Source organism: uncultured Ruegeria sp. (assembly GCF_947504215.1).
GTDB lineage: Bacteria > Pseudomonadota > Alphaproteobacteria > Rhodobacterales > Rhodobacteraceae > Ruegeria.
On the sequence record NZ_CANNGO010000005.1, the window covers coordinates 1 to 56492 of the forward strand.

A 56492-nucleotide genomic window follows, 5' to 3' on the forward strand; every position below is an offset into this window, starting at 1 on the left:
GAAGCCGAAGCCGAAGCCGAAGCCGAAGCCGAAGCCGAAGCCGAAGCCGAAGCCGAAGCCGAAGCCGAAGCCGAAGCCGAAGCGCCTTCCGCAGAAGAAAAGAGTGTTGAACGCGTTGTCGAAAAACGCGGCGGGTTTGTTCCTGCGCTGATTGGCGGCGTGATTGCCGCTGGGATCGGATATGTGGTTGGTAACGGTGGGTTTTTGCCCTCGGAATCCGGCAATTCAGAAGCCATCGCGGCGCTTGAGACCAAGCTGACCGATCAGTCGGAGCAGATTGCCAAGCTTTCAAAAACAATATCCGACGGTCCGGATGTCTCGGGCCTGTCAGATCAGCTCAAGGCGCTTTCTGACAAGCTGACGCCGGTTGAAAATGATCTGAACGCGGTGAAGTCCAGTGTGGACAGCCTAAGCGGACAAGTTGGACCCTTGGGTGACAGGCTGTCTGATCTTGAGAAAAACCCGATTGAAGCAAATGTTTCGCCGGAAGCCACCAAAGCCTTTGAGGCTGAATTGGAAAAACTGCGCGATTCACTGGCTGCACAACGCAGCGAAGTGGAAAAGATGGTCTCAGACGCGCAGGCATTGGAAGCCAAAGCCTCAGCCCAGGCCCTCGCGGCGACCAATGCAGCCATCCTGTCGCGCTTGCATGGTCAATTGGATGCCGGTCAGCCTTTTGCCGAGCTAGTTACCGAGCTGAAGGCAGGTGGCGTGGAAGTGCCTGACGCATTGTCGACGCCCGCAGAGAAGGGCGTGCAAACGCTTTCAGCTCTGCGTGCCTCGTTTACCCCGGCGGCGCGTTCGGCACTTTCGGATGCAAGGGATGCGGATAAGGGTACAGGCCTGATTGCCTTCCTGCAGCGTCAAACCGGCGCGCGTTCGGTGACACCGCAGGACGGGGACGGCCCCGATGCAATCCTATCGCGCGCGCAGGCGGCATTGGCCGACGGAGATCTGTCCAAGGTGCTGAGTGAACTAAAATCCCTGCCCGAAGCGGCGCAGACAGCGATGGCTGATTGGGAGCAGGCAGCCCAGACGCGGGTGTCCGCCGTAGATGCCGCAAACACGCTTGCTTCAAGCCTGAACTCGAATTGAAGGACCTGCCATGCTGTGGTCATTGTTTAAGATCCTTGTCTTTGTAGCGATTATCGGACTGCTGGCCCTTGGGGGTCATTTCCTGATGCAAACCAGTGGCGGGGTGCAGATTACGGTCGCCGGCACCGAGTTCACCCTAGGACCGTTACAGTCGGTTATTGCGTTGGGCCTGCTGGTTTTTGCTGTTTGGTTGTTCTTCAAACTGCTCAGCCTACTGATCGCGACACTCAAATTCCTTAATGGTGATGAGACAGCCTTGTCCCGATATTTCGATCGCAGTCGCGAACAGCGTGGCTATCAGGCGCTTGCGGATGGGTTGATGGCGTTGGCCTCGGGTGAAGGGCGTGTGGCCATGACCAAGGCCAACAAGGCCGAAAAACTGCTCAACAAGCCTGAACTGACCAATCTGCTTGTGGCGCAAGCAGCTGAAATGACCGGAAACACCGAAAAGGCGTCCGAGACCTACAAGAAACTCGTCACAAACAACGCAACCCGCTTTGTCGGCGTGCGTGGTATTATGAAACAGAAGCTGGCCGAGGGGGATGATGAAACCGCCCGCAAGCTGGCCGAAAAGGCCCTGGCGATCAAACCGCGCCACGAAGAAACGCAGGATGTTTTGTTGAACCTGCAGACCAAGGCGCAGGACTGGGCCGGGGCGCGATCGACTTTGACCTCGAAGTTGAAGGCCGGATACCTGCCGCGTGATGTGTTCAAACGCCGGGATGCCGTTTTGGCCCTGTCCGAAGCAAAGGATGTTTTGGATGAGACCGCCAGCGTCGAACAGCAGGAATATGCAATCGAGGCCAACCGCCTGTCGCCCGATCTGGTACCCGCTGCCGCAATGGCCGCGCGGGCTTACATCGAAAAAGGTAAATCGCGCCCGGCCACCAAGATTCTGAAGAAGGCCTGGGAGGTTCAACCGCATCCCGATTTGGCGCATGCTTTTGCCGAGGTCGCCCCGGATGAATCTCCTCAGGATCGGATAAAACGGTTCACCGCTTTAACGCGGGTCCATCCTGAAAACATGGAAACCCGCCTGATTCTGGCCGAGTTGAACATAGTGGCCGAGGACTTTCCCGAGGCGCGCCGCGCATTGGGCGATGTTGTCGAAAAACAGGCTGACGCGCGTGGGTATACGTTGATGGCCGCGATTGAGCGGGGCGAGGGTTCCTCGGACGCCGTGGTTCAGGGGTGGCTGGCCAAGGCGCTGAACGCGCCGCGCGGCCCACAATGGGTGTGCGACAATTGTCATGACATTCAGGTCGAATGGGGACCTGTCTGCCAGAATTGCCACAGTTTCGATACGCTGAGTTGGCAGACACCCCAATCCCCTGAAATCGCCAGTGCGACCGGGGTTCATATGCTTCCGCTGATTGTTGGCGCGCTTGAAGATCAGTCTGATTCGGTCGAGATTTCAGAGCCTGAACAATCCGACAGCGCCGAGGTGATCGAGCTTGATGTGGAGCCGGTCGAGGGTCAGGCCGAAAAACAGGCCTGATCTTTCTGTTTCGGCAGGCGATTGTCCCAACCGAATCTGTTTGCTAACGTCAGCCTCGCGTCGGGGAGGGCGCGCAAACCCTAATGCTGGATTACTCGCATAACGCCTGGCTGGTGGCGGCCTCTTTGGCCGTGGCGCTGATGGCCGGGTTTACAGGCCTATATCTGACACATGGCGCGTCCAAACTGGACAACCAGCGCCGCAAATTCATCGTAGTACTTGCAGCCGTTGTACTGGGCGGCGGTATCTGGTCGATGCATTTCGTAGCGATGCTGGGCCTGCAGTTGCCGATCCTGTTTTATTACGACGCCCTGATCACGCTGATTTCGGCATTGGTTGCGATCCTGATGGTGGGTTTGGCGTTGCTGTTGCTGCATTTCCGTCCGCGAACAATGCACACGATCATCGGGGCGGGGGTTATTGTGGGTCTGGGCATTGTGGTTATGCACTATGTGGGCATGGCGGGGATGCAGCTATGTCGCCCGGTCTACAATGCGCTGGACGTGGTGATTGCAACCTTGGCGTCGGTGGTTCTGTCGGTGCTTGCGATCTGGGTCGCCTATGACAACCGGACCCAGCGCAACATCCTACTGGGCACGGTGTGTTTCGGCCTGGCCGTATTCACCATGCATTTCGTTGCCACCGGGCTGACCGATTTTGTCGCCAGCGAAAATGCAGGGGGTGCAGGACCGGCGCTCAACAATCAGGTTCTGGCCATGGGTGTCACGGTTTCCGTGTTTCTGATCTGCGGTGCCTTTCTTCTGACTGGGATTACCTTCATCGGGCCCGAGGCAGAGGTCGCACCAGTGCCCAGCGCCCCGGACCCTATTCCCGGTCCCCAGGTCACTCTTCCCCGCGCGGGCATTCCGTTCGAACGCGAGGGTCAGACGTTTTTCTCCGCGCCCGGAAAGATCGCAGCGATCCGGGCCGAAGGACATTACACTATTCTGTACATGGGCGCAGAGAAACTGTTTTGCCCATGGTCGATAACCGAGGCTGAGGCTCGCCTGAAACCCGATGGCTTTCTCAGGGCGCATCGCAGCTATTTGGTGAACCCAAAACACGTGTCCAGTTTTGAGCGGCACAAGGACAACGGGACCTGCTATTTCGATGGTATCGATGCGTTGACCAAGGTCCCCGTCAGCCGTTCCCGCTTGGCGGATATCCGTGACGCGCTGGGGTTGTGATCGTCGTTCGTGCAGCTCATTCGCATTTCGTGAAACAGACGGCGCGCTCCGTTCCCGCCTGCTGGCGAGGTTAAGGCCACAGCCGCTTTTCTTATCCCAGGTCCCCCAAGGCACAATGTCCGGACCCAGGGAGGAAAACTATGATACCAGCCGGTTTCGAGTATCACCGGCCAGGCGACATCGCCTCGGCCATCGGCATTTTGCAGGAATATGGAGATGAGGCGCGCGTAATCGCGGGCGGGCACAGCCTGATCCCGATGATGAAACTGCGCATGGCCGAGATGGGTCATCTTGTCGACCTGCAAGCGATCAACGAACTGAAGGGCGTCAACGTTGGTGCTGATACGGTCACTTTGGGCGCGATGGTCACGCAGCACGAGTTGATCACCCATGACGGTCTGGGATCAGCCATTCCCTTGATCCGCGAGGCCGCTTTACAGATTGCAGATCCTCAGGTGCGCTATGCTGGAACGATTGGTGGCAACGTGGCCAACGGCGATCCGGGCAACGACATGCCAGGGCTGATGCAATGTCTGAACGCGACCTTTGAATTGTCGGGCCCCGATGGCACCCGCAGCGTTGCTGCGCGCGAGTTCTATGAGGCGGCTTACTTCACAGCACGTGAGGATGAAGAAATCCTAACACGTATCACGATCCCCGTGCCCGGTGCAGGTGTTGGTCAGGCTTATGAAAAGCAAAAACGCAAGATCGGGGATTATGCAACCGCTGCAGCGGCGGTGATGCTTGGAAACGGTCAAGCCTCGGTCGCGATGACCAATCTGGCTGACACACCAGTCTGGTCCGAAAGTGCCAGCGCAGCATTGGCGGATGGCGATGTCGACGGCTGCGTGGCGGCCATGCTGGACGCCATTGACCCTGTGGCCGACAATCGTGGCCCCGTCGAGTTCAAGAAACATGTGGCCGCCGTGATGCTGCGCCGCGCCATCGCTCGCGCTCAAAGCCGCGCGAGCTGAGGGGAGTAAACCATGTCTAAAATGCACGTAAAACTCACCGTGAACGGCAAGCAGGTCGAAGGCCTCGCGGAACCGCGCACATTGCTTATCCACTTCCTGCGGGAAGATCTGAAAATCACTGGGCCGCATATTGGCTGTGAAACCAGCCATTGTGGGGCCTGCACCGTGGATATCGACGGCAAGTCGGTCAAATCCTGCACCACCTTTGTGGCGCAAGTGAACGGCGCCGATGTCACCACCGTCGAAGGGCTTACAAATGACGATGGCAGCCTTGGTGTGCTGCAAGAGATGTTCCGCGAACATCACGGGCTGCAATGCGGTTTCTGCACGCCGGGTATGATCACCCGCGCGCACCGCCTGTTGCAGGAAAATCCGAACCCGTCCGAAGAAGACATTCGCTTTGGCATGGCGGGAAACCTGTGCCGCTGCACCGGATACCAGAACATCGTTAAGGCAATCTCGGCCTCGGCCGACATGCTGAACGCTCAGAAGGAGGCTGCGGAATGAACGACCAGACTCTGACCCCCGAAGAACGCGCCGCCAGCCTCAAGGGTATGGGAAGCTCGCGCAAACGCGTCGAGGACGTGCGCTTTACCCAAGGCAAAGGAAACTATGTCGACGACATCAAGCTGGACGGGATGCTGTTTGGCGACTTTGTTCGATCTCCCTATGCCCATGCGCGCGTGAAAAGCGTGAACAAAGAGGCGGCACTGGCGCTGCCCGGTGTGATCGCCGTTCTGACCGCCGAAGATCTGTCGCCGCTGGGTCTGCATTGGATGCCGACGCTGGCCGGTGACAAGCAGATGGTGCTCGCCGATGGCAAGGTCCTGTTTCAGGGCCAGGAGGTCGCCTATGTCGTCGCCGAAGATCGTTACATCGCGGCTGATGCGGTGGAACTGGTCGAGGTCGACTATGAAGAACTGCCAGTTCTGACCGACCCGTTCGAGGCACTGAAATCCGATGTTGTCCTGCGTGAAGACCTTGAAGGGCAGACCGAGGGCGCGCACGGACCGCGCAAGCATCACAACCACATCTTCACCTGGGAACAGGGTGACAAGGAAGCCACCGAAGCCATTCTGGCAGAGGCCGACGTGGTCGCCGAAGAGATGGTCTATTATCACCGCACCCATCCGTGCCCGCTGGAGACCTGCGGCTGTGTCGCGTCGATGGACAAAGTGACCGGCAAGCTGACGCTGTATGGCACATTTCAGGCGCCTCATGCGATCCGGACTGTTGTCTCGCTGATCTCGGGCATCGCCGAGCATAATATCCGGGTGATCAGCCCGGATATTGGCGGGGGCTTCGGCAACAAAGTCGGCGCCTATGCAGGATACGTCTGCTCAGTCGTGGCCTCGATCGTTACCGGCCAGCCGGTGAAATGGGTCGAAGACCGGATGGAGAACCTGATGTCCACCGCCTTTGCCCGTGACTACTGGATGCAGGGCAAGATCGCGGCGACCAAAGACGGCAAGATCACCGGGCTTTGGTGTCATACGACGGCGGATCACGGGGGGTTTGATGCCTGCGCCGACCCGACCAAGTTCCCGGCAGGGTTCATGAATATCTGCACCGGGTCTTATGACATCCCGACCGCTTATCTAGCTGTGGATGGGGTCTATACCAACAAGGCTCCGGGCGGCGTGGCTTATCGTTGCTCCTTCCGGGTGACCGAAGCCGCCTATTTCATCGAGCGTATGATCGAGGTTCTGGCCATCAAGCTGAACATGGATGCGGCTGAGTTGCGCCGGATCAACTTCATCAAGGCCGATCAGTTCCCGTACCAGTCGGCGCTAGGCTGGGAGTATGACTCGGGCGATTATCACACCGCCTGGGACAAGGCGCTGAAGGCGGTTGACTATGAAGGCCTGCGGGCCGAACAGTCGCAGCGGATTGAGGATTTCAAAGCCGGCAAGACCCGCAAGCTGCTGGGCATCGGTCTGACGCATTTCACCGAGATCGTCGGTGCTGGACCAGTGAAGAACTGCGATATCCTTGGGCTAGGTATGTTCGATTCATGCGAGATCCGCATCCATCCAACCGGGTCGGCCATCGCGCGCCTGGGCACGATCAGCCAAGGCCAGGGCCACGCCACGACCTTTGCCCAGATCATCGCCAGTGAGATCGGCCTGCCCGCCGATGACATCACGCTGGAGGAAGGCGATACCGATACCGCGCCTTATGGGCTTGGGACTTACGGGTCGAGATCTACTCCGGTCGCGGGGGCTGCAACGGCAATGGCTGCGCGGAAAATCCGCGCCAAGGCACAGATGATCGCGGCCTATTTGCTGGAAGTTCACGACAACGACGTTGAGTGGGATGTGGATCGCTTTGCTGTCAAAGGCGCGCCCGAACGGTTCAAGACCATGAAGGAAATCGCCTTCGCCGCTTACAATCAGGCCATACCGGGGCTGGAACCCGGTCTGGAGGCCGTCAGCTATTATGATCCGCCGAATATGACCTATCCGTTCGGGGCCTATATCTGTGTCATGGAGATCGATGTTGATACCGGTGAATGGGATGTCCGGCAGTTCTATGCGCTGGACGATTGCGGCACGCGGATCAACCCGATGATCATCGAAGGGCAGGTCCATGGTGGCGTGACTGAGGCACTGGCCATCGCGATGGGGCAGGAGATTGCCTATGACGAGATGGGCAACGTCAAGACCGCGACGCTGATGGATTTCTTCATTCCGACCGCGTGGGAGACGCCAAATTATACCACCGATCACACGGTGACGCCGTCTCCGCATCATCCGATTGGGGCGAAGGGTGTCGGGGAAAGCCCGAACGTGGGTGGTGTACCTGCGTTTTCGAATGCGGTGCATGATGCCTTCCGCCCATTTGGTTTGGTTCAAAGCCACATGCCGCATGATCATTGGCGGATCTGGAAGATTGCCAACGGCCTGGGGATGCACGGCTAATCGGTTTCGAACCGGCTGTCGCCGGTCCGACCGAACGGAGGGGGTTCTACCCCCTCCGAAACCTCCCCCGGGATATTTTGGGCCAAATGAAGATGGGATCCTGGTTTTGACTTTGAGTGACGTGAAGAACGGGTTGGCCGCGCAGGGCTATGTCGCCGATGATCGGTTGGCGATGGCGTTGCATTTGGCGCAGGACCTGGGGCGACCCTTACTGCTCGAAGGTCCGGCGGGTGTGGGAAAGACCGAGGTTGCTAAGGCTGTGGCGGGCTGGCGCGATACCCGTTTGATCCGGTTGCAATGTTACGAGGGGCTGGACGCCAGCCACGCTATCTATGAATGGAACTATCAGCGCCAGCTTTTGGCCATTCGTGCCAGTGAAGCGCAGGGAGGAACCAGCGAGGCTCAGTTGTTTACAGATGAATATCTGCTGAAACGACCATTGTTAGAGGCTATTTCCGCCGCAGTTCCGCCTGTTCTGCTGATCGATGAGATTGATCGGGCGGATGAGGAATTTGAGGCGTATCTGCTGGAGATACTGTCCGATTTTCAGATTACGATTCCTGAACTGGGAACAGTCACGGCACGCGCGCGGCCGATTGTGATCCTGACTGCGAATGGAACGCGTGACCTGTCGGATGCGTTGCGGCGGCGGTGCCTTTACAGCTTCCTCGACTACCCGCCGCAGGAAACTGAATTGGCGATCCTGCAGGCCCGAATGCCAGATGTCGAGGCAACACTGGCGCAACAGATCGTTGGCGTTGTGCAGGCACTAAGGAAGGAAGATCTGGAGAAAACACCAGGCATTGCCGAGATGTTGGATTGGGCGGCTGCTTTGTCAGGATTGGGGGTCAATGACCTTGCCCAGTCACGCGATGAGGTGCAGGCAACCCTGGTTTGTCTTCTTAAAACCGCCGCAGATTACGACGCCGCCCCGCCCGAGGTAATGGATCGGCTGATTGGAAAGGTGGCATAATGCAGGTCACCCGATTTCCTGCTCGTGCGCATGGGCTTGCGGATCGCATGTCCGGTTTCATTGCGCATTTGCGGATGAATGGTCTGCGCGTTGGCCCAAAGGAAACCGGGGACGCGCTTTCTGTATTGTCGGCGATTGATGCGACCGATGCAGGGCAGGCCCGGCAGGCACTTTGTGCATTACTGGCCGGGGATGCCGAGGATTGGCGCCGCTTTGATGAGTTGTTTGACGCCTATTGGTTCAATGCCGGAAAGCAGCGGGCGGGCACAGCACAGACTGCGCACGTTCGGGTGCAATCGGCGAAACCCATGATCTGGCAAGCGCAGGATCAAGAAGGCAAGGACACTCAATCCGACACAGATCAGGCTACCACTCCTGATCCGAGCGACGGGGAGGCCGAGGGGATGGACGGGAAGCTGATTGCGACCCGCACGGCCAACCTGTCGCGTCGGGATTTGCGCGAAATCATGGATGAAGAGGCGCTAAAACAGGCGGAATCGGCGGCTTTGGCCCTTGCGCGTGCCATTCGGGATCGTCGGTCGCGCAGGCGCAAGCAGTCTCGCAGAGGGTCAGCTTTGGATATGCGACGGATCCAACGTGCCAGCCTTGCACGGGGCGGTGAGCCAATGGACTTGTTTCTTAAAGCTCGACCGCCGCGCCCAATGCGGATTGTGGCGCTGTGCGACGTGAGCGGATCGATGACGGTGTATTCCCGGGTCTTTCTCGCCTTTCTCAAGGGTCTGATCGGTACTGGGACCGAGGCCGACGCTTATCTGTTCCACACGAGGTTGATGCGTGTCACCGATGCGTTGCGCGACCATGACACGCTGCGCGCGGCCGGTCGGTTGTCGTTGATGGCAGAAGGGTTTGGCGGAGGCACGGATATCTCTGGCAGCCTTGAGAGCTTTCTGAACGGGTACGGCGCACGCGCATTGAACGGTCGCACGATCGTTCTGATCCTGTCAGATGGGTATTGCAGCTCAGATCCACAAGCGCTGGGCGATGTACTGGCGCGCATTCGGCGTAAGGCCCGACGCATCGTCTGGCTGAACCCGTTGAAAGGATGGAAAGATTATCAACCTATTGCCGCTGCGATGCAGGCGGCCGAACCGTACCTGGATGCGCACCTGCCGGCCAACACATTAGAGGCACTGGCGGCATTGGAGCCGCAGTTCCGAAAGCTGTGAAAGGAGCCCATATGGTAAATTTCGACATATTCGACACGATTGATCAACTGCGCCAGACCGGAGAGGCGTTCTGTGTAGCGACCGTATTGCGTACCGCGGATGCGACTTCGGCCAAAGCCGGAGGAAAGGCTGCGATCACGCGAGACGGTCAAATCCTGGGCCATTTGGGTGGCGCCTGTGTTCAACGCGCGGTTCGGTCGTCGGCACATGAGGCGTTGGCCAGTGGCGCACCGCAGATGATCCGGGTCAAACCTTCGAAAAAGGTGGTGAACATGACCGATCCCGATGGCGTACAGACGTTCAGAAGCGGGTGCCCTTCCGGTGGCACGGTTGATCTTTTGGTTGAACCCTATCGGCACGCGCCGCGGTTGGTGATATTTGGCGGGTCTCTCATCGCGACCGCGTTGGCCGCGCATGGCGCATTGGCCGGATTTCGCGTTTGCCTGTCTGATGATGCGGAAACATCCGGCGCATACACCCGTTTTGCGCCAGATAAGACGGCTGATTTGGGCATTGAAGCGCGGGACTTTGTGGTTGTTGCATCGCAGGGCCAAGGGGACAGCGTTGCCCTGAAAGCCGCGTTGGAAACGGGTGCGACCCGTGTTTCGATGGTGGCAAGCCGCCGCAAGGCTGATACTCTGACCGCAAAATTGATCGCGCAGGGAATGGATCCGCTGCAGGTTGCGCGGCTCAAATCTCCAGCAGGTCTGGATATTCACGCGATTGACCCGCACGAGATCGCTTTGTCGATCCTCGCCGAGATCGTGATGTGGCGGAACAGTGACAAATCCACGGAGCGGTCCCATGATGAGAAGCTTGCATAGGCGCCTAAGGGCGTTCTGGCCTGTACAACCTGAAACAACTGCCGAAAAAGCGGCGGAAACCGCACTTCTTGTTTTCCCAAGATGTTGCTGAACAAAGGATAGACTTTGATGGAATTGAGTGACGAAATCCGCATCTCGGCACCGCGCGACGTGGTTTACCGGGCGCTGAATGACCCTGACATCCTGCGTGAGTGCATTCCGGGTTGTGAAGAGCTGATCCAAAACTCGCCTGAAGACCTCGAGGCTAAGGTGGTTTTGAAAATTGGCCCGGTCAAAGCGCGGTTTGCAGGGGAGGTGACGCTGGACACGTCGAACGCACCGGATGGGTTTTCCCTGAGCGGAGAAGGTAAAGGTGGTGCTGCCGGCTTTGCCAAGGGTGGGGCCGAAGTCACGTTGACGGAAGATGGTGCCGAGACATTACTGGCTTACACTGCGAACGTAAGTATCGGAGGCAAGATAGCGCAGCTGGGCAGCCGGTTGATTGCAGGGACTGCCAAGAAACTATCTGGGAAATTCTTCACGCGGTTCGGGGAAATCGTTTCAGAGCAGTCTGCGTCCTGAAGTGCGCGACTAATAGGGGTGTTGGTCACGCCGCTAGTCTGTCAGCGGCCAGCATCTGCTGGTGTAATCCGTCATAGCCTCTGAGATAGGATCGATTGGTTCGGCTGATAAACACGTCAAAGCAAAGGCCAAAAGTTTCCCTCGCTGGGGGCCGACAGCGGTCAAGGCTGTTGCGACATTGAGCCAGCCGACCGATTGGCGGCCACCGTGGGCGGTATCTTGACGACACCGCTGTCATATTTCAAATTACCCTCATGGGGCCGCGAACGCCCCGTGAGGCCTAGGCCCAAGTTTCGCATCCACGACACCCGCAACAGCAGGGAGGATGCGCATGAATACGCACCAGAAATTCAAAACCTATGTTCCCGGCCAACATGTCGTTCGGGGTATCCCGTTCAAAGCTCATAAGATCGACGGCTTTACGCCCGAAATGCTCGAACAGCATTTTGAGCAGGTGTATGGCGGCGCGGTTCGCCGCTTGAACGAGATCGAAAAGCAGATTGCGAGGGATGATCGCAACGATGCTCTGCTCGCAGAGCACCTTACTGTTGCCAACTTGGTCATTCTGCACGAACTACATTTCTTATCCCTTGGCGAAGAAGGCGGTGAAGAGCTATCGGATTCGGCTCTAACACAAGCTATTGAAGCAGTTTTTGGCAGCGTCGCAGCCTGGCGGGTCGAATTCTCGTCAATGGCGACGTTGGGAGAAGGTGGTTGGGCTATTCTGGCGTGGTCGGATCGATTTGGTCGGTTGATGAATGTCAGAACGATCGATAGTGCGCAGTTTCTATCCGATGCGGTTCCTCTTCTTGTGCTCGACATGGGAGAGCACGCCTTTTCCGGTGATTTTGGGTTGGACCGGATGGGTTATGTCTCTGCGTTCCTACAAAGTGTTCATTGGGTGCGCGTGGCGGAACGATTCCACCGATCACTGGGTGGGGCGGTGGTGAATGAGAAAGCCGATCCCAACCAGATTTCGATCAGCGAGCTGAAGGACAGTCTTGACCGCGGCGACGATGTTCTGGTTCTCGATGTACGGCACGATGACGACTGCGAACGATACAGAAACCGAATACCGGGAAGCGAATGGCATGACTCTTTTGATGTTGCTGCGTGGGCCAACGACTTGCCCAAAGATAAGCCAGTCGTGGTTTATTGCATGTATGGTTTCTGGGTCAGTCAAAAGGCAGCGGAGGAACTGCGTATGTACGGCATCAACGCACGTAGCCTTTCAGGCGGTGTTACGGCGTGGCGCGCAATGGGCTACTCATCGTCAAGCGATATCGAATAGGCGTTACTTTCAGGTGTTCCATTTGATGAGGCTCGCAGTCAATCCGCGAACAATTTCTGTTTTCCAGAAATAAGGTTAGATAAAAGCAAACATATCGAGAGCGCGAGGCGGATTCTAAAACATGGGTATGTTGATCGACGGCCGATGGGACCAAAACGCGGACAGATCAATGCTGTCCGGCACCTACCGCCGAGAAGCTAGTGTTCTGGCTACGATCATTGATGCGGATGTGTTGCATGCTTTGCGGCACGATCCAGATCGGTTTGTGTTGATCGCCTCAGCAAGTTGCCCATGGTCTCATGCGACGGTGATTGTGCGGCAGCTAAGCGAGCTTTCTGACAATGTGCCAATACAATGGGCAGGCGGGCGACGTATCGAAGGCTATGGCCTGCTGCCAGAAGGGCCGATTACGCGATTGGGCAATATCAAACACGCCCATCAGCTCTATTCCCTGACCGATCCCACATACACCGGTCGCGCAACAGTGCCGATGCTATGGGACAGCAAACGTCAGCTGGTGCTGTCCAATTCCTCGGCCGACATAATCTTGGCGTTTAATCAAGCTGGCCGGGGCCCCGAGCTGCGGCCAGACAACTTGGCAAGCGAGATTGATAAGCTGACCAGTCAGATCTTTGATGGCCTGTCAAATGCGGTCTACCGCGCTGGCAAAGCCGAACGACAAGGCGAATACGATGATGCGGTCGACACAGTGTTCGACACAATGGATCGCCTTGAAGATCGATTGATGGATCAGCGCTTTCTCTTTGGAGATAATCTGACGACCGCTGATATTCGCCTTTTTGCTACTCTGGTACGGTTCGATACTGTGTACGCAACGCATTTTCGCTGCACCAGAAAAAGACTGGTGGACTATCCAGCTCTCTGGCGCTTTACGCGCCGTATTTACCAGGGCCCAGGCGTGAAAGAGACTGTTAATTTTGAAGAAATTCGCTTCGGCTATTACGTAAATGACGGAAGCCACAATCCGTTTGGGATAATCGCCCAGCAACCCCAGATCAATTGGGATTGTCGCGACGGGCTTTAAACCATCGCCCAGATCGTGTCCCCCAAGTCATGGCAAGCGCGACCGGGTGGTCAGGTAGCGTTCGAAGATGCTCATGAGCGGGCCTCGGATGATTGAACCTGCAGTTTTCCGGATGTCAGCGCCGCAATGGCAACCATCAAAGCGGCCGTGCCCAGCACAAGCGGCAATCCTCCGATCTGGTAAGTCAGGCCGGACAGCACGGTGCCCAGCAACCGACCGGATGCGTTTGCCATGTAATAGAAGCCGACATCCATCGTGACCCGCTCGGCCTGCGTAAAGGACAGGATCAAGTAGGAATGCAGCGAGGAATTGACCGCAAAGATGGCACCAAAAACCAATAGGCCAATCACCAGTGTGATCGTTAGCCAAGGTTCAGGACCAGAGGTCATCAATACGGCACCCATGAGGGCAGCGGGTACGCAAAACAACAGCGCGGCCCAACTGCGCGCGGCACGGATCAGGTCGTCTTCGGATCGCTCAGCGGCGCGCAGGATCTTTGGCGCGCTGGCCTGGACCGCTCCGTATAGGATAACCCAAACGGCCATGAACGTGCCGATCATGAAGAACGCTGCTCGGTTACCGTCTTCCGTTCCGTCGGACAGCACGGCGTAAAAATAGATCGGGATGCCAACGACAAACCAAACATCGCGCGCACCGAACAGAAAGACGCGCGCCGCCGATAGCCAGTTTACATTGGCAGATTTCGAAAACACCTCGGAGAATTTCGCGCCTTTGCGGCCCTTGGGCAGGCCGGACGGCATCAGGATCGCAACTGCGATCAGGATCGCACCCAGCACGACCGCCATGACCAGAACGGCCCAGATAAATCCCAAAGTCGCCAGCAGTGCCGCGCCCAACAGGAACCCAAGACCTTTGATTGCGTTTTTGGATCCGGTCAGCACAGCGACCCAGCGGAACAATCCGCCGCCCTCAGTCGGTGCCAGCAGTTTCACGGCGGATTTCGAGGACATCTTGGCCAGATCCTTGGCGACCCCGCTGGCCCCTTGCACGATCATCACAAAGGCAACCGAAACCCCGACGGTCCAGCCCGGATCAAGCTGCGTCAGCGTCAGCAGCGCCAAAACCTGCAGGCCAAGTCCAGCATAAAGGGTCGAGGTCAGCCCAAAACGTGCCGCGATCCACCCCGCCGCAAGGTTGGTGGCCATCCCTGCAATCTCGTAGAGCACGAATAGATAGGCCAGCTGAACCGGTGAGAAGCCCAGAGTGTGAAAGTGCAACAGCACCAACATTCTGAGTGCTCCGTCGGTCAGCATAAAGGCCCAATAAGCCGCAGTGACTGCGATGTAGGCCGACAGCCCCTCGGGCCGTTGGGTCAAAGCGAGGCACCAACCATCAGGGCAACATCGACCAGACGATGCGCATAGCCCATTTCATTGTCGTACCACGCGTAGATCTTCACCTGCGTGCCGTTCACCACCATGGTCGACGGCGCATCGATGATCGAAGACCGTTCATCATTGGTGTAATCGGTCGAAACCAGCGGGCGGGTTTCGTAGCCGAGAATTCCCTTCAACGGGCCGTCGGCCGCGACCTTGAAGAAGCTGTTGACCTCTTCCGCCGTGGTCTCCCGTTCGACCTCGAAAACGCAATCGGTCAGTGATGCGTTCAGTAGCGGAACGCGCACCGCGTGGCCATTCAGTCGCCCGGTGAGCTCGGGGTAGATCAGGGTGATGGCCGTGGCCGACCCGGTGGTGGTCGGGATCAAAGAGTTCAGCGCAGACCGCGCGCGGCGCAGGTCTTTTGCCGGACGGTCCACGATGGTCTGCGTATTGGTCACATCATGGATTGTAGTGATTGACCCGTGGCGGATGCCGAGGTTTTCGTGGATGACCTTGACCACCGGGGCCAGGCAATTGGTGGTGCATGAGGCGGCCGTCACGATGCGGTGCGCGGATGGATCATAGGTTTCTTCATTGACACCGCAGACGATATTGGCCGTTGGACCATCTTTGACAGGCGCCGAGACGACAACCTTCTTTACGCCCGCTTCGAAGTACGGGGCTAGTTTTGCCTCGGTCTTGAAGACGCCGGTGCAGTCGATCACCACGTCGACCCCGTCCAGAGGCAGGGCGTTCAGGTCTTTGACACCGATAAAAGGCAGGCGGGTTCCGTTGATTGTGACACTGTTTTCGTCATGCGTGAATGTGGCATCCCAACGTCCGTGAACGGTGTCGAACTCGAGCAGGTGGGCATGCATTTCCGGATCACCTACTGCATCGTTGACCCAGGCAATCTTTGCACCCTTCTCTAACAAGGGTTTCAGGGCGAGCTTTCCGACCCGGCCCAGCCCGTTCACAGCATATGTCGTCATGTCATTTCCTCAGATGGTGTCCTGCCGATGTCATCGACGGCGGATTGCAGCGCTATGCGGTCCAGGCTTTCGACCGGCAGCGATGTAAACGCCTCAATCCGACGTTTCAGCGCCCCGTAAGCGTTCTGGAACGCCAGGCTTTTCTCGGCATCGGTGCCGGTGGCTTTGACCGGATCGACCATGCCCCAATGCCCGCTGATCGGCTGGCCTTCCCATGGGGGGCATTCCTCGTTTGCCGCCTGATTGCAGACGGTAAACACGAAATCCATTTCCGGCGCGTCCGACCCGGTGAATTCCGAGATATTCTTTGAGCGCAGTACCGACGTATCGTGGCCTTTTTCGTTCAGGACATGAAGGGCAAACGGGTTCAGCTTGGAGTTGGGCTGTGTTCCCGCAGAAAACACATTGAACTTGTCGCCTGCAATTTCGCGCAGCAGAGTTTCGGCAAAGATTGAGCGGGCGGAATTGCCCACGCAAATGAACAGGACATTAAACTTTCGGTCCGTCATGGCGTCACCTCCTTGGGTGAAGGGCATGCAAAGATCAGGGCGACCACGGCAGCAATCAACGATCAGAAAGTCGAGCATGCGTTGCACGTTTTTCATTTCAACAGAATAGAGCAGAGATGTTCCTGAGCGTGTCTGCGACACCAACCCCGACCGTTGCAGCGCGTTCAGATAATTCGACAGGGTGCTGGGTTTGATACCCAGTTCCGATGAAAGCTCGCCTGCCGGAACAGTGTCAGGAAACCGTCGCATTAACATGCGAAACACGCTGATACGCTGGGGGTGGCCAAGGATGGCTAGCTGATTTGTTATTTCTTCTATCATATTTCATGAAATATAGAATTAACAAGCTTGTGTCGAGTCAGATCTGACAACGCAGATCACAGTTTTTAAGCTCTTACCGAAGCCGTGGCTCTTACACGAGGGAACGATTTCAGAGATTTTCTAAAAACACCAAAACTGGATCAAACTCCGGCAAACAACCACCATATCGAGGCTTGCACTGTTTCAGCTGACCGTTTAAACGATCCGTCGCATCTTTGTTGGACCGCCGAGTTTCGCCGATACAGCAAAGGTCGCCGCTGTAGCTCAGCTGGTAGAGCACGTCATTCGTAATGATGGGGTCGGGGGTTCGAGTCCCTTCAGCGGCACCACGTAATTCCAAAACAACAACCGACAATTGGCGCGGTTATTTGAGGCGTATTGTGTCTGCCTTCGGATCCACCTGTTGTTCTGGGCGCGTCCCGTGATCTTGCCATTGGTCGGGCATGCATAGTCGACGGATCGGTCAGCAGTTACCCGGTGATTGGGGATATTCCCCCGGCGAATGCTGCTAGGATTGGCGCGGCCAGTGCAAAGCCAGCACGTATGATGTCGCCCGTACCCTCGGCGAGCTTGTGTGAAGACCTCCACTCTTCAATATCAAACGCATCCTCAGCATCACTTTCCCGGCTTGCGGCGATGGCAAGGTTGGCAATCCTTCCATCCAGTATGACAGCCACGGGAAGGAAATAGCTCAACATCAACAAGCAGAAATAGGTTCCCGTAAAAAGTGCGGATGCGGTCACCAGTGAATTGTAGGCGGCTTTTTCAGAATCCGAGATCACGGGCAAGGGCCAGTACATCCAGCTTGCAGCAAAAAACATGCCAAAGGTGAGGATGAGACTGGACAGATATAGTTGTTGCCGCATCTGACGCAGGTTCTTCGCCAGCTCTGCGGCCGTTTCTTCGATGCTACGGGTTTCGCGGGATCCCAGACACAGGATCATACCAACGATCAATGACCCGATGGCAAGCCCGGCAAGTGCATTGATCACGTCCAAAATGCGCCTGAACAAGGTAAATACCGGCATTTCCCCGCATTTTCCCAGCAACCAGGAATCCTCAGGGTCGATACACCCGGGCAGAGTGCCCTGAGACAAGGCCGATTCAAATACGGCCTTGCCAACCTGGTGATAGATTTGCGGGGTCTTGGACGCCATATGTTGTTGGACAGTGGGCAAGATGGCCAGAACAAGGATGGTCAGAACAATCGTGATAGCGGTTATTCTGGTTCGGCGTTCCATTGGGCGGATCAAGTTGCGGGCCAACACAGCCACAGGCAACAAGGTGAGGGCTGCAAAAAACCAAGCCGCCGCAAGAAACCGGAACCGCCCAACCGTCTCAAGCCACGTACGCTCGTCGACAAGAATGCTGACGGGGACGTCCAATTCGGTCGCAATCATGTGCTTTTGGATGACCTCATGCAGCGCAAAAACACAAACTGGCAGCAACGCGATTGCGAAATAACCCAGTCTAACTCGACGTTTAGTCACGTCGTCCCCTTCTTGTTTCGGCACTCCACGACAAGAAGGGTAACATGAATTCGACTCGTCGGCGACTTTCCGGATATAAGAGGGTATGGCAAACGCGCTGACATCTCAGTGCAGTCAGATCAGATGGACGTCCAATTGGTTGAATTGATCGTCAAGCGCGTCGGATTACGCGGATGCCAAATTCACTTGCTGCGTGACGTGGGGCATGTCGGTCGATAACTAAGCGCGCTTTTCTCCAATCGACGCGACCCCGAGAACGTCCAGCACCTTGGCTTCGATATGTTCGGCATTCATGCCCGCTGCCGTATACATATCTGCGGGGTTTGCGTGGTCGATGAAAACATCCGGTAAAACCATCGAGCGATACTTTAACCCGTGATCAAATATGCCTTCATCGGCCAGCAGTTGTGCGACATGACTGCCGAAACCGCCGATCGCGCCTTCTTCGATGGTGATCAGAGCTTCGTGATTGGCGGCCAGATCCAGGATCAGATCGCGATCAAGCGGCTTGGCAAATCGGGCATCGGCGATGGTAGGGGTGATGCCCTTGGCCGATAATGCCTCGGCGGCCTTCTGAACCTCGGCCAATCGGGTGCCAAAGGACAACAAGGCCACGCGCGCGCCCTTCTGGATCAATCGGCCTTTGCCGATTTCAAGAATCTCACCACGCTCCGGAAGATCGACTCCAACGCCCTCACCGCGCGGATAGCGGAAGGCAATCGGGCCATCGTTGTGTGCGGCCGCAGTGGCCACCATATGCATCAATTCAGCCTCATCCGCAGCGGCCATGACGACCATACCGGGCAGGTTGGACAGGTATGCAACGTCGAAAGATCCGGCATGGGTCGCTCCGTCGGCACCCACCAGCCCGGCACGGTCGATCGCAAAGCGCACTGGCAGACGTTGGATCGCCACGTCATGCACAACCTGATCATAGCCACGCTGCAGGAAGGTGGAATACATCGCACAGAATGGCTTCATCCCCCCAGCGGCCAACGCCGCCGAGAAGGTCACGCCATGCTGCTCGGCAATGGCCACATCGAAACAGCGCGACGGATACCGTTCGGCGAACAGGTTCAACCCGGTCCCATCTGGCATCGCCGCGGTAACGGCCACGATCTTGTCGTCACGGGATGCTTCATCAACCAGAGACTTGCCGAAGACCGACGTATAAGACGGCGCATTGGAGGGTGTTTTCTTCTGCTCGCCTGTGACCACGTCGAACTTAGCCGTAGCATGCCCTTTGTCGCGAGCCTGTTCGGCCGGGGCATAGCCTTTGCCCTTTTTTGTCAGCACATGGATCAGAATCGGGCCTGTTGCCCGCGCCTTGACCGTGCGCAGAACCGGCAGCAACTGGGCCAGGTCATGCCCGTCGATGGGACCGAGATAGGAAAAGCCTAGCTCCTCAAACAATGTGCCGCCAACAGCCATGCCTTTCAGCATTTCCTTGGCGCGCTTTGCGCCCTCGCGGAAAGGTTCGGGCAATAGAGACACCGCGCCTTTGGCGGCGGCTTTTAGATCGTGAAAGGGTTCTTCCGCATAGATCCGCGACAGGTAATTGGACAGTGCTCCAACCGGCGGTGCAATGCTCATCTCATTGTCGTTAAGGATAACGATCAGGCGCTTCTTCAGGTGGCCCGCGTTGTTCATCGCTTCAAACGCCATCCCCGCAGACATCGATCCATCCCCGATGACGGCAATCGCATCGCCCAATCCTTCGGGGGTGACGCCTCCCAGATCGCGCGCAACTGCAAACCCCAAGGCTGCACTGATCGAGGTCGAGCTGTGTGCCGCCCCGAACGGGTCATACGGGCTCTCGCTGCGTTTAGTAAAGCCGCTGAGGCCATCCTTCATGCGCAACGTACGGATACGGTCGCGCCGTTCGGTTAGGATCTTGTGCGGGTAACACTGGTGCCCAACGTCCCAGATGATCTTGTCGCGTGGCGTGTCAAACACAGCGTGCAGGGCTGCCGTCAGCTCGACCACACCCAAGCCTGCACCCAAATGCCCGCCTGTGACGGACACCGCCGAAATAGTCTCGGTCCGCAATTCCTTTGCCACCTGATGCAATTGAGCGTCCGAGAACTGCTTGAGATCCGCCGGGCGGTTCACAAGATCCAGCAAAGGCGTATTCGGGCGTTCAGACATTTGGTACGTTCCTGGCTTAGCTGTCCCGGGCAATAACGAAGCGGGCGGCGTCCTTCAAGGTTTCAGCCTTAGGGCCATATCCATCAAGCGCCGCGCACGCTTGATCCACCAGATCAGTGGCACGGGTCTTGGCGGCGTCCAGTCCCAACAGAGAAACAAATGTTGCCTTCCCTGCCGCGGCATCTTTTTGCAGGCGCTTGCCCGCCTTTTCGGCGTCACCCTCGATATCCAAGATGTCATCGGCAATTTGAAAAGCAAGGCCAAGGGCTTGGGCATATTGGCGCAAGGGTTCGGGATCGGCCTGTGCCAAGCGCGCTCCGCCGCAGGCAGACCACTCGATCAGCGCACCGGTTTTGCCCGATTGCAGGCGGGTGATGTCGGAAAGATTCAAGGGGTCCAGGGCGGTCTCCGCTGCAACATCCAATGCCTGACCCAGTACCATCCCCTGAGCGCCACTGGCTGTGGCCAAAGTCAAAGCCAAGTCAGCACGAATTTCAGCGGTTCCGACCTCGGTCCGGGTACACAGTTCAAACGCCAACGCCTGCAGCGCATCCCCGGCCAGCAGAGCGGTGCCTTCGTCCCATTTCATATGCACGGTCGGGCGTCCGCGCCGCAGGTCGTCATCATCCATACAAGGCAGATCATCGTGAACCAGAGAATAGGCGTGTAGCGCCTCGATGCCTGTGGCTGGCCAGATCGCGCGCGCCTCATCGATGGTATGCAACCGGGCGCTTTCCAGTACAAGAAACCCGCGCAGCCGCTTACCGCCCTGAGTGGCATACCCCATCGCCCGGGTCACATCCAGATCATCCAGTGCGCCCAGAACCAGATCGAACTGCTCCTGAATGCGCGCCGCATCCTGCGCCAGTCTTTCGCGAAACATTTACTGGCCTTCGACAGGTGTAGTCCCGGTCGGCTGACCATTGGCATCCAGAGTAATCGCCGCGACCTTTTCTTCGGCGCGCTTCAACTCATCCTCGCAGCGTTTCTTCAGTGCCGCGCCACGTTCATACAGCGCGATAGACTGATCCAGCGCCACGTCACCGCGCTCCAGCTGGCCAACAACGGCCTCAAGCTCTTTCATCGCCTGTTCAAATGTCATCTGCTCAACGGGGGTATCGGTCATCGGGCTGCCTTCATCAGTTCTTCCACATGGGCGCGCGTTGCATCGGCCAGCGCGTTCAGATCATACCCGCCTTCCAGAGTCGAGACGATACGGCCCTCACAAACCTCATCAGCAATCTTGCAGAGCTCAGCTGTGATCCAGGCGAAATCGCCGGTCGACCAATTCAGATTGGCCAGCGGATCGTCCTGATGCGCGTCAAACCCGGCCGAGATGATGATCAGTTCCGGCTTGAACGCTCGCAGACGCGGAAAGGCCTGTGTTTCATAGGCGGCCCGCATCTCGGCCCCACCGGTGCCGGGGGCCAGCGGGATGTTCAACACCGTGTCATACGCACCAGATTCATCCGGCCGCCCCGATCCGGGCCACAGTGGCATTTGCTGGCTGGTGATCACCAGTGCGCGCCGTTCGTCCCACAGCAGATCCTGTGTGCCATTGCCGTGATGCACATCGAAATCGACCACGGCGACGCGCTTTACCCCATGATGATCCAAGGCGTGTTTGGCGGCCAGCGCCGCATTGCCAAACAGGCAAAACCCCATCGCGGTTTCTTTTTCTGCGTGATGCCCCGGCGGACGGATTGCACAGAACGCATTTGGCGCCTCGCCGCCCAGCACCATATCCACCGCGCGCACTGCTGCCCCAGCCGCACGATAGGCCGCATCGACCGACCCGGGAGACATGAACGTATCACCATCAATCTGGGCGAACCCGTCGTTTGGCCGGTTGCCTCGTATGTCCCGAATGTGACTTTCGGGGTGGACGCGCATCAAATCATCATCTGCGGCCAGCGGTGCCGTGACCTTGTTCAGCTCCAAAGGTTCCAATGCGTGCAAAATATGCTCCAACCGGGCGACCCGTTCGGGATGTCCTGTTGGTGTCACATGCCCAAGGCAATCCGCGTGGGTCAAAAGGGCTGTTTTCATCGGAATCCCTTGTTCATCTGGCCAAAAATATCCTCGCCGAAGGCTTGAAAACGCCGCGCAGCGGCACTGTTAATCTGGCGCCAACATGTAACCGGCGCCCCGTACAGTTTGCAGATAGCGCGGCTGTTTCGGGTCCTGTTCGATCTTACGGCGCAAGCGCGTGATCTGAACATCCACGGCGCGTTCCTGTGCCTGCCCCTTGTCGCGCCCAAGATCTTCGACCAGCTTTGCCCGGCTAATCGGTTCTCCGGGCTGTGCCGAGAAGATCTTCATCAACTGGCTTTCGGTGGCGGTCAGGCGCACCGGGTCCTCGCCCTGCCACATCTCACCACGTTCGATGTCATATCGGATCGGGCCGAGGGTTAGGATCTTTGTTGTTGCATCCTGTGCGGGTGTTTCAGGCATCCGCCGCAGGATCGCATTGATACGCAACAACAGCTCTTTTGGCTCGAAGGGTTTGGCCAGATAGTCATCTGCTCCCGCTTCAAGGCCGGCGATCCGATGCTCGGTCTCGCCACGTGCCGTCAACAACAGGATCGGCGTTGTGCTTGTTTCGCGCAGCGCGCGGGTCAGGCTGACACCGTCTTCGCCGGGCATCATCACGTCCATAACGATCAGATCAAAATCCAACCCCGACAAGACCCGACGCGCATGTGCCGCATCCCGTGCCGCCGTGACCAGAAACTCATTTCGCATCAAGAACTTCTTGAGCAGATCGCGGATGCGCTCATCATCATCCACTATCAGCAGGTGGGCGTCCATGTTGCTCATGAGGTTGTGTCCCGAAGTTTCGTGTAGGCATGACGCATATCAGCATCCATCATTGCTTCAAGCACTTTGCGGAATCCGGCAACCGCTTCGGGGCCTGCGTCTTTGTAGGCCGCACGCATGCGCGCGCGCTGCGCGTCCGATAGCTGTGCTTCCAATGCCCGTCCGTTTTCGGTCAGAAACAAATGGCGTTCGCGCTTGTCGACGGTTCCAACACGGCTTTCGACAAGGCCGTCTTCGATCAACGTTCTGAGAACTCTGTTCAGCGACTGTTTTGTAACGCCCAGAATGGCCAAAAGATTGTTGACCGTTGTACCGGGTGCGCGGTTGATAAAATGGATCGCCCGATGGTGCGCGCGACCATAGGCCAGTTCGGCCAGGATGCGGTCTGGATCAGCGGTAAATCCTCGGTAGGCAAAGAACATCGCCTCGATCCCTTGTCGCAATTGCTCATCTGTCAAAAACAACAAGCTTTCGCCACCAAACAAAGGGGCTGGGCGGATGTCGGACATATCATGCCTCATTCGTTACACGGGTTTGACTTTATGTCAGCGTTATTGACATTCCAAGAGCGCACAGGTATCGAATCGCAGTTTTTGCGTAACTTTATGACCATTTCGGACCTAAATAGCGCAATAATCGGAAATTCAACCCGGTTCAGGAGGTTTCGCATGGCGGGGTATGACGATCGTGACGGTGTCATCTGGATGGATGGCGAACTGGTGCCCTGGCGGGACGCCAACGTGCATCTCCTGTCCCACGCGATGCACTACGCGTCCTCGGTGTTCGAAGGCGAGCGCGCCTATAACGGCAAGATCTTCAAGAGCCGCGCGCATTCGGAACGGCTGATCGCATCGGCTGAGGCTTTGGATATGCCAATGCCATATACGATTGATCAGATCGAAGCTGCAAAGGAAGAAGCTTTGGAAGCCAGTGGGCTGCAAGACGCTTATGTGCGCGCGCTTGTCTGGCGCGGGTCGGGTGAAGATATGGGCGTGGCTTCGGCCAAGAACCCGGTCCGCATGGCGGTCGCGGTTTGGCCATGGGGAGCGTATTATGGTGATGCCAAGATGCAGGGCGCCAAGCTGGACATTGCAGAATGGAAGCGGCCCAGCCCGGAAACGATCCCGGTGCATGCCAAGGCGGCGGGACTGTATATGATCTGCACGATCTCGAAACATAAGGCCGAGGCCAAAGGGTGTTCGGACGCTTTGTTCATGGACTACCGCGGATATGTGGCTGAAGCGACGGGCGCCAATGTGTTCTTCGTGAAAGATGGTGAGGTGCATACCCCGCTGGCCGATTGCTTCCTAAATGGCATCACCCGCCAGACCGTGATCCAGATGCTGAAAGACAAAGGCATCAACGTGATCGAGCGTCACATCATGCCCGAGGAAATGGCTGGTTTCGAACAATGCTGGCTGACCGGTACCGCGGCCGAAGTTACGCCAGTTGGACAAATCGGCGACTACACCTTTGAAGTGGGCGAGTTGACTCGCGAAATCGCCGGCGACTACGAAAAGCTCGTTCGCAGCTAAGACCACAGTTGGATTATTAGAATTTGAGCCGCCGTTTCTTAACCGGCGGCTCACTTTGGTTCGATAATCTCAATGCACTTTGCTTTTTGGCGTTACAGTCTGACCAGCAATCCGCCCAAACCAATCTGCGCTCAAGTTGCTCTTTGGTCGCATTTTTAGGCTTGAAAATCCCGACAAAAATAATCAGTTATATATCAACACTGGATGATCTAGCATTTGGCATTGAGTTTCGAGGCGGTTTGCGCGCTTAGCGCAGGATATGGTGAGAGCACGCCGCCGCCTCGGAAACGAATTGAAGATTGGGCTGCCGCAGGGGCGAAAGGGTCAGAAATGGGCGATCCGCTTGACGAAATCATTTCCCGGCACGATGCGGCCACGTCGTGTGGATGTTCGTGTTGCGACGACGATTTCGCGGCTTATGCCGAGCAGAAGAAGCGCGCGCTTGCGATCGAGGAGCCCACGGCGAACGCGACACTGCCTGAAAGTGCTGCCAGTCGGCGCGGATCGGTGCGGTATATCTTTGAAACAGTGCTGGCGGAATCAAGCACCAAAGACGGGTGATCGACGTCGACAAGGCATTTACGTCGATCTATTGACCCTTTAGTAATCCACGCCGCGCTGGGCCTTGATCCCGGATTTGAAAGGGTGCTTTTCTTCGGTCATTTCTGTCACCAGATCGGCATAATCCCGAAGCTCTTGTGGCGCGTCACGTCCCGTCAGGAAGACACTCGTGCGGTCGGATCGCGCATTTAGACCTTCCATCACTTGCTCAACCGACAAGTATTCATAGCGCAACGCTATGTTGATCTCGTCCAAGACAACCAGATCATATTCGCCGCTTGCCATCAGATTACAGGCCTTGTCGAAGGCCGCATTGGCGGCCGCGATATCACGCTCGCGGTCCTGCGTGTCCCAGGTAAAGCCTTCGCCCATTGTGTGCCAGGTCACCAGATCACGCTCTTGGAAAAAGCGCCGCTCGCCGGTTTTCCATTTGCCTTTGATGAACTGCACAACGGCGACCTTCTGACCCCAGCCCAATGCACGGATCACAACGCCAAACGCGGCCGAGGATTTGCCTTTGCCTTTACCGGTATTGATCAGAATCAGACCACGTCCCGGGTCGACGGCCTCGGACACTTTTTTGCGGTGCTTGGCCTGCACCTTTTGCATCTTATCCTTGTGATCCTGCGCGTCGCTCATGGGGCACCCTCTTTGACTGTTGCGCCCAACCTAGGGGAAGTTCGCAAAAGGTAAAGTCACGCTTTGGGGTCTGTGACGGATCGCGCCTTGCCGCGTTCCAGCCCCAGCTGGTGTTCGCGCCAAATCACCACCACGTTGCCGGTAATCACCAATGCAGCCCCGATCAGGATGGCAATTGTCGGCAGTTCGTCGAACCAAATATAGCCGATAACAATGGCAAATAGCATGGTGGTGTAGTCGTAGGGTGCAAGCATAGACGCCTGTCCAAACCGATAAGACGAGGTCACGAGGATCTGGGCAACACCGCCGGTCAATCCGACCGCGATCAAGATCGTCGCCTGCTCCCATGTGGGCATGGTCCAGCCCCAAAAAGCCGTCAGCCCCGACAGCAGCGTTCCAGTGACGCAAAAATAGAAAACAATGGCGGCCGGATGATCCACCTGTACGAGTTGCCGAATATGGATTTGCACAAACGACCGGGCAATCGTCGCCGCCAAAACACAGAGCGCACCAATCGTGGCAGCTGTTTCCATTTCTGTGCTGCCAAGGCGCGGCCAGACCATGATCAGAACGCCAAACAGGCCCAGGGCGACGGCCCCGATACGGATCATGCGGATACGTTCGCCCAACATCACCGCCGCCAGAATCAGGGTGAAGATGGGGGTGGCATACCCAATTGCAGTGACCTCGGGCAGCGGCAGCAGGCTGAGCCCGGTGAAGGTCAGGCCCATGGCGGTTGTTCCTAAGACCCCGCGCCAGAAATGGCCCATCGGTTTCTTGACGACAAAGCCTTGCGCCAATTCTCCGCGAGCAATCAGCCAGATGATGATGATTGGAATGGCGAACAACGACCGGAAGAACACCAGCTCACCGGGCGGGAAATCCTCGGACAACACCTTGACCAAAGCCGACATCGACGTGAACAGAAACAGGGCGCTGAGTTTCAGCGTCACGGCCAGGACCGGTCGATGCGATGTTAAGGATTTTGCCATTGGCGGGACCCTGCGCCTTTGAAGGGGAAAGATCAACGGGTCGGATCAGGGATCGACCCATGTTTGTGGCAAAGGGCTGCCGATCTCGTCCGCCAGTTCCTGCAGATAGCGGATCATCCAGCTGGTTCTGTGCTGCGCAAGCCGTTTGCCGCCTTCAGTCAGCATGTCCTGTTGCAAGTTCAGCAGTTTGACCTTCCAGTGATCGATAGAGAATTGAAGATCATCCAGCGTGCGATTTTCGGCAAACGGGTCGGCTGGATCGTAGAGCATCCGCCCCAGCGCGCCTGACACCAAAAACGTACGAGCCATCCCTATCGCACCCAGCGCATCCAGCCGGTCTGCATCTCGCAGAATACGGGCCGTGGGGGTTTCCGGTTGCATTTTGGCCGAGAAACTGTGGGCTTCGATCGCGTGTTGCACGACCTGAATATCTGCAGTCCGAAAGCCCAATTCAGCCAGAATAGGCTCTGATTCCTCTGCAGATTTGCGGGATGCCAAATGGCGGTCAGGGTGGTCCTTGGGCAGGTTTACCAGATCATGCAGATAGCTGGCGGCCAGCAATACTACCATGTCCGCATGATCGTCGGCGATCGACTGAGCATTGACCCAGACCCGATCCAGATGTGCAAGATCATGGGCAGGATCGGTCTGCATCCGCTGCATGACAACCGCACGCAGCCGGGTGCGCAGATCAGCCAATATGCCCACGATTCTCGCCGATCTGACCACGGTGCAGCAGCAGGTGGTCCAGGATGACGCAGGCCATCATCGCCTCGCCCACCGGAACCGCGCGAATACCGACGCAAGGATCATGACGGCCCTTGGTGATGATCTCGGTCTCTTCTCCGGATTTGGTGATGGTCTTGCGCGTGGTCAGGATGGATGAGGTCGGTTTTACCGCAAAGCGCACAACAACATCCTGCCCCGTGGAAATTCCACCCAGTATGCCGCCAGAGTGGTTTGAACTGTATTGGGGTCCGTTTTGACCCATGAAGATCTCGTCTGCATTGGCCTCACCCGTAAGCTCGGCTGCGGCCATACCTTCACCGATTTCAACGCCTTTGACGGCGTTGATCGACATCATCGCAGCGGCCAAATCAGTGTCTAACTTGGCATAAACTGGCGCACCAATGCCGGCGGGAACACCTCGGGCGACCACCTCGACTATGGCACCAACGGAATTGCCTGACTTACGCAGGCCATCCAGATACGTGGCCCAATCCTCGGCGGCCTTGGCGTCCGGGGTCCAGAATGGATTCTGTTCGATCTGAGACCAGTCGAAGTTTTCGCGGTCGATTCTATGCGGTCCGATCTGGCTCATGTACCCGGTGATCTGAACATTCGGAGCGATCTGCTTGATCGCCTCGCGCGCCAGCCCTCCGGCGGCAACGCGCGACGCGGTTTCCCGGGCTGAGCTGCGCCCGCCACCGCGATAATCACGGATACCGTATTTCTGCCAGTAGGTGATATCTGCATGACCCGGACGGAACTTGTCCATGATGTCACCATAGTCCTTCGAGCGTTGATCGGTGTTTTCGATCATCAGCTGCACGGGCGTGCCGGTTGTTTGGCCTTCAAACACGCCGGACATGATTTTCACGGCGTCGGCCTCGCGGCGCTGCGTCGTGAATTTGTTCTGCCCCGGTTTACGCTTGTCCAACCAGTGCTGGATCATGGCCTCGTCGATTTTCACACCCGGAGGGCAGCCATCGACAGTGGCGCCCAACGCCGGTCCGTGGCTTTCGCCCCAGGTGGTGACGCGGAATAGATGGCCAAAACTGTTCATCGACATAAGGCATGCTCCTTTGAGCGTCGTGATTAGCGGGGAGAGACCTTGTCCTCAAGCGGATTTGCGTTTGACTTGCGATGTAGCGCCGCCCGGTGGGCGGCGCGATGGAGTATTTTCGAAAAGATGAAGATCAGGCGGCTCGCGACAGCGAGATGCGTGTCTCTGTGATCTTCAGCGCAGCTTGGGCCGCTTCGCGTCCCTTTTCGATGAAATGCGCGCGATAGATCGCGTTGTGGTGGGCCGTTTCCTGATACTGGTGCGGGGTCAACGCGACCGACAGAACAGGAATACCCGTGTCGAGCCCTGCACGCATCAGCCCATCAACCACTGCCTTGGCCACAAAATCGTGCCGGTAGATGCCGCCATCCACGACGAAGGCGGCACAGGCGACAGCGTCGTAGCGCCCGGTCTGGGTCAGATCGCGGGCCAGCAAGGGCATCTCGAACGCGCCGGGGACGTCGAATACATCAACCTGTTCGGCTGGTATGAGCTCCTGAAATCCGTCAAGCGCGCGGTCAACGATATCGGAATGCCAGTTGGCTTTAATAAAAGCATAGCGGGTGTGTGTCATCATGATCTCCTTTCGCGGTTTGGTGGCCTGCTGGGGTCGCGAAAACCGGTTTCCACTTTTCGCTGCCTGCATGGCATGACACGTCACCCAAGGCGATCACGAGCAGACACGCCACATCACCGGCGCTCTGCGCGTTCTCTTTCATCCGGACTGTAACCGTCGGCTCTGGCATCTCACCAGATCTGCTTGTCACCCCTAATACCGGGGCCGCTCGCGGGCTTACGGATCACAGTCCGCATACCGCCGGTGGGGAATTTCGCCCCGCCCTGAGAACAGAGAGAACCTTGCCAAGGTGCCACCGGTTCTGCAAGAGATTTTGTCAGGAGAACAGCCATGCACCCCAACCCCGCCTTCCGCGCCGAAGAGCGCGCTCGTCATATTGCGTTCGCACGGGATCGCGCCTTTGGCGTTCTGGCTTTGTCGACCGAGGACGCACCGGCCCTGAGTCACGTTCCGTTTCTGCTGACCGAGGATGGATTGCAGGCCGACCTACATCTGGTGCGCTCGAATCCTATCGTGAGGATGCTGAAACGGCCACAAACTATACGGATCGCGGTGTCGGGTCCGGATGGGTACGTTTCGCCAGATTGGTATGAGATCGCGGATCAGGTTCCGACCTGGAACTATGTGGCGGTGCATTTGACCGGCCAGCTTGAGCAGTTGCCGCACGACGCGTTGCTGGATTTGCTGGATCTGCAGTCGGCCTTCTACGAAGAGCGACTGCTGCCCAAACCCCCATGGACCACTGGAAAGATGTCCGACGAAGCCTTGGCCAGAATGATGCGCATGATCGTTCCGTGCCGGATGCGGGTCGATGACATTCAGGGGACATGGAAGCTGAACCAGAACAAAACGGACGAAGTGCGTCTTCGGGCGGCCGATCAGATGTACGCGCACGGTTTTGGGGGCGAAAAGGAACAGCTGGCCACGTTGATGCGCAAGACGTGACCAACGTCGGTGCGGGAAACCGTCCTACTGGGAGTTGAACGTGGCAAGAAAGGCCGCGATGTCTTCGGCACCCTTTTTCAACTTGACGCTCATGTTGGGGCGGGCTGTTTCGTCATCCAGATAGGTTTTGATGAATCCGATCGGGTCTTCGGAATAGTCGGCGATGTTTTCCTCGGTCCAGACGAGCCCTGCTTCGCCGGCGCGGATCATGTCATCGGTGAACATACCAATCGGCAGGCGGTCGCTTCCATAGCGATAGTCAACCTCGGATCCGGCAACGCGGCCGACGACACCATAGAGATTCGGTCCGGTTATTCCGCCTTTCACCAGAACCTCGCCGTCCCTGATGATGGCATGGCAGGACGAACATCGGTTGTAGAGCTTTTCACCTTTAGCCGGATCACCAGATGCTATGGCTTGGGTGGAAAGGGCTGACATGAACAAAATTGCGATCAAATTGACCTTTGACATTGGGTTTCTCCTGATAGGAGTTCGCGCGCAGCGGACTTACTTGCGATCGCGCAAAAAGTGCAACAGGAAACCGCTGCAGAAAAATATCTATTTAAAAATAATGATTTAAGACGGTAATTTCTTCCTAAGGCAGTAAGATGCTTCGAGAAAATCGGAAGGTCGGCCGGAAAGGTCGTAAGTCGCCTGAATACCTTCAAGTCGGCTCAAAAGGCCCCGCGTCGGAGTCGCGACATGGGTCGAATCAGCACCGTTCCATTCGCTGCGGCTACAAAAGATGTGGCTGCGAGACATCAAAAAAAACCCGTTGCGGCGTGACATAATGCCCAGATGCGGCGTATTGCGCATTTAAGAGCGCTAGACGAACTCTATTCTCCCCGATAGATAGCGCGGTTAAGACGCCGCATTCGTGCGGTGCGCGAGCTATTTGCCCGTTCGCGGGCGCCAGAAAATCGGAGATAACCTCGTGTCCCACGCAGAAGACCACGAAGGCACCCGCAGAGACTTCCTCTACTACGTCGCTGGCGGCGCAGGTGTCGTAGCAACAGGGGCCGTCGTCTGGCCCTTGGTGAATCAGATGAACCCCTCGGCGGACGTGCAGGCGATGTCCTCGATCCGTCAGGATGTGAGCGGGGTCGAGCCGGGTACGCAGCTGACCGTGAAATGGTTGGGTAAGCCTGTCTTTATCCGTCACCGCACCGGCGTTGAAATTCAGGAAGCAGCGCAGCAGGACGAAGAAGGGCTTGCCGCTCTGCCCGATCCGCTGGCGCGCAACGCGAACCTGAACCCTGATGCACCGGCAACCGATGCCAACCGCGTCATGCCCTCGCCCGAAGGCGAAGCGCCCGGCGCCTGGATCGTTCAGATGGGTGTTTGTACCCACCTGGGCTGTGTGCCTCTGGGTGATGCCGGTGATTTTGGCGGTTGGTTCTGCCCCTGCCACGGCTCGCACTACGACCTGGCCGGCCGTATCCGCAAAGGCCCAGCGCCTGAAAACCTGCCAATTCCGCCCGTAGAATGGGTGGACGCCTCCACCATCAAACTCGGCTAAGGGAGACCCAGATGTCCGGAATTCCCCACGATCATTACGAGCCGAAGACAAACGGCGAGAAATGGCTGCACAGCCGCCTGCCCATCGTTGGCCTGCTGTATGACACCCTTATGATCCCGACCCCCAAGAACCTGAATTGGATGTGGATCTGGGGCATCGTCCTGACGTTCTGTCTGGCGCTGCAAATCGTCACCGGTATCGTTCTGGTGATGCACTATACCCCGCATGTTGATATGGCCTTTGCCAGCATCGAACACATCATGCGCAACGTGAATGGCGGTTACATGATCCGCTATCTGCACATGAATGGCGCGTCGCTGTTCTTTGTGGCGGTTTATATCCATATCTTCCGTGGTCTCTTCTACGGGTCCTACAAAGCGCCGCGTGAAATCACGTGGATCATCGGGATGCTCATCTATCTGATGATGATGGGCACCGCATTCATGGGCTATGTTCTGCCTTGGGGTCAGATGTCCTTCTGGGGCGCGACCGTGATCACCGGTCTGTTTGGCGCTATCCCGTTTGTGGGTGAAGCGATCCAGACATGGTTGCTGGGCGGACCCGCCGTGGATAATGCCACGCTGAACCGTTTCTTCTCGCTGCACTACCTGCTGCCGTTCATCATCGCGGCGCTGGTGGTCGTGCACATCTGGGCCTTCCACACCACGGGCAACAACAACCCTACGGGTGTTGAGGTGCGTCGTGGCTCCAAGGCGGATGCTGAAAAAGATACGCTGCCCTTCTGGCCCTACTTCGTGATCAAGGACCTGTTTGCGCTGGCCGTCATTCTGGTCGTGTTCTGGGCCATCGTTGGCTACATGCCGAACTATCTGGGCCACCCGGATAACTATATCGAAGCCAACCCGCTGGTCACGCCTGCGCATATCGTTCCCGAATGGTACTTCCTGCCGTTCTACGCGATCCTGCGGGCCTTCACCGGCGAAGTCTGGGTCGTGCAGATCGCAAGCTTTGTCACCGGTGGTATCGTTGACGCCAAGTTCTTTGGTGTTCTGGCGATGTTCGGTGCGATCCTGGCAATGGCGCTGGCACCCTGGCTGGACACATCCAGCGTGCGTTCGGGCAAGTACCGCCCGATGTTCAAATGGTGGTTCTACCTGCTGATCGTCGACTTCTTTGCCCTGATGTGGCTGGGTGCGATGCCTGCCGAGGAGCCCTATGCGACCTTCTCATTGATCGCATCGGCCTACTGGTTCGGTTACTTCTTTGTGATCCTGCCACTTTTGGGCGTGATCGAGAAACCCGAGGTTCCGCCGGAAACCATCGAAGAAGACTTCAACGCGCATTATGGCAAGGCTGACGCTGACGCCACGCCGGCCGAGTAAGAAGAGGGACCGGAAACCATGTTCAAGAAACTTGCAATCGGTGCCGCGTTTGCCATCGCCCTTACTCCTGCTGCGTCTTACGCAGCAGGCGGCGGCGAGCAGCATGTCGAGGATTTCCACTTTTCTTTCGAAGGGCCTTTTGGCACTTGGGATCAGAACCAGCTGCAGCGCGGTCTACAGATCTATACCGAGGTCTGCGCAGCGTGCCACGGCCTGCAATATGTTCCCCTGCGTGACCTCGAAGCGTTGGGTTACTCGGAAGAGCAGGTCATCGCATATGCGGCAGACAACTTCGAAGTGTTTGACCCTGAGTTGGATGATTTCCGTCCAGCCATCCCAACCGATCACTTCCCTGCCAACAACGGTGTTGGGGCGCCGGACCTGAGCCTGATGGCCAAAGCCCGCGCTGGATTCCATGGACCTTACGGTCTGGGGATCAATCAACTGGTCAAAGGCATGGGGGGCGCGGAATATGTCGCGTCTTTGCTTGACGGTTACACCGGCGAGGAAAAGGAAGAAGCAGGCACGATCCTGTACGAAAACAAAGCCTTCCCCGGTGGCTGGATATCAATGGCGCCTCCGTTGTCGGATGAGCAGCTTGATTTCGCTGACGGTCATGCCAATACGGTTGAGGCCATGTCAGAAGACGTGTCCGCCTTCCTGATGTGGGCGGCTGAGCCGAAGCTGATGGATCGTAAAAACGCGGGTTTTGTCGGCGTGATCTTCCTGACTGTGCTCTCGGTCCTGCTGTACCTTGTCAACAAGCGTCTGTGGGCGCCGGTCAAAGGCCGCAAACACTAAGGTCTTCCCGAGATCTGAATTCTAAGACCCCCGCACCTGATGGTGGCGGGGGTTTTTTTGTGGTCGGGCAGAGGGGCCAGCCCCCTCTTGGTCTGCGGTCAATTCAACCCCGGGATATTTTTGGACCAGATGAGGGGGCGGCTTTCGTTCAGGCCTTTAGCTGTGTCGCGGTAGTTCCTGAGATCTCAGCTGTCACGATCTGCCCTTCGGTTTGCGGCGCGTCAAATGTGACTTCTGAGAACTGCTCGGTTCGGCCCATATGGGGGTTTTCCATCAAGATGTGATGGGTCTTGCCGATTTGGGCCTGCAGATGCTTGGTAACCTGTGCCCCCCCCGCAGCGCGCAAACGAGCAGCACGGTCTTTGATCACGTTGCCATTGACCTGCTGGGGAATGCGCGCCGCAGGCGTGCCCTCACGTTTGGAGTAGGGAAAGACGTGCAGCCAGGTCAGATCGCATTCGGTGATAAGCTTTAGCGAGTTTTCAAAATGGGCACCGGATTCGGTTGGGAACCCAGCAATAATGTCGGCTCCGAATGTCATTTCCGGTCGCAGCTTGCGCGCCTCTTCGGTGAATCGGATGGCGTCATCGCGCAAATGGCGGCGCTTCATGCGTTTGAGAATCAGGTCATCGCCATGTTGCAGGGACAAGTGTAGGTGAGGCATCAGCCGCGGTTCGGTCGCGATGGCCTGCATCAGGCTTTCATCCACCTCGATCGAGTCGATTGAACTGATGCGCAATCGTGGCAGATCGGGCACCAACTTGAGAATCCGCATGACCAGATCGCCCAGTTTGGGCTGCGCAGGCAGGTCGGCGCCCCAGGACGTCAGGTCTACGCCGGTCAGCACGACCTCATTATAGCCCCGATCCACCAACCGCTTGATCTGATCCACGACAACGCCTGCAGGGACGCTGCGCGAGTTGCCACGGCCATAGGGGATGATGCAGAAGGTGCATCGGTGGTCACAGCCATTCTGAACCTGCACATAGGCACGGGACCGGGTGCCGAAACCGTCTATCAGATGGCCCGCTGTTTCCGTGACCGACATGATGTCATCGACCTGAACAGCCTCGGTCTCGCCAATGAAGTCTGCGGTCATGCCTTTCCAGGTCTCGGGCTGCATCTTCTCGGTATTACCGATGACCGCATCAACCTCATCCATTTGCGAAAATGTCTGTGGTTCGGTCTGGGCTGCGCAGCCGGTGACGATCAGGCGTGCATCCGGGTTTTCCCGACGCAGTTTACGAATCTCTTGTCTGGCTTTGCGAACAGCCTCGGCAGTCACGGCGCAGGTGTTTACGATAACCGCATCCTGCAAACCTGCCTGTTGTGATAGCTCCTTCATCGCCTCGGTCTCGTAGGCGTTCAGGCGGCAGCCCAGGGTCGTGAATTTGGGCGCGTTCATCGTACGGAGTCCAGGAATTCCGCCGTCAGCGTGCCCGAGAACACGTGGCAGGTGGGACCGGTCATCCAGACGCCATCCTCGCGCCAGTCAACCCAGATTGTGCCGCCATCCAGTTCGATCTGAACTTTCCACCCGGTCAGGCCTTTACGGGCAGCCGCCACGGCCGTCGCGCAGGAAGACGAGCCAGAGGCAAGCGTGATTCCCACGCCGCGCTCCCAGACGCGCATGCGAATGTGGTCGGGGCCAATGATCTGTGCAACCTGAACGTTGGTGCGTTCCGGATAGAGAGGATGATATTCGTATCGCGCACCGAATTCTGCCAACGGAATGGCCTCGGCATCTTCGACAAAGAACGTGCAATGAGGATTACCCATGCCCGTCGCCGTCGGCCCGCCCTCAATCGGCAGTTCTAGTGTGTCCACCTCTTCAGCCAATGGGATTTCGTGCCAGTTTAGCTGCGGTTCACCCATATTGACCGAGGTCAGCCCGTCACCAGCATCTTTGGCAAGCAGCGTTCCCCGTTCGGTTGTCAGAGTCAGTTCGGATTTCCCGGTCTCGTCCATTAGAACGCGGGCGATGCACCGGGTGGCGTTGCCACAAGCGGCCGAGGTTGAACCGTCAGAATTATAGAACACAAGATGCGCGTCAGCGGCGCCGTTTTCTATGACGGCCAGCTGATCGAATCCCACGCCAAACTGCCGGTGCCCAATTCCTCTGGCCAGCGTCGGCGTAATCGGTGCCGCATGCGCGCGCGCGTCCACAATGACAAAGTCATTGCCTAGCCCGTGCATCTTCATAAAGGGCAATCCGGTGTCGTATGCTTGTGGCATGGCGGGCATATAACGTCGTGCGTAAGATGAATCCACCCTGTCGCGTAGATTCCTTAAAAAAGGGGTTGACCCCTCGGTATCACCTGCCTAATTAGGCCGCCTATCGGGACGCTTGAAACACTGATTGTGATGGCGAAACGAGGCGCAAAATAAGGACTTGAACCCAGTTGGGCAATTGTCTTAGAGAGCGCCACGGATCGAACAGATCCAGAAAAGAGTGGGCCGTTAGCTCAGTTGGTAGAGCAACTGACTTTTAATCAGTGGGTCGCAGGTTCGAATCCTGCACGGCTCACCACCTTTTCCAATGATAACAAATATTTACACGGAATCGTGTAGAGCGCGCTTCGCGACGTGCGGCGTGCCGGAAGCAATACGGGAGCACTGTGACAAAGATTGAAGTGTGCCTATTGGATCACAATGGTATCGCGCGGCGGCAGATCGAATAAGTCTTTAGAGATATTCGCCTGAATCGAAAGTGCGATAGTGTCGAATCCACGATGTACTACGTGCATTTTGAGGTCTCCTTGGGTTCCTGTATTTCCAGAGGGGGGTGCTACAATCACCCCCTCTTTCGGCGAATGCCACGCGATTTGGTTGAGGTTTGGAAAGGGGCGGGCGCTGACGCGCCCTTCGATAGTGCCTCCGGCGGGGCAGCTATTGTTTTGGGGCCAGGCTGGACGCCCGGCGGATATCATTGGCTGGCTGCTGCCTGCTTGCGCGAAACCCAGTTTTCTGCACATTCCGCGCATTTGGCAACGTTGAGCAGGTCATTGTGAGAGAAGGAGCAGGTGGTGCGCCAGTCGCCCTCTGCGTTCTTGTGAGACCGCGAGATATCGACGGAAAAGAAGCCGTCATTGTCCCAGATCGTTGCGGTTATGAGCCAGATTTTGAATTTGAAGGCTGGTTTTTGTGACATGAGTGTCTCCTTTTTCTGAACCATTTGGCAGACACAGAAAGGGCGCGAGGTGGCGACACCCCGCGCCCCTAAGAGCCATCCGGCCCCAAAAGTCCCGCTCAGCGCTGCCAACTCTGGGCGGGCAAAACTCTTGCGTCAGGAAGGTGCAGCGCTGGTATTGGCGACCCGCTTTTCGGCAATCCACTTTTGCAGATCACTGCGCGTGTAACGGACAGACCGACCAGAGACCTTTATAAACATCGGCCACCACCTCGAACGCGCCAATTCTGCAATGCGCGTACGGAATAACAGAGACAGTTGGCGGCTTCTTTCTTGTCGATAAGCCGGTCGAAGTAGTCTGGATCAATCTGTGCTTGCATGGTTGCCTCGCTGCATGTCGTTTCATTGCAGCCAACATGTAGCGTAGGCGCGGATCAATCTAATGTCATATATGGCTCAAAATCTGTCCATTTATGACATCCCTATTTTTTAAGGCCAAACACGCGCAATGTCGCGTTGCCGATGGTCTGCGAAGTCGAGGTTTGCGGTCCTCATCGACCCAGAAGAACGCGTACATGAAACTAAAGAAATCACTCTTGTATGGTTGTTCTTCGTCCAGCTCGTCGTAGCGATGGGTCTCCATCGGATTACGGACAGTATAGCGCTGGAAGACCTGCGCGAGCCGCTGGATTGTTTCTTCCAGGCTTTCGTTTTGTTTGCGGCGCGCACGTGGTCGTTTATGGTGTTCTAGTGCTTCTCTGATCAGGAATTGAATCTTCGGCAGTGTTTCTGGAACTGAATCGACGAGATATTCGCTGTAGCCCAGTCCTTCGTGGCCGGACCCTAACAATTCCTCAAAGTATTTTTCCGGCTCATTCCCCATACCGACTTCGTCAAATTCTCATTGGATGGAAGGCGGCAGGCTGGAAAGCTGATCGAGCAGGGACGTGACTGATTTGTTCAGCTTATCATAGATTGCTTTGCGTTCTCTGGAAGGGAGAGGCGCTATACGCCGGTTTGTTGGTTGATAGCGCTCGGCAATCGCTTCGACACTTGCAGCAAACCCCTCTGCAATGGGCAGCGGGAGCTTCATTTGGCTCCACATTTGTTCGAAGTCTAAAGCGGTTTTCTTGTCCTGATTATCAAGCATTAGTTCTGAGCCTGTATATGTATCATTCTTATGGTTGCTTTGTGATACCCTATGTAACGTAACCTATACGTAGGGCGCTTAACTCCTTGGTGCAGCTCCTATTTAAGGTAACGTTACCGCACAACCCGCAGAGGCATGGCTCTTACATCCTTACGAACCGCGCGGGCCAATCGAGCAGCAACCGATCCGGCCGCGCGCTGAACGGCATCATCGGCAAGGTGGGCATAGCGCAGGGTCGTGGTTAGGTTTTTGTGCCCCATAATCTCTTTCAATGTGAAAGGGTCGATCCCGTCTCTCATGGCGACGGAGACATAGGTGTGGCGCACGTCGTGAATGCGGACATCCTCCAACCCTGCCGTCTTACGTATACGCCGCCACGGCTTTTGCAGGTTGTTCAAAGGGCCATCATCTGACTCCCCTAATATTACATAAGGGTTTCCGGATTTCCGGGGCAATTCCATCAGGATGTCATAGGCTTCCCTCGGCAGAGGAATGCGACAACGTCGCCGCTGCCCGGTTGGCCTGATATGGCGTTTCGCGCAGTCCGCGATGGAAGGCCAATACGTCAGCGCGGGTCACTTCGGCAATTGGGATGGGTCCAAGCTTGGGCCGGATGAACCGGCGGATTACGCTGTGATAGTCGCGGGCGGTTGTCGGTTTGCAATGCTGATCGACATATTCCTCTAGGAAACGGTCACAAAGCCCCGCAACCGTCGGGGCGCGCCGCTTGGCCTGCCTCTGGGCGGAAGGGTCCGATCCGCGCGCCACTCGCCCAAAAGCTGCTTGGCCTGTGTCCGCGCTTCCTCAGCCGTCAGAACGCCATGTTGGCCGATAGTGATCCGCCGCGTCCAGCGACTGGCTCGGTACTGAACCAGATAGGTCTTCTTGCCGGAGGGATTGACCCGCAGCCCAAAGCCGCGCATGTCCCGGTCCCAGACAAGGTATTCCTCGGTCTCAACGGCAAGCCCCTCAACTGCGCGTTTGGTCAATTTGAACATATCCAGAACACTCCTTGCTTCCAGCCTGCTTCCGGAAGCTATGAAGTGGTCCCACCTATTCGGACAGTTTTGCAGCGTTTCTAAGGTGTATCTGGTTTAGGTTTCATGCTGCTCTTTGCTCTTCCAAGCCGATCCTATATGCCCCGTCCGACGTTCGTCGATCAAGCGCGGAATGGGGCCGCTCGGCGTTGTAGAATGCCATCCAGTTTTTGACGACCCTTCGGGCCTGGAAGCCATTAGTGATCTCTTCGAGATAGATCGCCTCCTGCTTCAGGCTGCGCCACAGCCGTTCGATAAAGATGTTGTCCAGATAACGGCCACGCCCATCCATTGAGATGCGCATGCCTGCCTCGGTCAGCATTGTGGTCCAGGCCGATCCCGTGAACTGCGACCCTTGATCTGTATTCATGATCTCGGGCGGGCCGTGTTTTGCGATGGCTTCGTTCAGGGCATCGACGCAGAAGTCGGCATGCATCGTATTCGACAGCCGCCAACTCAGGACCTTGCGCGACGCCCAATCCATGATCGCCACGAGATAGAGCAATCCGTTTCGCACTGGCACGAAGGTTATATCGGCGCACCAGACCTGATTTGGCCTCTCGATCTGCATCTTCCTGAGCAAGTATGGATAGACCGGATGCTGGGGATGCGGCTGGCTGGTCCGAGGGCGTTTGTAGATTGCCTCTAGGCCCATCTTCGCCATCAACCTTCGGACGCGATACCCAGAGTGGAATCTTGTAATCCGGGCGGCTCTCGGTATGGATGCCCCCTCTCTCTGGAAGCATTTGAAGAAATACCGCGTTTGTTGGCATTGATTGACGATATGTTCGATGCTGCGAAAACGAGACCCCCAGCCGAGAATTGAATCGTGCCCAGCACTTTCTATTCGCTCATTCAGAACCACACGACTAGAACAGATTACTATTTTCATGCGGCAGCTTTGTCCGCGATCTGTAAATTCCTCGTTCCTGGGATATTGCACACGCGGCGAATGTCTCCTCTGACGGGCCGCACCGCGGCATCGAACCTGTCCTACGGATGACCGCTTGGGCCAGTAACGCGGAAACTGCAGAAGATTTTCTCCAGCAAGAGGCAGCGTTTTCTAGACGGCCCTGCGACTAAAGATGCGCGCCGGTATGCGCGGAATTGTCGTTCAGGATTGCGTTAATAAATAGCGAGAACAGTTCGCCCTGCGAGCCGATCCGCAGTTTGACGTAGATGTTGCGCCGATGGATACGAACGGTTCCGGGCGAGATCCCGAGTTTGTTGCCTGTGGCCTCGGCGGAATGGCCTCTGAGCGTCATTTCAACGACTTCCCTTTCACGAGGGGTCAGCACGCCTTGTCCGATCGAGTGAAAAGCCTGTTCGATGCGTTCTTCCCGAGTTTGTTGATCACCACCCTCATCGTCACGCGCAAATCCGCGCCAATGCGCTTCGGATGCAGTGCGGACGATCGGCCAAAAGCGCTTCAATGCTCGGATCTCGGCATTTGAGAACCGCTTTTGCTTGCGCATGAGCGAAATTACAACGTTCAACCGGCGGTCGGCGTGGACAAGAAAACCGATCTCCTCGGCAAGTCCAGTTTGGCCATAGTAGCTTCGATAGTATTCACCTTGATAAAACCGATCCGGCGCTATCTCGCGCAACCGCCAAAGGCCCTCCTCGGTGTCGTCGATTGTCGCCAGAAAGAAGGGGTCGAGCAGGTATGGGCCTTCCAGGTATTCGGTGACATGCAGACGACGTCGTTTCGGCGTGAAGTCGTCGTAAAGCGCCAGAGGTTTCGACGACCCGACATACCCGAAGATCACCGTGTAGTCGTAGGGCGTGATCGCCTGAAGCGCCTCGGCCAGAGCACCGGGAAACCGCGAGGTCTTGAGCGTTTCGACAAGACGTGCCGCGTGTTCGACCCACTCCATCCGCTGTAACCCATTTCATCCGATATATGCATACTCATCTATAATATTTGATATATTTACACAACGGCCCCATTCGACGGACGATTGGCTACGCTATCATATGGCTTGTGGGTGGATATTTGACTTCAGATGCTACGAATATGAAATATGAGCCGGTTGTGCGAAACGACACGTCTTCGGCGGTTGCCGAGCTGCGGCACGTTTCAAAACGCTTTGGCGATGTAGAGGCGGCACGCGACTTGAATCTTAGCGTCGCTCCCGGTGAGTTCCTGTCGTTCCTTGGCCCATCGGGATGCGGAAAGACGACCGCGCTCCGCATGCTTGCCGGTTTCGAGACGCCGAGCGAAGGCGAGGTTCTAATCGATGGCGAAGTGGTGAACGCCCTTGAACCCTTCCGACGACCGGTCAATATGGTTTTTCAAAGCTATGCCCTGTTTCCGCATCTAAGTGTCTTCGACAATGTGGCCTATGGGTTGCGCCAACGCCGACCCAGGCTTTCGAGCTCCCAGATCTCCGAGAAGGTCGAACGCACTCTCGATGTCGTGCGGCTGGTGGAATTCGGAAAGCGGCGAACCTGGGAGATGTCGGGTGGCCAGCAACAGCGCGTCGCCCTTGCGCGGGCTATCGTCAATGAACCGAAACTCCTGCTGCTGGACGAGCCGTTAGCGGCGCTGGACCGCAAACTCAGAAAGACCATGCAGATCGAATTGCAGGACCTTCAAAGACAGCTTGGCATCACGTTCATTCTTGTCACGCATGATCAGGAGGAGGCGCTGTCACTGTCAGATCGGATTTGCGTGATGCGCGACGGGCGTATCGTGCAAATCGGAACTCCAAGGGAGCTCTATGATGCCCCAGCGTCGCGCTATGTCGCTGATTTCGTGGGCTCCTCAAATTTTTTGGAAGGCAGTATCGAGAGCGTCGCAGGCGGGCGTGCAGAATTCACTGATGTTTCAGGGCACAGGTTCGCCGGGCAGGCCGGTCCAGGGGTCGAACAGCGCGTGCGTGGCACGCTCAGCTTGCGGCCCGAACAGATCCGCATCTCGCGAGAACCGCTTGACGGAGGTCACCCGGTCACGGTCCAGAACCGCATATTTCTTGGAGAACATACGGAATACGTGGTGCGACATGAAAAGATCGGCACCTTTATTGTCCTCGCCTCCCGGCGGGCTGAGGATCGTGAACAACCCCTCGATGCCGGCACGCGGGCCTATATCGCGTGGAATCCAGACGCCGCCCTGATCCTTCGGGCGGATTGATCATGACACCTGCCAATGGGAGAACGACATGAGAAACGATGACACGATTTCCAAGAAGACGTTCATGGAAGAATTGCGGCGCTACGAGAAAGGCTCGGTCACGCGGAGGCATTTCCTGGGAGTAACCGGTCTTGGCGCCGCGACAGCGGTAATGGGCGCGGCAATTCCCACCTTGCGGCCACAGCCCGCATTCGCACAAGACATCGGCGATCGCGCGATCCTGGCCACCTGGCCGAACTATCACGATCAGGCCAACTTTGATGCCTTTACAGATCAAACCGGCGCCGCGGTGCAGGTCAACGTCTTCGGATCGAACGAGGAAATGCTTGCCAAGCTACAGGCAGGTGGGTCCGGTTGGGACGTTTACGTGCCAACGAACTACACGATCACGACCTACGTAGAAGAGGATCTGATCGAACCGCTCGATCTGTCCAAACTGCCGAACTACGATCCGGCTGCTTTCGACGCCCGTTTTTCGGACGCCGGGATCGTCGACGGTGTCGTTTACGCGGTGCCCAAGAATTGGGGCACGACCGGTATGGCGATCAATACGTCACAAAACGGGGGCGAGGCATTCGACAGCTGGAAGCAATTCTTTGACCGCACGATGGACGACTACTCGGGGCGGACGATGGTGCATGACTATCAGCTTACCACCATCGGTGCGGCGCTAAACTACCACGGCTATTCCTTCAATTCTGTCGACGCGGCAGAACTTGCAGATGCCGAGAAACTGCTAATCGACGTCAAGCCGCATCTTTTCGCGATCACGTCAGACTATCAGCCGGCCATGCGGTCCGGCGATGCCTGGTTGACGATCTGTTGGACCGGCGACGGCAAGCAACTCAACACCGACATCCCTGAAATCGCCTTCGCGCTTGGCAAGGAAGGCGGCGAATTGTGGAGTGACTACTACGCCATCCCGAAAGGTGCGCCGCATAAGGAAGCCGCCTATGCGCTGATCAATTTCATGCTGGATCCCGAGGTCAACGCGCGCGAGGTTCTGGCGCATGGCTATCCCGTTGCCGACAGCCGCACCAATGCGCTGCTGCCCGAAGCGATCCTGAACGATCCGATCCTTTATCCGGCGGCTGAAAAGCTCGATGCGCTTGAATTCGGAGCGGCGGCAACGTTGACGGACCCAAACCGCGCCGAACTTCTTGCGCGCTTCAAGTCGGCCTGAGTCGGGCGGACGGGCATGACACAGCGCACGCGGAACTGGTTGCTGATCGCGCCCTCGGGAGCGCTGCTTCTCGTGATGCTCGTGCTGCCGCTCTCGTTCGTCTTCGTCTTCAGCTTCGGCGAGCGGGGACTCTCCGGCGGATATGTCCCGGCCTTTACGCTTGAGCAATACGCCAACCTCCCGGCACGATGGACGGCATTCAAGAACACGCTGATCCTAGCGCCGCTAGGGACGCTCGCGGCGCTTCTGATTGCCTATCCGCTGGCTTATCAGCTGGCGGTCAGGACCGATCCGAAGTGGAAGACCCTGCTTCTGGTTCTTGTCATCGTGCCATTCTGGACCTCGATCCTGATCCGCAGCTACGCGTGGATCTACATCCTTGGCGGGCAGGGCTTACCCGCGCTTCTGGAAAGTGTCGGTATTGAAAATGTCCGGCTGATTTATACGCCCTACGCTGTCACCATCGGCATCATCTACGGTTACCTTCCGCTGATGGTCTTCCCGATCTACGTCGCGCTTGACCGCTTAGACACAGGATTGCTGGAAGCATCCAGCGATCTTGGTGCAAGACCACTCACGACTTTGCTGAAAGTGACCTTGCCGCTGTCACTGCCCGGCGTGGCGACCGGCTGCATGCTGGTTTTCATCCTGTTGATGGGAGAATTCCTGATCCCAGCGCTGCTTGGCGGGGGCAAGGTGTTCTTCGTAGGTAACGCGCTGGTGGACCTGTTCCTTCAGTCGCGCAACTGGGCATTCGGCTCGGCGGTTGCTTTCACGCTGATCGTCATCATGCTGATCACAATCACGATCTACATGCGCCTCATCGCGCGGCTTCAAACCGGCCGCGAAGATGTCGCGGTGATGTGAGGGCCAGCAATGCGAGTGTATACCATTGCCGTCTATGTGTTCCTATACGCACCCATCGCAATCATCGCGCTTTTTAGTTTCAACGCGGGCCGACATGCCAGCGACTTCCAAGGCTTTTCGGCACAATGGTATGGGCGTGCGTTGAGCAACCCCTTCGTAATGGACGCATTGGAGACCAGCCTGATCGTGGCATTCATCACCGCGAGTCTGGCCAGTATCCTAGGCACACTGGCGGCGGTCGGCCTACAGGGTCTACGTGGACCGGCGCGTGCCGTTTTCGACGCACTGATCTACATAGCGGTGATGATCCCAGGTATCGTGATCGGCATCGCGACCTTGATTGCTCTGGTTACCGTCTTCGATGTGATGAACCCCTGGATCGAAAGCCTGTGGGGTGATGCGGACGGCGCCCCGACACTTTCCATGGGCAAGGGATCGCTGATCGCGGCGCACACGATGTTTACGATGGCGCTGGTCGTCATCATTGTGCGCGCGCGGCTGGGCACATTGGAAAGATCACTTGGCGAAGCGTCCGCCGACCTCTACGCCACACCGCTTGGCACCTTCCGCCAGGTGACGCTGCCGCTGATCGCGCCTGCGGTGCTGGCAGGGTTTTTGCTTAGCTTCACATTCAGTTTTGACGATTTCATCATCGCCTTCTTCGTCGCCGGTTCGGAAACTACCCTACCAATCTACATTTTCTCGTCTATCCGACGCGGCGTGACTCCCGAAATCAACGCCATTGGCACGATGGTGATGCTTGCCTCGCTTGTCCTGCTGATCGCGGCACAGCTTATTTTGCGAAGGGGAGATCGCAAGTGAAAGGACATGTCGCATGCTTCTGAAAGACAAGGTCGTCTTTGTCACCGGCGCCGCTTCCGGCATTGGTGCCGCAGGTGCGATTGCCATGGCGCGCGAGGGGGCGGATGTGACGCTGGCCGACATCGACGCCGACGCGGTGACATCGGTGGCAAACCGAATTAACGCCGAGGGTGGCATCGCCCATGCTATCGCGCTGGATGTTGGCGATGACAACGATTTGACGACTGCGATCGACAACTGCGCGGCGCGATACGGTCGTTTGGACGTACTGCACTCGCATCCAGGTCTCCAAATCGCGGGCACGCTGGAACAGGTCTCAGTAGATGACATGGACGCGTCCTGGCGACTAAATGTGCGATCTCACTTCGTCGCTGCCAAGGCTGCAATGGCATACATGAAACCGGCGCTGCGCGGCTCGATCATCATCACTGCATCCGGATCGGGTGTGCAGTACGACCGTGAGATGATCGCCTATGCCACGACCAAGCACGCGGCCGTGGCGATGGCGCGGCAAATCGCCAAGGACTTCGGCAAAGACAACGTGAGGGTGAACGCGCTTTGCCCTGGCTTCATCGACACGCCGTTCAACCGGGGCTTTGAGATCCAGATGGGCGGGCGCGACAAATTGGAATACTATATAGCAGACGAGATCCCGATGGGTCGCTTCGGCACGGTCGGAGAAATGGCGGATGCGATCGTCTACCTCGCGTCTGATCGTTCGACATTCATGACGGGACACGCCCTTGTCATCGACGGCGGTGAATGCTTGTGAAGAAGGTCTCCACTGGAAGTCGCGCGCCGCGTGCCATTGTGGGACTTTGCCGCTGGGCTCCGTGCTTTTCGAGGAAGAGTCAATCGATGTCTGCTTTGGGGAAACTGCGATGCAGCGTCGTTCATGATAATAGATGACCGCTGTGAGCCGCATATACCATGGTCATCGCCTTCATTCTCGTAGGCCTGTGGAACGACCGTTCACTCTCCCTTAATCTTTGTCTCAATTCGCAGGCCATGCGCGCTGCGGTTCGGAAAGCCCTCCCAATAGGTATGGACCTGCGTCGGGCGGCCTGCATCGTCCAAATCCCAAATACCATCGGCGGCAGTCGGAACCAGATCAAAATATGCGGTCCGGTCCTCACGTTTGAGATGCTGATCTAGAAATGCGGTTACAAAATGCTGGCTGATGTTGTTCATCCGAACATTGTCCCAAACCGCATCGGCGTAGTGCTCGAATGGAGCCCAGCCTAGCGTTTCCGACACGGAATAGCCCTCAACTGGTGAGGGCATCGGTGCGCCTGCATTGTGGTTCGCGTTCTCGAAAGTCAGCAGGTGACGTGTCGTATTCACGGTCCCGTCGAAGATGCCACGGATCGCATCGTAAACACTGACGTCGTCGACCTCGCCAGCGATCAGCATCAGCGGGACGCCGACACCAGCGAACCCGCTTTCATCCCAGAAGCCGGCGTTGTTGCCCCAAGGCCCGAAAGCAACGAAAGCTTTGACACGGTCATCCGAGAGCTCAGCATGGCTTTGAGTTCCCATCATGTTGCGTTCAAGCAGCCCCTGTGGTGCACCCCATTCGTACTCGGTGCTGGCCTGAGTGACGCCTGCACCGGCATAGATTAGAGCGCCATAGCCACCCATCGAGTAGCCCACGATGGCGGCGTTCTGAGCGTCCATGATCGCGCCCAGATCATCCTCAAGCGCGGCAAGCTGGTCAATCACAAACCGCTGGTCCCAAGGCCGGTTTACCAAAGTTGACCCAAATGCCGCCTGATCCGAATAAGTGCTGTCGGTGTGATCGATACTGGCCACTACATAGCCTTTGCTGGCGATGTTTTCTGAGAGCGGTGACATCAGCCAACGGTTTCCCGGATATCCGTGGCTCACGATGACCAGCGGATAGAAACCGTCTGCGACCTGTGCATTCCGTACCGCGCGGCCGGTCAACTTCACTGCCGTTTCGCCGTCACGCAGCACCGTGTCATAACTGCCGCCCGGCTTTGTTCCGTCGGCTGCGGGATACCAGATCTCAACGGTAAGAGGACGGTTGTAGCGTGCGATCTCCCCGTCCGCACCAGTGTTGACAACATCGGCTTGATCAGGATTGGTAAAGGTCATCTCGCGGACACCAACAGGGTAGCCGCCATAAGCCGCCAGATCCGGCGCATCGGGACGGATCACGTCAATCCGGTTTTCAGCCTGTACGGGCAAGGCCAACAGTGCGAAAGCGACGCCTGTGACAGCAGTTTTATAGGGCTTCATTGGGTTCTCCTTATGGATGCCAGAGCTTAGCGCAAATCGCGTCATAGGCGACACGCAATTTGAAAACACGAAGGAGGCGCTCGTCTGAGAACTCATCCCATGAAAAAATGATCGGGTGCCGACTTAAAGCGCGAATGTCCGGTCTTGGGAAAGTTGCACTACGGCGTCGAACGGGAAGACATATGGTTGGTTTGGGCCATGCACTGAGGGTTTTTCAAAGCCTACCCTGGCCCATTGTTTCTCCGAAAACTGCACAACATGCCACGATCTTCTGCACATCCGAGTGCCACTTTGAACACGATCAGAGATTCGGAGGCCCCATGCGCATAACCTTGCTCCACCCCCCACACACGGCTATCGGTAGTCGTGTTCCCCGCGAAAACCTACCGCCCTTCGGCCTGCTCTGCATTGGCGGGCCACTGATTGATGCGGGTCACAATGTCACCCTGATCAATGCGGACCGAGGTCCAAAGACAACTCTCGAAATTCTCTCGAGCGTTTCTCAAAGCCGACCGGACGCTGTTTTGATCGGCCACTCAGGCAGCACATCGGCGCATCCAACGGCAATCGATCTAATCCGTAGGATCAAATCTCAGCATCCGGAAGCACATATGATCTATGGCGGTGTTTATCCAACCTATCATTGGAAGGAGACGCTAGAGGAATGCCCAGAGATAACGGCGATTGTGCGAGGCGAAGGTGAGGTGACGACACCAACCCTGATAAATGCCCTTGAAAGGGGGACCGATCTGCGATGCGTCAGTGGCATCGCTTTTGGCTCCCGTTCGCCTCAGGTAACAGCACCTGCACGTATGATCGGCGATCTCAATTCACATCGTATTGGTTGGGAGCTAATCGACTTCGCCAAGTACAGCTACTGGGGTGGCCGCAGGGCAGTCATACTGCAATTTTCGCGGGGATGTCCTCATCTGTGCACCTATTGCGGGCAACGAGGTTTCTGGACCAAATGGCGGCATCGAGACCCCGTCAAATTTGCCGCCGAGATCGGGTGGTTGTACCGCACACACGGAGTAACGCTCATCAACTTGGCAGATGAGAACCCGACATCTTCGAAGAAGGCCTGGCGTGCCTTTCTCGAAGCAATGATTGTGGAGAACGTGCCTGTACAAATCATCGGTTCAACCCGGGCCGATGATATCGTGCGTGACGCAGAAACCCTACACCTCTACAAAAAAGCCGGATGCCTACGGTTCTTGCTTGGCCTTGAAGGCACCGATGAGGACATGCTGACAACACTCAAAAAGGGGGGCAGCCGTCCTAAGGATCAACAGGCCATCAAGCTATTGCGCGAGCACGGGATGATCGGTCTTTGCACCTTTGCCGTTGGCTTCGAAGAAGAATGCGATACCGATTATTGGCGATTACTGCGCCATCTTCTGCGTTACGATCCTGACCAGGTCATGTCTATATATGCAACACCACATCGATGGACCCCGTTTTTTGAGGCCGCAAAGACACGACGGATCATTGAATCCGATCTGCGGAACTGGGACTACAAACACCAAGTCATGGAAACCCCAAATGTCCCGTCATGGCGAGTATTCCTCTGGGTCAAAGCAATTGAAACGACCCTTCAACTCCGACCAAGAGCGCTTTGGCGCTGTTTCCTGCACCCTGATCCGGAGATACGGCATGCAATGCAATGGTACACACGCATGGGTCGGCGCGTGGTCTTGCGCGAACTCTGGGAGTTCTTGACGCACTGGCGCCGGCCACATTCAAACGTTTCCAGCTTTCTCGGAGAGGAGCCTTTGCCGGAGCAAGCGCTAGCCGTTGCGCGGTGAGCATGTGTTGAAGCGCATCAATCGGCATACTGATCTGCAGAGGCGTTTAGGCTCGACGGTGTAGTTTGGAGAAGCATCGGACCAGTGCTGCAAGCATATTCAGATGTTCGAACAGTTCGAAGCATCCGGAACTATCAGCTCTGAGTCGCTCTCAGAGGTGGCGCGGCAGACACAAGTACCGTATCCAGGCGTTGCATATGGAGACAACAGGACAAACTGCTGGTTCGCTGCAAATGGGCGGGAGCTCGCAATCCGGCGAAATTCTACCAATACATGTATGGGTTGTTGAACCGAAGCAATCTGTCTGGTAGATTGCGGATCTGGAAACCCTGATACAGGAGATATCGGATATGATGAATCGTCAGACCTCAATGCTTCGCGCGACGGGCGCAGTAGCCCGTTAAAGCGGTCTGACAGGTTTCCGATCTGAAGGCCGCCTCGTGAGCGGCCTTTTTTTGTGTTTTCCTCACGTGGCGGCTTTCCATCATTCATGGAGAGAACAATGCCAAGCTTATCACTATACATCCCCGTCAACCGATCGCGCGGCCTCTTGCTGCGGCTGGTGGCTATTTTCGCCCGGCGACCCGACGGAGAGCGGCCCGTTCTGCGCAGGATATCTGAGCTGCCGGATTACCTGAGAAAGGACGTCGGTCTGCCACCAGAGATTGAACGACCGCCGCCTCCGCGCCATCGGTTCCCGTTCTGAGCGGCCGACCAAGCAACGGCAGCTTGCTGCCCTTGCTCTTAACAGTCGCACAATGTCCGGCCTGCGGACCAAACCTCATGTACACGCGATCACAACACTGAACGGAAGCACTCAATCAAACGCTTGATCCACGAGGAACGTTTCTAAAAAACCACGCGGGATCAAACTTCTCAAACCCAGTACTTCACGACTGAAGCTGCAGGCAGGATGGCCATGATGCCGTTGAATAAATGCCAATCGGCGCTCAGCGACTGAGCAATGAGGCCATCAGCCAGCACCCAGATCATCAGTGACGAGCATGCCGAGAGGGCGAACACTACGGCAAGGATAGCACCGAGAGTCAGGGGGTTGCTGACCAGCTTGGAAAAGGACGATGCAGCACCCAAAGCCATTGCCCATGTCTTCGGGTTTATCAAGAGAAGTAATGCCCCACTTGCAAGATTGATTGGAGCCTCCCCAACAGCTTTTGCGGGTAAAGGCGGACCAGCCAAGACAGTCTTCGCGGCAAGCCAAAACAGATAAGCCGAACCGACTGCTTTCACTCCAAATTCCAAAAAAGGTGCGGCTTGAAGTGTTGTGCCCAGACCTGCTCCCGACACCGCCCGCAAGCGCACAAGCAATCCTCAAGATGAGGGGATGCAACGCCTATATCCAAAGCGCGCGCCGGATGCAGCGGCGAACGCCGTTGCATCCGGCGGGTGAACCGGTGGCCACCAACGCAAAAACAACAAGATTCCACAACTGGTCTGGCATCGCACTTATCGGGCAGCGGTCACTTCGATCTCAACAAGAAGATCGGGTGCCGCCAAACCGGCCGCGACTAAAGTGGTGACTGTAGGGGCACGCCCCTGGTTCCAGCGATCCTGACGAATGTTGGACAGGACAGGCAGAAATCTTGCGCCGGTTACGTAGTAGATTACACGCGGAATGTCAGCAGTCTCGAGACCCGCATCGGTGAGCAGCGCTTCGACATTGCTCATCGTCTGGTGGCATTGCCATTCGAACCCTTCAAGCGCTTCATCGTTCAGCGCCACGCCGATCTGCCCGGAGAGGCAGACCAATGTCCGAGAAGCCGTGATCTGTGTGCCGTGCACGTAGATGCCTTGATACTGTTCTGGGACAGTGCGCAGAGTGTCCGGGGCCAGCCGTGTGATCATCTGCTTTCTCCATTCTGATAGCGCGTTGAAGGCATCTGACGAATAGATGGAGGCTGCTAAAGGGACCAACAAAACGAGATGGCCTCTCATCAGCCCGATTGTTCGGAGCGCGCGCTTTCATCGACAATACTGACGATTTTCCGCCTGCGGTTCGATACGCCGATCCAACACGAAACTGCAAATGCCGTCCGGCTTTCCATCCGTTGGGCAGGTCGACCGCCATCACGGCAGAGTAATCGATTTCGATCAAAGTGGTATTTGCAACCGATATTACGTTCACCACCTTATCGCGGCGGTATTCAAAGGCTTGAACACCAAGGCTTGCCAGCCTGGCAAATGCCTGCTTGCCGGGCGTTTCGGTTGTGACCTCTCCGTCCGAGATGTTGCGAAACGCCACGTCACCCGAAAGGCAAGCTAGCATGGCCGCAACATCCTTTTGATTGTAAGCGTCGATATAGGATTGGATTACACAAGGCTGGTCGTTCATGTCATATCCCTCGTGCTACCCGAGACCCGCACTGAAGTGCCCTTCACGTCATCCAACGAGACTTTGATTTGGGATGGGCTGCCCATGTCTTCGCCCTGGCGGATTGTGAACCTGCCGTCGCGAGGGCATTGGCTGTCGCGCAGGTAACCGGCAAAGGCTGCTGCTGCAGCCCCTATTGCCGGATCCTCCAGGACACCGCCCGAAGCGAAGGCATTGCGCACTACGAAGGATTGGTTTGCCTTGATGTAAACCAGCATTACAGTCACCAGATTATGTTTGCGCATCACAACGCGCCCGTCGTCCAGATCATACTCCATTGCCGCGAGTCGCGAGCGGTCCTTAAGGGGCAGCACGATGTGATTGGCGCCTCCGTGTATATGCGCGGGCGCCAGTCGCGGATCGAGCTCCTCTGACGTTAAGTCAAAGAGCGCCATGACATTCCGGGACTCTTCCTCGGTCATTGTTCGACTTTTCGTTGGCGGCGATGATAGCGTCGCGATCATGCCATCAGGAGTAGCCCTGGCATCCACAGTGATCGTGGCGTCGCTCAACACCAGCGTATAGGTGCCGCCACCGTTTTGCTCGCCCAGTGCTGCGCCAAGGGCGATTGTGGCATGACCACAAAACGGCACCTCTGATTCCGGTGAGAAATAGCGCACCCGCCAGCTTTTGCTGCCATCATCCTGCGCAACCGCAAAGGCGGATTCCGAATACCCGACGTCGGCCGCGACGCGTGCCATTTCGACTTCGCTGACAGCGTTCTTCAACAGCACAACCCCTGCAGGGTTTCTTGCTTTTGGCGAAGCGATCACAACGCCTCATTACATTGCTTGTGCTTTTGTGCTGGGCGCAATTGCGATCACAAGAAGTAAGAAGACGCGCACCGTATGAACCGCTTGGCGATCCCTAAACTGACCCGAGGCAAGGCGGTACATCCCCCTGCCGCATATCTGACGAATCTTAAGGTCGACCCAACAAACCGGACACTCGGTCAAGTGTAACTCTGCTGCGGTCGCACCCGCTTTCCGGACATTCGCAGCAACTGCAAAGTCCCCGGCGTACTGAGCTCACACAACGCGAACTTATCGGACTTTCCCGAAACGCCGCCCAAATCACTGACGCTCATGCGCGCAATTGGCAAGTCGCCTGTCCGTGACAGTCCAAAGCCCCTTAACTTAAACGGATGTTACCTACTGGTTCTTATTGGTGCTTGTAACGGCACGCCAGTCTTCCTTTGGCGGCCTGTCTAACAGGTCTTGGGCGCGGGCCATCATGGCAACTGAGGCGGGGTCTCCGTTTCGCGCCTGGTCTGCGGTCGCGAATGCGGCAACAGCGTTTTCAAACCGCCCTGCCCGATAATGTGCAAGACCCTGTTCATAAGCCTCTATCCAGGCAAATGGTTCGTCACGCCCATCCGCCATCGCGATCAGTTCGTAGACCACCAGCTCTTCAACACGTCCAAACACGGTAAGCGTGTCCAACTCGCGGACCACGATTGCGTCAGCTGCCTGTCGCCTCGTTTCCGGCCCGATCAGGATCAGCGTTCCATAGTCCTTGTTGGCCCCTTCCAACCGGCTGGCAACGTTCACGACATCACCGATCGCGGTGTAGTTCAACCGCTGCTCTGATCCGATATTTCCGACCAGAGCCTCGCCGCTGTTCAACCCGATCCTGACGCGCAAGGGGTTGCCGGCCTCATCTTCGATTCCGGACGCGGCCACGGCAGCGACAAGGTCCAGCGCTGCGCGGCAGGCGTTTTCAGCGTGGTTAGCATCTTTACGCGGTGCCCCCCAAAACGCCATTACGGCATCGCCAATAAACTTGTCGATCGTCCCACCATTTTGAGTAATGGCCGCAGAGGCCGCGCTGAAGAAGGGCTCCATCAGCTGGACAATCTTTGGGCCAAGTTTTTCGGACAGCCCAGTGAAACCCGTAACATCGCAAAACAACACAGATATCTGCTTCATTTCTCCGCCCGGCTGTATTTTGATGCCCTCAGCAACCAGCATACGCACGAGATCGGTGGGCACGTATTTTCGGAAAGCGGACAAACCAGCGGCCATGCTCGCGGTTGCCGCAGAAAGATTGGCAAGCTCAGACAGTTTGGAGGGTCTGCGCGCAATGCGTTCGACGTCAAAGCGTTCGATTTTGCCAAGATCTTCGGCGATGCGCGCCAACGGATTTGCGACAATGCTTCGGATCAGCCAGATCGCCAGCCCGGTTGCGACCACCACCACACCGATCAAAACGTATATCAGGTCTATCAGCGTTTCATCGATGCCCGACAGAAACGCCGCTTCGGGTATGACCGTGGCAACGCGCCAGCCGTAAAACCCCAGTGGCGTCAGCGCCACCGCATAAGGCACGCCGTCGATGACGACACGTTTCGTCAACGTGCCCGGGGCATTCGCCTGGGGGTCTGCCAACAACCTTTCGCCTGAGATCATGGCAACTTCATAAAGCCTCCCTTCGCCCATGCGCGCCGGTGTAATCTCATCCGCTGCTGCGTCAGGTACCGCAATAACTTTGCCGTCAGCATTCAGTATAAATGCCGCGCCGAATTCGCCGGGAACAAGCGTGGCGAGAAAACGTGACAAACGATCCGTTTCGATTGCAACGGCCAGAACACCTTGCCGCCTTCTGTTGACGTCGATCGGACCAGCAAAGGCGTAGACGGTTTTGTCACTATCCGGAAGGTCGCGCGCTTCGATCCACCCCGCAGAGCTGAGCCCCATGAAGTTTTCAAACCAGGCATGTTCGCGCGGATCATAGGATGTTTCGGTAAAGGTCCGCTCCTCGAACTGAATGTCACCGGGGATAAAGATGTAGCGATCCTTACGCAGCATTCGGTCCCGGATTCCCTTGTCGATTTCAATCATCTCAAGCCCGCCGTCACCTAGACGGTGCGACGCGAAAAAATTGCCATCGGGCCAGCCAAAGAACATCCAAGAGATATTCGGCTGCGCCTGCAATTGTGACAGGAAAACAAACTCCCGCTTGTCGGCCTGTCGCGTCGCGATGACGTTCTGAACAAAGATTGTACGAACGGCCGCCCAGGCGGCTTCGGCCGATCTGAGCGTCACCCCCACCTCGATGCGGACAGTGTTCGCGATCTGGCCGTTGATTTCAGCCGCAAGCATGCGGCTATTGTCGCGCGCAGTCGTCCACCATAGGGAATGGACAATAAAGGTCGACACCCCGATGGACACGGCCACCAGAATTGACACAGCGATGCCCACGCTAAATCGCACTTAAATCTCCGCCAAAAAACTCATACGCTTCAGTATTGAATTGAGACTGCTAGGAGGGCAAAACTTTCTTACGCCCTATCCCGAAATCTCACGCAACTGTTAGGTAGAAGAAAAGGAATGTGTTGAAGCGAGCGCTTGAACGTGGGCTGCTGAAGCTGACCTTTGCGACTTTTCCAGACTCGGCGCGCAGGTGAACGTGCGGCCCATTCCCGACATCCAGTAGCCAACCGAGATGCTGCGGGCAAAGCCCGCTTTGCGGTCGTTCGCTGCGAAAGCAAAATCTGCATCGCGCTCGAAGTCGGGAGCGGATTAAAACGCCATTTCGCCACGGGTGCAAAAAAGAGGCCGCCATATTGACTTTTATGTGCCCGTATCGAGTTCGTTCTTTTGTTGACTTAACCGCTCCCAAACACTGACTACTCGGTGTAAGACAGTTTCGTCATTGACGCCCCGTGGACGTCGCCTAGGCTGGAGCAGTTTTGGACGCGTGGTCTGTTCGCTATGGCACCGTAAACTTAACTAGCGCAGGTTAGCGAATTCCACTGACCTTGCGGTTAATCCACTGAGACCTGTGCAAGTTCACGCCAGGTTTGCACAGCAAGAGACCGCATTTCCCGAAAGCCGGCTGATGTCATTTCGTGGCGGGGCAGTTGATGATCGGATCATTACATTCTCAGTTCAGCCGCCCATAAAACGTCATACGGGCCGCCTCGGAAAGTTCGATACCAGGCTCTGCATTATAGGCCAGCACGGCCAGAATGCGCGTCAGGTCCCCGTCGTTCGGTGCCACCCGATGTATCGAATTGCGACCACGGAAGAGCACCAGTGTCCCGGCTTCAACAGAGACGGATTCTACTGGTATTTTTTCGTCCAGGATTTCGTCAACCTTCTCGAATCCCATCTCACCTACATCGGCATCGCGAACAGCATTGACGTACTCGAATGTTCCGCCCTTTTCTGGCGCCTGCACCATCAGCGTGATCGCAAAAGACGAATTGTCGAAGTGCCAGCCAAGCTCTTCCCCCTTCTCTGCAAAGTGTAGGTTGATAGAGGACAGCGGGTCGGCATATTCGTGCATTGCCTCTTCGCCCAGGACATCGCACAAAAAGCTGCGAAAAACCGGGGCGTTGTAGAGCGTGCGCAGGGTCGAATTCTGCGGCATCAGGTCGTCGGTGATGCACCCCTTGGATGAAGTCACAAGTCGGTTGCGCGCGTGATCATCAGGGAAACTCTCATCCTTGTCGGTCAGATAGACATTGTGCTGCTTAGTGGACTTGAAGACTTTCTCCTTGTTGGCAAGGCCTTCATCCCGGACCGCATCAATTGCTTGCTTCTGAACAAAGCCAGGCATCAGGAAAACGCCCGTATCGTCGAACTCTTTCTTACAGGCTACCCGAAAATCCGCGTCGTCAATTGGAAAGGTGTTCAAGTCGATAATGTCGCGCAGTTCCATAGGTCTCTCCTGAATTCGCGTCCCAAAAATTTAGCGGTCTGCAGATCTACCCGAGGCCAGCGTTTTTTTGAGTGTCTCATCATCCATGACAGTATCTCTCAACTGATGCTCAATTAGCCTTTCAATGGCGTTGCGATTTAAGCCAATACGCACCGTTGATGGTCCCCATCAA

The 56492-nt window shown here is 56.8% G+C and carries 57 protein-coding genes, 2 tRNA genes, 2 pseudogenes and 1 riboswitch (1 of these 62 running past the window's edge); of the genes and pseudogenes, 27 read left to right on the forward strand and 34 right to left on the reverse strand.

All coding sequences use genetic code 11. The annotated features are described in order from the left end of the window. The 12 genes from Q1B21_RS10625 to Q1B21_RS10680 form a co-directional block, all read left to right on the forward strand. The coding region (locus Q1B21_RS10625) for a hypothetical protein (protein ID WP_299889202.1) at positions 1-1095 on the forward strand (1095 nt) is incomplete at its 5' end. A gap of 10 nt (positions 1096-1105) precedes the next feature. After that, entirely contained in the window at positions 1106-2593 is a 1488-nt protein-coding gene (locus Q1B21_RS10630) for a heme biosynthesis HemY N-terminal domain-containing protein (protein ID WP_299889204.1), read from the forward strand. A gap of 83 nt (positions 2594-2676) precedes the next feature. Then, a complete protein-coding gene (locus Q1B21_RS10635; protein ID WP_299889206.1) occupies positions 2677-3780 on the forward strand; it encodes an MHYT domain-containing protein in 1104 nt (367 codons plus the stop codon). 140 nt (positions 3781-3920) lie between these two features. Beyond that, positions 3921-4754, forward strand: a complete 834-nt coding sequence (locus tag Q1B21_RS10640) for a xanthine dehydrogenase family protein subunit M (RefSeq protein WP_299889208.1) — start codon at positions 3921-3923, stop codon at positions 4752-4754. Between the two features lie 12 nt (positions 4755-4766). After that, the gene (locus Q1B21_RS10645; RefSeq protein ID WP_170667693.1) at positions 4767-5261 is read left to right on the forward strand and encodes a (2Fe-2S)-binding protein; all 495 of its coding nucleotides are present in this window, start codon (positions 4767-4769) and stop codon (positions 5259-5261) included. Continuing rightward, on the forward strand, positions 5258-7675 hold the full coding sequence (locus tag Q1B21_RS10650) for an aerobic carbon-monoxide dehydrogenase large subunit (protein ID WP_299889211.1): 2418 nt from the start codon (positions 5258-5260) through the stop codon (positions 7673-7675). The genes Q1B21_RS10645 and Q1B21_RS10650 overlap by 4 nt, the downstream gene beginning before the upstream one ends. A 106-nt stretch (positions 7676-7781) precedes the next feature. Further along, a complete protein-coding gene (locus Q1B21_RS10655; protein WP_299889213.1) occupies positions 7782-8648 on the forward strand; it encodes a MoxR family ATPase in 867 nt (288 codons plus the stop codon). After that, positions 8648-9835 (forward strand): VWA domain-containing protein, encoded by a 1188-nt coding sequence (locus Q1B21_RS10660; protein WP_299889215.1) that lies wholly within the window; start codon positions 8648-8650, stop codon positions 9833-9835. Before Q1B21_RS10655 ends, Q1B21_RS10660 begins: the two co-directional genes overlap by 1 nt. An 11-nt stretch (positions 9836-9846) precedes the next feature. Beyond that, positions 9847-10659 (forward strand): XdhC family protein, encoded by an 813-nt coding sequence (locus tag Q1B21_RS10665; RefSeq protein ID WP_299889217.1) that lies wholly within the window; start codon positions 9847-9849, stop codon positions 10657-10659. A gap of 108 nt (positions 10660-10767) precedes the next feature. Further along, positions 10768-11220: a CoxG family protein gene (locus tag Q1B21_RS10670; protein WP_298937901.1), complete on the forward strand. Its 453-nt coding sequence runs from the start codon at positions 10768-10770 to the stop codon at positions 11218-11220. A 331-nt stretch (positions 11221-11551) separates the two neighbouring features. After that, a complete protein-coding gene (locus Q1B21_RS10675; protein WP_299889219.1) occupies positions 11552-12511 on the forward strand; it encodes a Fe-Mn family superoxide dismutase in 960 nt (319 codons plus the stop codon). 121 nt (positions 12512-12632) lie between these two features. Then, positions 12633-13556, forward strand: a complete 924-nt coding sequence (locus tag Q1B21_RS10680; RefSeq protein ID WP_299889221.1) for a glutathione S-transferase C-terminal domain-containing protein — start codon at positions 12633-12635, stop codon at positions 13554-13556. Between the two features lie 71 nt (positions 13557-13627). Here Q1B21_RS10680 and arsJ read toward each other — a convergent pair whose 3' ends face one another. From arsJ to Q1B21_RS10695, 3 genes are read right to left on the reverse strand one after another with little or no spacing between them, the layout of a single operon-like run. Further along, positions 13628-14893: an organoarsenical effux MFS transporter ArsJ gene (gene arsJ, locus Q1B21_RS10685; RefSeq protein ID WP_299889223.1), complete on the reverse strand. Its 1266-nt coding sequence runs from the start codon at positions 14891-14893 to the stop codon at positions 13628-13630. Beyond that, entirely contained in the window at positions 14890-15888 is a 999-nt protein-coding gene (locus tag Q1B21_RS10690; protein ID WP_299889225.1) for an ArsJ-associated glyceraldehyde-3-phosphate dehydrogenase, read from the reverse strand. Before Q1B21_RS10690 ends, arsJ begins: the two co-directional genes overlap by 4 nt. Further along, the gene (locus Q1B21_RS10695; protein WP_299889227.1) at positions 15885-16718 is read right to left on the reverse strand and encodes a helix-turn-helix domain-containing protein; all 834 of its coding nucleotides are present in this window, start codon (positions 16716-16718) and stop codon (positions 15885-15887) included. The genes Q1B21_RS10690 and Q1B21_RS10695 overlap by 4 nt, the downstream gene beginning before the upstream one ends. A gap of 253 nt (positions 16719-16971) precedes the next feature. Between Q1B21_RS10695 and Q1B21_RS10700 the strand changes: the two genes are divergently transcribed. After that, positions 16972-17047: transfer RNA gene (locus Q1B21_RS10700), tRNA-Thr, on the forward strand. A gap of 141 nt (positions 17048-17188) precedes the next feature. On the opposite strand, the gene Q1B21_RS10705 is transcribed toward Q1B21_RS10700, so the two are convergent. The 7 genes from Q1B21_RS10705 to Q1B21_RS10735 form a co-directional block, all read right to left on the reverse strand. Continuing rightward, entirely contained in the window at positions 17189-18208 is a 1020-nt protein-coding gene (locus tag Q1B21_RS10705; RefSeq protein WP_299889229.1) for a hypothetical protein, read from the reverse strand. 219 nt (positions 18209-18427) lie between these two features. After that, positions 18428-20356, reverse strand: coding sequence for a 1-deoxy-D-xylulose-5-phosphate synthase (gene dxs, locus Q1B21_RS10710; RefSeq protein ID WP_299889231.1), 1929 nt, complete (start codon positions 20354-20356; stop codon positions 18428-18430). 16 nt (positions 20357-20372) lie between these two features. Beyond that, positions 20373-21239, reverse strand: a complete 867-nt coding sequence (locus Q1B21_RS10715; protein WP_299889233.1) for a polyprenyl synthetase family protein — start codon at positions 21237-21239, stop codon at positions 20373-20375. Beyond that, positions 21240-21482, reverse strand: coding sequence for an exodeoxyribonuclease VII small subunit (locus Q1B21_RS10720; RefSeq protein WP_120634800.1), 243 nt, complete (start codon positions 21480-21482; stop codon positions 21240-21242). It lies immediately after the preceding gene. Then, positions 21479-22405, reverse strand: coding sequence for a histone deacetylase family protein (locus Q1B21_RS10725; protein WP_299889236.1), 927 nt, complete (start codon positions 22403-22405; stop codon positions 21479-21481). The genes Q1B21_RS10720 and Q1B21_RS10725 overlap by 4 nt, the downstream gene beginning before the upstream one ends. Positions 22406-22474: 69 nt before the next feature. Beyond that, positions 22475-23176 carry a response regulator gene (locus Q1B21_RS10730; protein ID WP_299085003.1) on the reverse strand — a complete coding sequence of 234 codons (702 nt, stop codon included), beginning with the start codon at positions 23174-23176 and terminating at the stop codon, positions 22475-22477. Beyond that, a complete protein-coding gene (locus tag Q1B21_RS10735; RefSeq protein WP_298937913.1) occupies positions 23173-23685 on the reverse strand; it encodes a MarR family transcriptional regulator in 513 nt (170 codons plus the stop codon). Before Q1B21_RS10735 ends, Q1B21_RS10730 begins: the two co-directional genes overlap by 4 nt. Before the next feature lie 159 nt (positions 23686-23844). Here Q1B21_RS10735 and Q1B21_RS10740 point away from each other — a divergent pair, with 159 nt between their 5' ends. Next, entirely contained in the window at positions 23845-24711 is an 867-nt protein-coding gene (locus Q1B21_RS10740) for a branched-chain amino acid aminotransferase (RefSeq protein ID WP_299889239.1), read from the forward strand. Between the two features lie 216 nt (positions 24712-24927). Further along, on the forward strand, positions 24928-25272 hold the full coding sequence (locus Q1B21_RS10745; RefSeq protein WP_298937915.1) for a hypothetical protein: 345 nt from the start codon (positions 24928-24930) through the stop codon (positions 25270-25272). A gap of 39 nt (positions 25273-25311) precedes the next feature. Here the strand turns inward: Q1B21_RS10745 and cobO are convergent, their stop codons facing one another. The 5 genes from cobO to Q1B21_RS10770 form a co-directional block, all read right to left on the reverse strand. After that, complete coding sequence (gene cobO / locus Q1B21_RS10750; protein WP_298937916.1) at positions 25312-25911, reverse strand: cob(I)yrinic acid a,c-diamide adenosyltransferase; 600 nt, start codon at positions 25909-25911, stop codon at positions 25312-25314. Positions 25912-25967: 56 nt separating this feature from the next. Then, positions 25968-26903 (reverse strand): DMT family transporter, encoded by a 936-nt coding sequence (locus Q1B21_RS10755; RefSeq protein ID WP_298937917.1) that lies wholly within the window; start codon positions 26901-26903, stop codon positions 25968-25970. Positions 26904-26948: 45 nt separating this feature from the next. Further along, positions 26949-27611, reverse strand: coding sequence for an HD domain-containing protein (locus Q1B21_RS10760; protein WP_299889242.1), 663 nt, complete (start codon positions 27609-27611; stop codon positions 26949-26951). Further along, a complete protein-coding gene (gene aroC, locus Q1B21_RS10765; protein ID WP_299889244.1) occupies positions 27595-28695 on the reverse strand; it encodes a chorismate synthase in 1101 nt (366 codons plus the stop codon). Before aroC ends, Q1B21_RS10760 begins: the two co-directional genes overlap by 17 nt. A gap of 127 nt (positions 28696-28822) precedes the next feature. Continuing rightward, the gene (locus Q1B21_RS10770) at positions 28823-29266 is read right to left on the reverse strand and encodes a 6,7-dimethyl-8-ribityllumazine synthase (RefSeq protein WP_299889246.1); all 444 of its coding nucleotides are present in this window, start codon (positions 29264-29266) and stop codon (positions 28823-28825) included. 126 nt (positions 29267-29392) lie between these two features. Then, positions 29393-29541: riboswitch (FMN riboswitch) on the reverse strand. 55 nt (positions 29542-29596) lie between these two features. Between Q1B21_RS10770 and Q1B21_RS10775 the strand changes: the two genes are divergently transcribed. After that, complete coding sequence (locus Q1B21_RS10775; protein ID WP_299889248.1) at positions 29597-30211, forward strand: FMN-binding negative transcriptional regulator; 615 nt, start codon at positions 29597-29599, stop codon at positions 30209-30211. Between the two features lie 24 nt (positions 30212-30235). Here the strand turns inward: Q1B21_RS10775 and Q1B21_RS10780 are convergent, their stop codons facing one another. Further along, a complete protein-coding gene (locus tag Q1B21_RS10780) occupies positions 30236-30682 on the reverse strand; it encodes a cytochrome C (protein ID WP_299889250.1) in 447 nt (148 codons plus the stop codon). Positions 30683-31145: 463 nt separating this feature from the next. Here Q1B21_RS10780 and petA point away from each other — a divergent pair, with 463 nt between their 5' ends. The 3 genes from petA to Q1B21_RS10795 are packed head-to-tail and all read left to right on the forward strand — an operon-like array spanning position 31146 to position 33874. Beyond that, on the forward strand, positions 31146-31730 hold the full coding sequence (gene petA, locus Q1B21_RS10785; protein WP_299889252.1) for a ubiquinol-cytochrome c reductase iron-sulfur subunit: 585 nt from the start codon (positions 31146-31148) through the stop codon (positions 31728-31730). Positions 31731-31741: 11 nt separating this feature from the next. Beyond that, complete coding sequence (gene petB / locus Q1B21_RS10790) at positions 31742-33073, forward strand: cytochrome b (RefSeq protein ID WP_298937925.1); 1332 nt, start codon at positions 31742-31744, stop codon at positions 33071-33073. Between the two features lie 18 nt (positions 33074-33091). Then, the gene (locus Q1B21_RS10795) at positions 33092-33874 is read left to right on the forward strand and encodes a cytochrome c1 (protein WP_299084971.1); all 783 of its coding nucleotides are present in this window, start codon (positions 33092-33094) and stop codon (positions 33872-33874) included. A gap of 148 nt (positions 33875-34022) precedes the next feature. On the opposite strand, the gene mtaB is transcribed toward Q1B21_RS10795, so the two are convergent. Both mtaB and dapF read right to left on the reverse strand, forming a co-directional pair. Next, the gene (gene mtaB, locus Q1B21_RS10800) at positions 34023-35279 is read right to left on the reverse strand and encodes a tRNA (N(6)-L-threonylcarbamoyladenosine(37)-C(2))-methylthiotransferase MtaB (RefSeq protein ID WP_299889255.1); all 1257 of its coding nucleotides are present in this window, start codon (positions 35277-35279) and stop codon (positions 34023-34025) included. Continuing rightward, a complete protein-coding gene (gene dapF / locus Q1B21_RS10805; RefSeq protein ID WP_299889257.1) occupies positions 35276-36118 on the reverse strand; it encodes a diaminopimelate epimerase in 843 nt (280 codons plus the stop codon). The genes mtaB and dapF overlap by 4 nt, the downstream gene beginning before the upstream one ends. A gap of 210 nt (positions 36119-36328) precedes the next feature. Here dapF and Q1B21_RS10810 point away from each other — a divergent pair. Beyond that, positions 36329-36404 (forward strand) — tRNA-Lys (locus Q1B21_RS10810). A 396-nt stretch (positions 36405-36800) separates the two neighbouring features. On the opposite strand, the gene Q1B21_RS10815 is transcribed toward Q1B21_RS10810, so the two are convergent. The 8 genes and pseudogenes from Q1B21_RS10815 to Q1B21_RS10850 form a co-directional block, all read right to left on the reverse strand. After that, positions 36801-37025: a hypothetical protein gene (locus Q1B21_RS10815; RefSeq protein ID WP_299889259.1), complete on the reverse strand. Its 225-nt coding sequence runs from the start codon at positions 37023-37025 to the stop codon at positions 36801-36803. A gap of 424 nt (positions 37026-37449) precedes the next feature. After that, complete coding sequence (locus Q1B21_RS10820) at positions 37450-37887, reverse strand: hypothetical protein (protein WP_299889261.1); 438 nt, start codon at positions 37885-37887, stop codon at positions 37450-37452. 18 nt (positions 37888-37905) lie between these two features. Further along, positions 37906-38154 (reverse strand): hypothetical protein, encoded by a 249-nt coding sequence (locus Q1B21_RS10825; protein ID WP_299889263.1) that lies wholly within the window; start codon positions 38152-38154, stop codon positions 37906-37908. Between the two features lie 113 nt (positions 38155-38267). Beyond that, positions 38268-38615: a tyrosine-type recombinase/integrase gene (locus Q1B21_RS10830; protein WP_299889265.1), complete on the reverse strand. Its 348-nt coding sequence runs from the start codon at positions 38613-38615 to the stop codon at positions 38268-38270. Between the two features lie 7 nt (positions 38616-38622). Next, positions 38623-38922, reverse strand: coding sequence for a hypothetical protein (locus Q1B21_RS10835; RefSeq protein WP_299889267.1), 300 nt, complete (start codon positions 38920-38922; stop codon positions 38623-38625). Continuing rightward, the gene (locus Q1B21_RS10840) at positions 38838-39152 is read right to left on the reverse strand and encodes an Arm DNA-binding domain-containing protein (protein ID WP_299889269.1); all 315 of its coding nucleotides are present in this window, start codon (positions 39150-39152) and stop codon (positions 38838-38840) included. The genes Q1B21_RS10835 and Q1B21_RS10840 overlap by 85 nt, the downstream gene beginning before the upstream one ends. Before the next feature lie 103 nt (positions 39153-39255). Further along, positions 39256-39870, reverse strand: a pseudogene (locus Q1B21_RS10845) (IS3 family transposase); the annotation flags it as partial. A 400-nt stretch (positions 39871-40270) separates the two neighbouring features. Next, the gene (locus Q1B21_RS10850) at positions 40271-41068 is read right to left on the reverse strand and encodes a LuxR C-terminal-related transcriptional regulator (protein WP_299889271.1); all 798 of its coding nucleotides are present in this window, start codon (positions 41066-41068) and stop codon (positions 40271-40273) included. A gap of 140 nt (positions 41069-41208) precedes the next feature. On the opposite strand from Q1B21_RS10850, the gene Q1B21_RS10855 reads away from it, so the two are divergent. The 5 genes from Q1B21_RS10855 to Q1B21_RS10875 are packed head-to-tail and all read left to right on the forward strand — an operon-like array spanning position 41209 to position 45971. Further along, on the forward strand, positions 41209-42327 hold the full coding sequence (locus Q1B21_RS10855) for an ABC transporter ATP-binding protein (protein ID WP_299889273.1): 1119 nt from the start codon (positions 41209-41211) through the stop codon (positions 42325-42327). Between the two features lie 28 nt (positions 42328-42355). Beyond that, positions 42356-43510 carry a PotD/PotF family extracellular solute-binding protein gene (locus tag Q1B21_RS10860; RefSeq protein WP_299889275.1) on the forward strand — a complete coding sequence of 385 codons (1155 nt, stop codon included), beginning with the start codon at positions 42356-42358 and terminating at the stop codon, positions 43508-43510. Positions 43511-43525: 15 nt separating this feature from the next. Next, positions 43526-44377, forward strand: coding sequence for an ABC transporter permease (locus Q1B21_RS10865; RefSeq protein WP_299889277.1), 852 nt, complete (start codon positions 43526-43528; stop codon positions 44375-44377). A gap of 9 nt (positions 44378-44386) precedes the next feature. After that, complete coding sequence (locus Q1B21_RS10870; protein WP_299889279.1) at positions 44387-45199, forward strand: ABC transporter permease; 813 nt, start codon at positions 44387-44389, stop codon at positions 45197-45199. 13 nt (positions 45200-45212) lie between these two features. Beyond that, the gene (locus Q1B21_RS10875; RefSeq protein ID WP_299889281.1) at positions 45213-45971 is read left to right on the forward strand and encodes an SDR family oxidoreductase; all 759 of its coding nucleotides are present in this window, start codon (positions 45213-45215) and stop codon (positions 45969-45971) included. A 200-nt stretch (positions 45972-46171) separates the two neighbouring features. Here the strand turns inward: Q1B21_RS10875 and Q1B21_RS10880 are convergent, their stop codons facing one another. Then, entirely contained in the window at positions 46172-47461 is a 1290-nt protein-coding gene (locus Q1B21_RS10880; RefSeq protein ID WP_299889283.1) for an alpha/beta fold hydrolase, read from the reverse strand. A gap of 320 nt (positions 47462-47781) precedes the next feature. Between Q1B21_RS10880 and bchE the strand changes: the two genes are divergently transcribed. Further along, complete coding sequence (bchE, locus tag Q1B21_RS10885; protein ID WP_299889285.1) at positions 47782-49266, forward strand: magnesium-protoporphyrin IX monomethyl ester anaerobic oxidative cyclase; 1485 nt, start codon at positions 47782-47784, stop codon at positions 49264-49266. Between the two features lie 502 nt (positions 49267-49768). Next, complete coding sequence (locus Q1B21_RS10890; protein WP_299889287.1) at positions 49769-49972, forward strand: hypothetical protein; 204 nt, start codon at positions 49769-49771, stop codon at positions 49970-49972. 170 nt (positions 49973-50142) lie between these two features. Here the strand turns inward: Q1B21_RS10890 and Q1B21_RS10895 are convergent, their stop codons facing one another. From Q1B21_RS10895 to Q1B21_RS10920, 7 genes and pseudogenes are all read right to left on the reverse strand, one after another. Next, complete coding sequence (locus Q1B21_RS10895; protein ID WP_299889289.1) at positions 50143-50514, reverse strand: hypothetical protein; 372 nt, start codon at positions 50512-50514, stop codon at positions 50143-50145. A gap of 216 nt (positions 50515-50730) precedes the next feature. Continuing rightward, the gene (locus Q1B21_RS10900) at positions 50731-51129 is read right to left on the reverse strand and encodes a RidA family protein (RefSeq protein WP_299889291.1); all 399 of its coding nucleotides are present in this window, start codon (positions 51127-51129) and stop codon (positions 50731-50733) included. 148 nt (positions 51130-51277) lie between these two features. Then, a pseudogene (locus Q1B21_RS22370) lies at positions 51278-51616 on the reverse strand (nuclear transport factor 2 family protein); the annotation flags it as partial. After that, positions 51613-52389, reverse strand: coding sequence for a PhzF family phenazine biosynthesis protein (locus Q1B21_RS10905; protein ID WP_299889294.1), 777 nt, complete (start codon positions 52387-52389; stop codon positions 51613-51615). The pseudogene Q1B21_RS22370 and the gene Q1B21_RS10905, both read right to left, overlap by 4 nt. A gap of 417 nt (positions 52390-52806) precedes the next feature. Beyond that, positions 52807-54867 carry an adenylate/guanylate cyclase domain-containing protein gene (locus Q1B21_RS10910; protein WP_299889296.1) on the reverse strand — a complete coding sequence of 687 codons (2061 nt, stop codon included), beginning with the start codon at positions 54865-54867 and terminating at the stop codon, positions 52807-52809. Between the two features lie 673 nt (positions 54868-55540). Continuing rightward, entirely contained in the window at positions 55541-56320 is a 780-nt protein-coding gene (locus Q1B21_RS10915) for a 2OG-Fe(II) oxygenase (RefSeq protein WP_299889298.1), read from the reverse strand. Positions 56321-56488: 168 nt separating this feature from the next. After that, on the reverse strand, positions 56489-56492 hold the final stretch of the coding sequence (locus Q1B21_RS10920) for a hypothetical protein (protein ID WP_298934092.1). It continues 212 nt past the right edge of the window; only the last 4 of its 216 coding nucleotides appear in the window; its start codon lies off the right edge, out of view; it ends in the stop codon at positions 56489-56491.

Coding starts and splice junctions, on each gene's coding strand:
- Q1B21_RS10630 (WP_299889204.1), top strand. CDS start 1,106: ATGCTGTGGTCATTGTTTAAGATCCTTGTCTTTGTAGCGATTATCGGA.
- Q1B21_RS10635 (WP_299889206.1), top strand. CDS start 2,677: ATGCTGGATTACTCGCATAACGCCTGGCTGGTGGCGGCCTCTTTGGCC.
- Q1B21_RS10640 (WP_299889208.1), top strand. CDS start 3,921: ATGATACCAGCCGGTTTCGAGTATCACCGGCCAGGCGACATCGCCTCG.
- Q1B21_RS10645 (WP_170667693.1), top strand. CDS start 4,767: ATGTCTAAAATGCACGTAAAACTCACCGTGAACGGCAAGCAGGTCGAA.
- Q1B21_RS10650 (WP_299889211.1), top strand. CDS start 5,258: ATGAACGACCAGACTCTGACCCCCGAAGAACGCGCCGCCAGCCTCAAG.
- Q1B21_RS10660 (WP_299889215.1), top strand. CDS start 8,648: ATGCAGGTCACCCGATTTCCTGCTCGTGCGCATGGGCTTGCGGATCGC.
- Q1B21_RS10665 (WP_299889217.1), top strand. CDS start 9,847: ATGGTAAATTTCGACATATTCGACACGATTGATCAACTGCGCCAGACC.
- Q1B21_RS10670 (WP_298937901.1), top strand. CDS start 10,768: ATGGAATTGAGTGACGAAATCCGCATCTCGGCACCGCGCGACGTGGTT.
- Q1B21_RS10675 (WP_299889219.1), top strand. CDS start 11,552: ATGAATACGCACCAGAAATTCAAAACCTATGTTCCCGGCCAACATGTC.
- Q1B21_RS10680 (WP_299889221.1), top strand. CDS start 12,633: ATGGGTATGTTGATCGACGGCCGATGGGACCAAAACGCGGACAGATCA.
- Q1B21_RS10690 (WP_299889225.1), bottom strand. CDS start 15,888: ATGACGACATATGCTGTGAACGGGCTGGGCCGGGTCGGAAAGCTCGCC.
- Q1B21_RS10695 (WP_299889227.1), bottom strand. CDS start 16,718: ATGATAGAAGAAATAACAAATCAGCTAGCCATCCTTGGCCACCCCCAG.
- dxs (WP_299889231.1), bottom strand. CDS start 20,356: ATGTCTGAACGCCCGAATACGCCTTTGCTGGATCTTGTGAACCGCCCG.
- Q1B21_RS10715 (WP_299889233.1), bottom strand. CDS start 21,239: ATGTTTCGCGAAAGACTGGCGCAGGATGCGGCGCGCATTCAGGAGCAG.
- Q1B21_RS10720 (WP_120634800.1), bottom strand. CDS start 21,482: ATGACCGATACCCCCGTTGAGCAGATGACATTTGAACAGGCGATGAAA.
- Q1B21_RS10725 (WP_299889236.1), bottom strand. CDS start 22,405: ATGAAAACAGCCCTTTTGACCCACGCGGATTGCCTTGGGCATGTGACA.
- Q1B21_RS10730 (WP_299085003.1), bottom strand. CDS start 23,176: ATGAGCAACATGGACGCCCACCTGCTGATAGTGGATGATGATGAGCGC.
- Q1B21_RS10735 (WP_298937913.1), bottom strand. CDS start 23,685: ATGTCCGACATCCGCCCAGCCCCTTTGTTTGGTGGCGAAAGCTTGTTG.
- Q1B21_RS10740 (WP_299889239.1), top strand. CDS start 23,845: ATGGCGGGGTATGACGATCGTGACGGTGTCATCTGGATGGATGGCGAA.
- cobO (WP_298937916.1), bottom strand. CDS start 25,911: ATGAGCGACGCGCAGGATCACAAGGATAAGATGCAAAAGGTGCAGGCC.
- Q1B21_RS10755 (WP_298937917.1), bottom strand. CDS start 26,903: ATGGCAAAATCCTTAACATCGCATCGACCGGTCCTGGCCGTGACGCTG.
- aroC (WP_299889244.1), bottom strand. CDS start 28,695: ATGTCGATGAACAGTTTTGGCCATCTATTCCGCGTCACCACCTGGGGC.
- Q1B21_RS10770 (WP_299889246.1), bottom strand. CDS start 29,266: ATGATGACACACACCCGCTATGCTTTTATTAAAGCCAACTGGCATTCC.
- Q1B21_RS10775 (WP_299889248.1), top strand. CDS start 29,597: ATGCACCCCAACCCCGCCTTCCGCGCCGAAGAGCGCGCTCGTCATATT.
- Q1B21_RS10780 (WP_299889250.1), bottom strand. CDS start 30,682: ATGTCAAAGGTCAATTTGATCGCAATTTTGTTCATGTCAGCCCTTTCC.
- petB (WP_298937925.1), top strand. CDS start 31,742: ATGTCCGGAATTCCCCACGATCATTACGAGCCGAAGACAAACGGCGAG.
- Q1B21_RS10795 (WP_299084971.1), top strand. CDS start 33,092: ATGTTCAAGAAACTTGCAATCGGTGCCGCGTTTGCCATCGCCCTTACT.
- mtaB (WP_299889255.1), bottom strand. CDS start 35,279: ATGAACGCGCCCAAATTCACGACCCTGGGCTGCCGCCTGAACGCCTAC.
- dapF (WP_299889257.1), bottom strand. CDS start 36,118: ATGCCCGCCATGCCACAAGCATACGACACCGGATTGCCCTTTATGAAG.
- Q1B21_RS10815 (WP_299889259.1), bottom strand. CDS start 37,025: ATGTCACAAAAACCAGCCTTCAAATTCAAAATCTGGCTCATAACCGCA.
- Q1B21_RS10820 (WP_299889261.1), bottom strand. CDS start 37,887: ATGGGGAATGAGCCGGAAAAATACTTTGAGGAATTGTTAGGGTCCGGC.
- Q1B21_RS10825 (WP_299889263.1), bottom strand. CDS start 38,154: ATGCTTGATAATCAGGACAAGAAAACCGCTTTAGACTTCGAACAAATG.
- Q1B21_RS10830 (WP_299889265.1), bottom strand. CDS start 38,615: ATGGAATTGCCCCGGAAATCCGGAAACCCTTATGTAATATTAGGGGAG.
- Q1B21_RS10840 (WP_299889269.1), bottom strand. CDS start 39,152: ATGTTCAAATTGACCAAACGCGCAGTTGAGGGGCTTGCCGTTGAGACC.
- Q1B21_RS10850 (WP_299889271.1), bottom strand. CDS start 41,068: ATGGAGTGGGTCGAACACGCGGCACGTCTTGTCGAAACGCTCAAGACC.
- Q1B21_RS10855 (WP_299889273.1), top strand. CDS start 41,209: ATGAAATATGAGCCGGTTGTGCGAAACGACACGTCTTCGGCGGTTGCC.
- Q1B21_RS10860 (WP_299889275.1), top strand. CDS start 42,356: ATGAGAAACGATGACACGATTTCCAAGAAGACGTTCATGGAAGAATTG.
- Q1B21_RS10865 (WP_299889277.1), top strand. CDS start 43,526: ATGACACAGCGCACGCGGAACTGGTTGCTGATCGCGCCCTCGGGAGCG.
- Q1B21_RS10870 (WP_299889279.1), top strand. CDS start 44,387: ATGCGAGTGTATACCATTGCCGTCTATGTGTTCCTATACGCACCCATC.
- Q1B21_RS10875 (WP_299889281.1), top strand. CDS start 45,213: ATGCTTCTGAAAGACAAGGTCGTCTTTGTCACCGGCGCCGCTTCCGGC.
- Q1B21_RS10880 (WP_299889283.1), bottom strand. CDS start 47,461: ATGAAGCCCTATAAAACTGCTGTCACAGGCGTCGCTTTCGCACTGTTG.
- bchE (WP_299889285.1), top strand. CDS start 47,782: ATGCGCATAACCTTGCTCCACCCCCCACACACGGCTATCGGTAGTCGT.
- Q1B21_RS10890 (WP_299889287.1), top strand. CDS start 49,769: ATGCCAAGCTTATCACTATACATCCCCGTCAACCGATCGCGCGGCCTC.
- Q1B21_RS10900 (WP_299889291.1), bottom strand. CDS start 51,129: ATGATCACACGGCTGGCCCCGGACACTCTGCGCACTGTCCCAGAACAG.
- Q1B21_RS10915 (WP_299889298.1), bottom strand. CDS start 56,320: ATGGAACTGCGCGACATTATCGACTTGAACACCTTTCCAATTGACGAC.